Here is a 53979-nt window from a genome sequence, read left to right on the forward strand (position 1 = left end):
CGCCGAACCCTATATGATCGACCAGATCGAGATCCGCATCGGCGTCTCGATCGGCTGCGCCTTCGGCCCCATTGACGGCGCTACCGTCGACGACCTCATCCTCAAGGCCGACCTTGCGCTCTACGAGGCCAAGAACGCGGGCCGCGGGGTCGCCAAATATTTCTCCTCCGAACTGATGAGCGAGCAGGAAGACCGCGTCCGGCTCGAGAGCGACCTGCGCGCCGCGATCGCCTCGAAACAGTTCCACCTCCTCTACCAGCCGCTCGTCTCGGCCAAGGACCAGAAGCTGATCGGCTTCGAGGCGCTGATCCGCTGGAACCACCCGCAGCGCGGGCTCGTGCCGCCCCCGGTCTTCATCCCGATCGCCGAGGAATGCGGGCTGATGATGGAAATCGGCCAGTGGGTCATCGAGGAAGCGTGCAAGACGCTGGCGCAATGGCCCGAACCGATCACCGTCGCGGTCAACGTCAGCCCCAAGCAGATCCAGATGCCCTCCCTGCCCCAGCTCGTCAGCCAGGCGCTGGCGCGGCACAAGGTCCCCGGCAACCGCCTCGAGCTCGAGGTCACCGAGGGCATCTTCCTCGGCAACAATTCGGCCACCCTCGAGATCCTCCAGCGCCTGCGCCAATTGGGCGTCGGCATCGCGCTCGACGACTTCGGCACCGGCTACTCCTCGATCGGCTATTTGAACAAGGCGGTGTTCCACAAGCTGAAGATCGACGGCAGCTTCGTGCGCGAGGCGGGCACCCGCGAGGAAAATGTCGCGATCATCAAGTCGATCGTCCAGCTCGCCAAGTCGTTCCGCATGAACGTCACCGCCGAGGGGGTCGAGACCGCCGAGGACTTCGAGCGCATGCGCAACCTCGGGGTCGATACCATCCAGGGCTATCTGTTCGGCCGCCCGCTCACCTACGAACGCGCCAACCAGATGGTCGTCGGCCTCTCGCGCAAGGTCGGTTGAGCGTTCACGGTCGGCCGGGCGCGCGCTAGCGCACCAGCTGGCAGAGCGCGTCCTCGAGCGCATCGGGCGAGAAGGGCTTGACCAGGATCGGCGCCGCGGGCGCGACCGCGCGGATCGTCTCGGTCTCGCTGTAGCCCGAGATGAACAGGATCGGCTGGTCGGGGGCCCGCGCGAGGATTCGCGCCGCCACCTCCGCGCCCGACAGTCCGGGCATCGCGAAATCGATCAGCGCGACGTCGAACCGCCCGGGCTCGAACGCGTCGCACCCCGACGGGCCGTCGCCCGCCACCACGACGCGCGCGCCGCAATCCTCGAGCGTCTGCTCGATGAACCCGCGCACGTCGCGGTCATCGTCGATCACCAGGATCGAGCGCCCTGCGATCGAGTGCGCGCTGGGCCCACTCACGGCGGGATCGCGGGCGGTATCGGCGGGCGCGTCGGCGAAGCGGAAGTAGAGCTTGACGGTCGTGCCCTCGCCGAGGGCGCTGTCGATCCGCGCGGCGCCGCCCGACTGGCGCACCATCCCGTAGACCATCGACAGCCCGAGCCCGGTGCCCTTGCCGACCTCCTTGGTGGTGAAGAAGGGCTCGAACGCCTTCTGCACGGTGCGCGGCGCCATCCCGGTGCCGGTATCGCTCACCCCCAGCTCGAGATAGTCGCCGGGCACCGCCTCGCCGTCGTCGTCGATGCGGGCAGTGCGCGTCGCCAGCGTGAGCCGCCCGCCGGTCGCCATCGCGTCGCGCGCGTTGATCGCCAGGTTGAGCAGCGCCACCTCGAGCTGGGTCGGGTCGGCGAGGATCTGCGCATCGCTGTCCTCGATCTCCCAATGCACCTCGTACCGCCCCCCCATCGCGTTGGCGATCAGCGGCCCGACCTCGCGCAGCACGTCGCCGATCCGCACCGGGCGGACCTCGAGCTTCTGGACCCGGCTGAAGGTCAGCAGCTGGCCGGTCAGCCGCGCGCCGCGCTGCGCGGCCGCGAGCGCATTGTCGGCATAGCGCTTGAGCTTCTCGTCCTCGACCCGCTTGGCGATGAGGTCGAGCCCGCCGAGCACCACCGTCAGGAGGTTGTTGAAGTCGTGCGCGATGCCGCCGGTCAGCTGCCCGAGCGCCTCCATCTTCTGCGACTGGCGCAGCTGGCTCTCGGCCGCCTTGAGCGCGGTCACGTCGCGCGCCTCGCCGACCAGATACTGGGGGCGCCCCTCGGCGTCGCGGACCGGGCGGACGGTCAGCAGGTGGGTCGCGTGCGCGGTCGTCAGGTCGAGGTCGATCTCGGCGCGCGCCTCCTCGCCGCGCGCGGCCGCCTCGATCAGCCGGCGCATGACCCCTGCATTGCCCGGATGATCGGCGACCGGGGGCAGCTCCCACGCCGGCCGGTCGCTCTGCAACGCGGCCTCGCCCAGCGCCTTGCGCGCGGCGCGGTTCATGTCGATGTAGCGCCCGTCGAGCCCGATCAGCGCGACCATGTCGAGCGTGTCGAACACCGCCTGGAAGCGCAATTCCTTCGACGCCAGCTCGCCCCGCTGGTCGGCCACCTCGCGGCGCAGCCGGCTCTCCGCCTCCTTGCTCGCGCTGATATCGGTCGCGGTCCCGATATAGCCGTCGTTGTTACCGGCGGCATCGACCCGAGGCTGGATCTGCGCGGCGAGCCAGCGATACGCGCCGTCGTGGCGCCGGATGCGCGCGCAGAAGGAGAAGGCGCCCCCCGCCTTGAGCCCCTCGACCAGCGCCGCGCGCAGCGTCTCCTCGTCGTCGGGATGCACGAGGTCGGTCCAGTCGAGCGCCGCGGCGGCCTCGCGGTCGCAGCCGACGAAATCGGCATAGGCCTGGTTGATGAAGTCGCGGCGCCCTTCGCGATCGGTGACCCAGATCGGCACCGGCGCGCTGTCGGCGATGCGCCGGAACCGGTGTTCGCTCTCGCGCAGCGCCCGCTCGGCGCCGCGCTGTCCGGTCACGTCGTTGATGATGAGGATGATGCCGCGCACCTCCCCGTCGCTGCCGACATGGGGGATATATTCGGCCTGCGTCGTCAGCCGGCCGCGGCGCGGATGCTCATATTCGGCGGCGAAATATTGCGCCTCGCCCGCCAGCGCGCGCTCGAGCATCGGGCGCCGCGCGGCATAGCTTCGCGGTCCCATCATCGCCGCGACCTGCTGCCCGATGATGGCCTCGCGCGGGCGCCCGAGCCAGCGCGCCAGCGGCGCGTTGAGGAAGCGGTAGCGCAGCTTGGTGTCGCAATAGGCGATCATCACCGGCAGCGCATCGGCGATCGCGACGATGCCGTCGAAGTCGATCGTGTCGGGCAAGTTGGCGACGAGCGACCTGAGTTCGTGCCCGACGTCTTGCGCGCGGCTCGGCCCGTCCCGCTTGGCGCGGCGAGCGGCATCCGACTCCCCCGTGGGCGAGGCGGGCGACTCGTGTTCCCCCATTCGCTCCATCGTCCGAGCCTAGCCGAATCCCCGCGCGAATCGATAGCGGTTTTTGGAACGCAACCGTTACGATTTTGCAAAGGTGGCCCGCGGGGCTGCAACAATAGGGTCAAACGCCGATGCTAAGGCGGTGCCGGATCATCAGACTTCACCCTTGGATCGAGCATCACCGGCGACGCAGGAGGGAAGGATGAACATCGCGACGCGTTGGATCGGCGGCGGCCTGTTGCTGGCGGCCGCGAGCACGGCGGGCGGGCAGCAGCCCGCGCGGCTGGCGGGGCAGGCCGCCGAACTCGAGGCGCCGGCGGTCAACCGCGCCGCCATCCCGCCGCAGGCGGTGGTCCTGCGCGCCGACAACCCGGCGGCGCTGCTGCGACGCCTGCCCGTGCAACGGCGGCTCGACCTCGACGCGGTGCGCGCGCAGCCGGTGATCGCGCTCGAACAGGGCGAGGCCGACCTGTCCCCGGTGCTCGCCAACCCGGCCTCGCCGGTCAATATCGCCGCGCGCCTGCGGCAGCAGCCGCAACTCGCCACGGTGAAGGCCGACGTGCTCGAGGTCGCGGAAATCCCGCAGGGGCTCGTCGTCCGCCAGTTCCTCGCCTACGAGGTCGGGCTCGGTAGCTGCACCGACCCGGCGCGGCGCCGCGCGCTCGAGGCGCTCGAGATCGCCTGTTTCGATGCCACCACCCCGGCGGCGCGCGCCGACGCGCTGGCCGACCCCGACAGCCCCCGCTACCTCGCCGATCCGCGGCGGCGCGCCCGTGCGCAGGCACAGGCCGACGCGACACGCGCGCGCCAGCAGGCGGCGATCGACCGCGACCTTGCGCAGCTGCGCGCGATGCTCGCCGACCCCGGCCAGCGCGCCGCGATCGAGGCGGAGATCGGCAGCGCGCAGGCGGCGCGGCTCGCCGCGCTCGACGACGCGGCGCTCGAAGCCGAGCTGGTCAACGCCGCCGAGGTGGCGATCGAGGAGGTGATGTTCGTGCCGCAGGTCGAGCCGCGGCGGCTCGATTTTCGCCATCGCGCCGACTTCGGGCGCACCGGCTCGCCGCAGGCGGCCGAGGCCGAGCTGCGCGCGCGCGACCTCGCGCCGCCACCGGGAGCGCGCGGGCCGGACGCGCTGCGCGCGCCGCCGTCGCGGCCCGGATCGGTCGGCGATATCGCCGCCGGGCCGCAACTCGATATCAGCGAGGATATCGCGCTGCCGCCCAAGGCCTATCTCACGGGCTTCACGCTGGGCCGGCAACATGAATGGAGCCGGCGCGTGTCGATCACCATCAAATGGTGCCTGATCGGCTGCAAGCGCACCTACTATCTCGAGCCCTATGCGGGATTCGGCTATGGCATCGGGCTGCGCCTGCCGCTGCGGGTCGAGGGCACCTACCGCTATCGGCACCAGGACGGGCAGGAACGCGCCTGGCTGGTGCCCGCCTTCGCGCCGTTCGACGGCTCGGCCGCGCAATATGGCGAGGTCGGCCTGCCGCAGGCCAAGCGCTACGGCGGGCAGGAACTGGTGGCCGAGGCGGACGGCTATGCCGGGTTCCTCTACAAATTGCCCGCGGGCATCGACGGCAACGTCGGCGCCGAGGTCGCCCTCGACCTCACCGACCGCCTGCCCCAGCCCTTTCGCGACGGCCAGTTCACCCCGCCCGCGCCCGGCAGTTCGACGCCCGAGGTGGGGCGCACCATGAGCGATGTCGACCTGATCGCGGGCCGCGCCAATTTTCACGTGGTCGGGGCGCGGATCCATCCCGCGGTCAAGTTCGCGCTGGCCAGCAACGGCATCGCCTTCAAGCTGCGCGATCACCTGACCGGGACCGACCAGTGGATGACGACCCCGGGGCAGCCCTATCCGCTCAGCCTCGACAGCGGCCATCGCAGCCGCTTCTCGATCGGCGATCCGGTCTATGACCTCGCCTTCGTCATGACCCCGGGGATCGAGGGGCGGGTGTTCGTCGATGTCGCGCGCTGGTCGCACGTCTGGAAATGGCCCGTCTGGTTCCCGCAACTGTCGGTCAAGCTCCCGCCCACCGGGGTGCAGTTCGGGTGCCACGCGCAGACCGTGTGCAGCAACGCGCACGAGGTCCGAGCCGCTTATTGGGAGCCGCCCGCGCGCATGCCGACGGCGCAGGACGATCCGCCCGCGGCCCCGACCCGCGCCACCGTGCCCACGCGCGCCGAGCCGCGGCCCGAACGCGCCGAGCCGCGGCGGACGATCATGCAGGCGCCCCCGCCGCCGCCCGAGGGCCGCGACGAGGACGACTAGCGCACGATCGCTCTAGCGCGCGGTCGGTCTAGCGCGCGGGCTGGCGCGGGCGACCGGCGCCGCCGCGCGCGCGCTTGGGGGCGCCGCCGGGCGCGCGCTGGCCGCGATGCCCGCCGGGCTTGCCGCCATGGCGCTGCTGCCCCTCGCCGCGCGCGCCGCCGTCGCCGCCGCCATGCGCCTTCTTGCGGAAGGGCTTGCGTTCGCCCTCGCCCTCGGCGCGCTGGCGCTGCGGGTGGCGCGGCTTGACCGCATGCTTGGGGCCGCGCTGGCGACGCTGCGGGGGACGGCTGTTGACCCCGTCGCCCTGCTCCTCGCCCATCGGCGTCCAGCGCCCCTGCGTCGCGCCGCGCGCGGCGGGCTTGGGCAGGTCGGCGGCCTGCTGGTTGAAATTGTCGGGCAGCCGTGCGGGCGCGAGCTTGACCCCGGTCAGCCGCTCGATGTCGCGCAGATAGGCCTTCTCGTCGGGGGCGCAGAAGCTGATCGCCTCGCCCTCGCGTCCCGCCCGCGCGGTGCGCCCGATGCGGTGGACATATTGCTCGGGCACGTTGGGCAGCTCGAAGTTGAAGACGTGGCTCACCCCCGGCACGTCGATCCCGCGCGCGGCGATGTCGGTCGCCACGAGGATGCGCAGCTTGCCCTCACGGAAGCCGTTGAGCGCGGCGGTGCGCTGCCCCTGGCTCTTGTTGCCGTGGATCGCGGCCGCCTCGACCCCCGCACCGACGAGATGCCGGACGACGCGGTCGGCGCCATGCTTGGTGCGGGTGAAGACGAGCGCGCGGTCGATGCTGTTGTCACGCAGCCCGTCGCGCAGCCGCAGCGTGAGCAGCGCCTGCTTCTCGCGCTGGTCGATGAAGGTCACCGACTGGTCGATCCGCTCGGCGGTGGTCGACGGCGGGGTCACCTCGACCTTGACCGGGTTGCTGATGAACTGCCGACCCAGATCGGCGATCGCCTTGGGCATGGTCGCCGAGAAGAACAGCGACTGGCGCTCCTTGGGCAGCATGCGCGCGATCTGCTGCAGCGGCTTGATGAACCCGAGATCCATCATCTGGTCGGCCTCGTCGAGCACGAAGATCTCGACGTTGCGCAGCGTCAGCGCGCGCCGGTCGATGAGGTCGAGCAGGCGCCCCGGGGTGGCGACGAGGACGTCGGTGCCGCCGACCAGCCCGCGCGCCTGCGCGGTGATCGGCTTGCCCCCGAAGACGACATGGGTCTTCAGGCCCGTCCCCTTGGAATAGCCCTTGATCGAGGTGGCGATCTGCGCCGCCAGCTCGCGCGTCGGCGACAGCACCAGCATGCGACACGAGGCCGGCTGGCGCATCACGAACCCGCGCTCGAGCAGGCGATGGATCGAGGGCAGCGAGAAGGCTGCCGTCTTGCCCGTGCCGGTCTGCGCGATCCCCATCAGGTCGCGCCCCTCGAGGAGCGGCGGGATGGCCTGCTGCTGGATCGGGGTCGGGGTGGTGTAATTCTGGTCCTGCAAGGCGCGCAGGATCGGCTTGGCGAGGCCAAGCTTGGCAAAAAAGGACATGGTTGGTCTTTCAATATGGGTGCGGCGCGTGCGGCCCATCGGTCTGGGGCGCGCCGCGCGGCAGGGTTATCGTCGAATGCGACCCTGCGTGAAAAAGGAAGCTGTCAGAGTGTCTGGACGGTGCGGATCCCCGCAAGGGGCCTCACGCTGCACCGAATGTCTGGTGGCGCCCCTATAGGGTTCCGTTCCTGAACGCAACCGAAACCGCTTGGCAACGCCCTGCGCACCAGTCCGCCAACTGCGATCGATAATCTCAGGCGCCAAGGCGAAGATCGGCCAGCGAAAAACCTGCAATCACGCCGATCCCGGCCTGATCTCCCGCCAAGAGGAGGATGAGAAGCGGGGTCAGGGCGGCCTGACCCCGTCGGTCCTGTCGCGCTCTTGCGCGCAGGCCGTCCGGCTGTCGCGCTCTCTACGACGTAAGCCTGCGGCTTACGCTCGGGCGCTCTAGCTCTCATCCCCCATCTTGAGCGCGGCGATAAAGGCCTCCTGCGGGATGCTCACGTTCCCATATTCGCGCATCTTCGCCTTGCCCTTCTTCTGCTTCTCGAGGAGCTTGCGTTTGCGCGTGGCGTCGCCGCCATAGCATTTGGCGGTCACGTCCTTGCGCATCGCGCTGATCGTCTCGCGGGCGATGATCTTGCCGCCGATCGCGGCCTGCACCGGGATCTTGAACAGGTGCCTCGGGATGAGGTCCTTTAAGCGCTCGCACATGCCGCGCCCGCGCGCCTCGGCGGTCGAGCGGTGGACGATCATGCTGAGCGCGTCGACCGGCTCCTCGTTGACGAGGATGCTCATCTTCACGAGGTCGCCCTCGCGATTGCCGATCTGCTCGTAATCGAAGCTCGCATAGCCCTGGCTGATCGACTTCAGCCGGTCGTAGAAATCGAACACCACTTCGTTCAAGGGCAGTTCGTAGACCACCTGCGCGCGCCCGCCCACGTAAGTCAGGTCCTTCTGGATCCCGCGCCGGTCCTGGCACAGCTTGAGGATGCCGCCGAGATATTCGTCGGGGGTATAGATGGTCGCCTTGATCCACGGCTCCTCGATGCTCTCGATCCGGTTCACGTCGGGATAGTCCGCCGGATTGTGCAGCTCGATCGTCTGCGCATCCTCGGTCTTCGAGTGCGACAGGTGCATCGTGTAGACGACGCTCGGCGCGGTGGTGATGAGGTCGAGGTCATACTCGCGCGTCAGCCGCTCCTGGATGATCTCGAGGTGGAGGAGCCCGAGGAACCCGCAGCGGAAGCCGAACCCCAGCGCCGCCGAGGTTTCCATCTCGAAGCTGAAGCTCGCATCGTTGAGCCGCAGCTTGTGCAGGCTCTCGCGCAATTTCTCGAAGTCCGCCGCATCGACGGGGAAGAGCCCGCAGAACACCACCGGCTGCACTTCCTTGAACCCCGGCAGCGGCTTGTCGGTCGGGTTCTTGACCGTGGTGATCGTGTCGCCGACCGCGGTCTGGCTGACTTCCTTGATCTGCGCGGTGATGAAGCCGATCTCGCCCGCGCTCAATTCCTCGAGCTCGACCCGCTTGGGGGTGAAGCAGCCGACGCGGTCGATCAGGTGCTCGGTCCCCGCCTGCATGAACTTGATCTTCTGCCCGCGCTTCAAGCTGCCTTCCATCACGCGCACGAGGATGACGACCCCGAGATAGGGGTCGTACCAGCTGTCGACGAGCATCGCCTTCAAGGGCGCGTCGCGGTCGCCCTTGGGGTGCGGGATCTTGTCGACGATCGCCTGCAGGATGGCCTCGATGCCGATCCCCGACTTGGCGCTCGCCTCGACCGCGTCCGCGCTGTCGAGCCCGATCACTTCCTCGATCTCGAGCTTGACCTTCTCGGGGTCGGCGGCGGGCAGGTCGATCTTGTTGATCACCGGCACGATCTCATGGTCATGCTCGATCGACTGGTAAACGTTGGCGAGCGTCTGCGCCTCGACGCCCTGCGCGGCGTCGACCACCAGCAGCGCGCCTTCGCAGGCGGCGAGACTGCGCGAGACTTCATAGGCGAAGTCGACGTGCCCGGGCGTGTCCATGAGGTTGAGCTCATAGGTCTCGCCGTCGGCGGCCTGCCAGTTGAGGCGCACCGTCTGGCTCTTGATGGTGATCCCGCGCTCCTGCTCGATCTCCATATTGTCGAGCACCTGCTGCTTCATCTCGCGCTCGGAGAGGCCCCCCGTCACCTGGATGAGCCGGTCGGCAAGCGTCGACTTGCCATGGTCGATATGCGCGATGATGCTGAAATTGCGGATTTTTTCGAGGTCGGTCATGGGTTTCTTCAAGAAGGTTCGGGGCCGGGGGATGATCCACCGCCATCGTTGCAGGCCAGCTAGCAGCGATTGACGCGGCTGTCAGCACTTTCGGAACCGTCACGGCCCGCCGCTCGTCTGCCTTGGGACAACAGGGAGTTTGATGCGCATGGTTACGACGTCCGGATTGGAATCCACCGCCTCCAGCCTCGAGAACTGGACCCGCGCAGGCTATGTCGCGCGCGGGCTCATCTACATCCTGCTCGGCTATGTCGCGCTGAGCGCCGAGGCGCCGCGCAGCACCACCGACCTGTTCCAGACGGTCGAGGACCTGCCCGCCGGGCAGGTGCTGCTCGCGATCATCATGGTGGGCGCCTTCGGTTACGGGCTGTGGAAACTCTTCGATGCGGCCAAGAACCTCGAGGGGTTCGACGATGATGCCACCGGCAAGACCAAGCGCGTCTTCTACGTCATCGGCGGGCTCGGCTACTGGATCCTCGCGCTGCTCGCCGCGCGCACGCTGTTCAGCAGCACCCCGAGCGCCGGCGGCGGCACCGAAAAGGCCGCCGCGATGGCCCCCGACTGGCTGCTCTATGTCGCCGGGGCGGGGATCATCGTCGCCGGCCTCTACCAGTTCAAGAAGGGGCTGACGCGCGAGTTCCTCGAGGGGCTGTCCGCCAACGCCCCATCGTTCGTCGGCTGGTTCGGGCTGCTCGGCCATGTCGCGCGCGCCATCGTCTTCGTCACCTCGGGCTGGTTCGTCCTGCAGGCGGTCGGCGACAGCGACGAGGCCAAGGGGCTCGCCGCGGCGCTGACCAGCCTCAAGGACACGGGCACGCTGTTCACGCTGCTGTGCATCGGGCTCATCCTGTTCGGCATCTTCAGCCTCGTCGAGGCCCGCTACCGGATCATCCCCAACGAGGACCTGCGCCCCAACCGCTGAGGCGGAGCGGCTTACCGCCCCCCGTCCAAGCACCTCGCCCCCCTGCCGAAAGACAGGTTGCCGTGCCCACGCGTGCCGGGCATGACCATCGCGCATGCGTACAAATTTATTTTCCCGGAGACATTGATGGCCCGCCTTCCCAAGACCGCGCTGCTGCTCGCGAGCAGCTCGCTCCTCGCCGCCTGCACCGCGACCGCCCAGCCGCTGGCGAGCGCCGCCCCCGCCCCGGCGGCGAGTGCCGAGGCCGACCCGATCGCCGAGCTCGTCGAACAGGTCGCGATCCCGCACCAGAGCTTCCAGCTCGACAACGGCCTCACCGTCCTCGTCCACGAGGATCGCAAGGCCCCGATCGTGGCGGTGAGCGTGTGGTACAACGTCGGCTCGAAGGACGAGCCCGAAGGCAAGACCGGCTTTGCCCACCTGTTCGAGCACCTCATGTTCAACGGCTCGGAAAACCTGCCCGGTGACTATTTCGAATGGACCGAGCAGATCGGCGCCACTGCCTTGAACGGCACCACCTGGTTCGACCGCACCAACTATTTCCAGAACGTGCCGACGGGCGCGCTCGAACGCGCGCTGTTCATGGAAAGCGACCGCATGGGCTACCTGCTCGGCGCGGTGACGCAGGAAAAGCTCACCAACCAGATCGGGGTCGTCCAGAACGAGAAGCGGCAGGGCGACAACCAGCCCGGCGGGCTGGTCTATTACGAGGTCCTGAAAGCGCTCTTCCCCGAGGGCCATCCCTATCGCCACTCGACGATCGGCTCGATGGCCGACCTGTCCTCGGCGACGATGGGCGACGTGCAACAGTGGTTCATCGACAAATATGGCCCCAACAATGCCGTGCTCGTGCTGGCCGGCGACATCGACGCCGAGACCGCGCGCCCGCTGGTCGAGAAATATTTCGGGCAGATCGAACGCGGCCCGGTCAACACCCCCGCCGAGGCCGAGGTGCCCACGCTCGAGACGCCCAAGCGCATCGTCATGCGCGACCGCGTCCCCAACACGCGCATCACCAAATATTGGGCGGTGCCGGGGATCGCCAGCGAGGACCGCGAGGCGCTGACCATCGCCGCGCAGATCCTCGGCGGGCTCGCCTCGAGCCGGGTCGACGAGCAGATCGTCCGCGGCGAGGAAATCGCCAATTTCGCCTTCGCGGGCTATTCGCCCTTCCACCGTGTCGGCACCTTCCAACTGGGCGGCGAGGTGAAGAGCGGGATCGAGGCCAATGTCCTCGAAAGCCGGCTCCAGACCATCCTCACCGAGTTCGTGCTCGAGGGGCCGAGCGAGGAAGAGGTCGACCGCGCGGTCACCAACCTGCTCGCCGGGCAGGTTAAGGGGCTCGAACAGGTCGGCGGCTTCGGCGGCAAGGCCAATGCGCTGGCCGAGGGGCTGCTCTACAACGGCGACAGCAACGAATATGCCGAGGAACTCGCCAATTATGCCGCGCTGACCCCCGAGGACGTGCGCGCCGCCGCGGCGCGCTGGCTCGCGCGCCCCTCGGTCACCATCACGCTCGCACCGGGCGAGCGCGCCCCCTATGAGGAAGCCACCGCGCCCGCCGAAAGCGGCGGTCTCGAGGCGCGCGATTACACCCCGACGAAGCGCGAACTGCCCCCGATCGGGCAGACCGCGGCGCTCGACTTCCCCGACGTCAGCACCACCACGCTGTCGAACGGCGCGACCGTCTATTATGCGCAGCGCGACACCGTGCCGGTGACCAGCATCGTCGTCGAATTCGACGCCGGTCGCGCCGCCGATGCGAGCGACCAGCGGGGCCTGTCGTCGATGGTCGTGAGCCTGCTCGAGGAAGGCGCCGGCGGCATGGACGCGCAGTCGCTGGCCGAAGCGCAGGAATCGCTCGGCGCGTCGATCGCCTTCGGCAACGGGCTCGACGAGACCACCGCCAACATGAGCACCCTGTCGGCCAACCTAGCGCCCAGCCTCGACCTGTTCGGGACCATGCTGCGCGCTCCCGACTTCGAGGCCGGCGCGATCGAGCGCGTGCGCAGCCAGACGCTCGCCGCGCGCGCGCGCTCGCTGTCGAGCCCCAACGGGCTGATCGCCGACACGCTGCCGCTCATCATCTACGGGGAGGACGACCCCTATGGTGGCAGCCCGTTCGGGAGCGTCGCCGCGATCGAGGCGATCGACCGCGACGACCTCGTGGCCTTCCACGCCGCCTATCTGCGCCCCGACAACATGGAGATCTATGTCGTTTCGGACCTCGCGCTCGACGAGGTGACCGCGGCGCTCGAGGCCGAACTGGGCGATTGGCAGCCCCCCGCCACCCCGCGCGGCGAGAAGGCGTTCCCCGATCGGCCGACGCGTCCCGACCAGCCGAGCTACATCCTCGTCGATCGCCCGGACTCGCCGCAGTCGATCATCGCCGCGGCGCAGCTCCTGCCGGTCGACCCGACCGCCGACCTCGTCGACGTCAACGCCGCCAACGAGGCGCTCGGCGGCAGCTTCCTGAGCCGCATCAACATGGACCTGCGCGAGACCAAGGGCTGGTCCTACGGCGTGCGCGGCCGGGTGCAGCGCAACGATGCCGACGTGAGCTACCTGTTCACCGCGCCGGTCCAGGCCGATCGCACCGCCGATAGCATCCTCGCGCTGCAGCAACAGACGCGGGCCTTCCTCGGCGAGGACGGCGTGCGCGAGGAGGAACTGGTGCGCATCGTCAACTCGAACATCGCCTCGCTGCCAGGGCAGTTCGAAACCTCGGCGGCGGTCCTCCAGGGGATCCGCGCCAACGTCGACCTCGGCCGTCCGATGGACTATTACGAGACGCTCTCCGAGCGCTATCGCGGGCAGACCCGGACCAGCCTCGACAGTGCCATCCGCGGCATCCTCGACCCCGAGGACTTCCTGTGGGTGATCGTCGGCGACGCCGCGGTCGTCGGGCCGCAGCTCGATGCCGCCGGGATCGACTATGAGGTGCGCAAGGTCGACGCGGGGCAATAGCCCCGCGCGGTTCGCGCGCGACCGACGCCAGCGTGGGGCACGTCACCCGAGGCGGGTGACGTGCCCCATCTTGCGTCCGGGTCGGGCTTCCTTCTTGCCATAGACGTGGAGGTGCGCGCCGGGCTCGGCGAGCAGTTCCTCCCAGCGCTCGACGTCGCTGCCGATGAGATTGTCCATCGTCACGCGCGGGGCGACCAGCGCGGGATCGCCCAGCGGCAGCCCGGCGATGCAGCGCAGGTGCTGTTCGAACTGGCTGGTCTGCGAGCCCTCGATCGTCCAATGCCCCGAATTGTGGACGCGCGGCGCGATCTCATTGACGATCGGCCCCTCGGCGGTGGCGAAGAACTCGACCGCCATGACCCCGACATGGCCGAGCGCGCCGGCCAGCGCGCAGGCGATCTCGACGGCGCGCTCGACATGCTCGTCGACGCCCTCACCCGCGGGCACTTCGGAGCGGCGCAGGATGCCGCCGTCGTGGATATTGCGCGGCGCGTTCCAGACCGCGAGGGCATCATCGGCGCGGCGCGCCACGAGGATCGAGAATTCGGCCGTGAAATCGACCGCCGCCTCGGCGACCGCGGGCTCGCGCCCGATCGCTTCCCACGCGTCCGGCAGCTGGCTTTCCTCGCGCACCCACGCCTGCCCCTTGCCGTCATAGCCCAGCCGCCGCGACTTGAGGACCAGCGGGAAGCCGATTTCCTCGCCGAGCCCTTCGAGGTCGCCCGGCTCGCTGACCGGGCGCCAGTTGGCGACGGTGCCGCCATGTTCCTCGATGAAGCGTTTCTCGGCGGCCCGGTCCTGCGCGATGGCGAGGCTGCGGGTGCCCGGGTGCAGCTTGTCCCCCATCGCCTCGAGCGCGGCGACGGGAAGGTTCTCGAACTCGTAGGTGATGACGTCGCACTCGGCGGCGAAGGCAGCGAGCGCGTCGCGATTGGCATAGTCGGCGCAGACGTAGAGCGAGGCGGGCCCGCTCGCCGGGGGCGCCGGGTCGGGGGCATAGACGTGGGTCCGATAGCCCATCCGATGCGCGGCGAGGCAGAGCATGCGACCGAGCTGGCCGCCGCCGACGATGCCGATGGTTGACCCGGGCGGCAGGCTCATTGCGGCGCCTCCGCGACCTGGTCGGTCTGCGCCTGTCGCCAGTCGTCGAGGCGGCGGGCGAGCGCGGCATCGCTAGTCGCCAGCTGCGCGGCGGCGAACAAGGCGGCGTTTGCCGCCCCCGCCTCGCCGATGGCGAAGGTGGCGACGGGAACGCCCGCGGGCATCTGCACGATCGAATAGAGGCTGTCCTGCCCCGACAGCGCCTTCGAGCGCACCGGCACCCCGAGCACCGGGACCGGTGTCAGCGCCGCGACCATCCCGGGTAGGTGCGCCGCCCCGCCGGCGCCCGCGATGATCGCCTTGAGCCCGCGCGAGCGCGCCGCCTTCGCATAGTCGTAGAGCCGGTCGGGCGTGCGATGCGCCGAGACGATCCTGACTTCGTGGGCGATGTCGAGCGCCTCGAGGATCGCGGCGGCGCGCGCCATCGTCTCCCAGTCGGACTGGCTGCCCATGATGATACCGACGTCCACGCTCGTCCCCCCCGTGTTCGCGCCCCGATGGGGCCGGTTCGCCTCACTTAGGGCAGGTCGGCGGCCCGTGGCAACGGCTCACGCCTCGTCGAGGTACCGCCGGTCGCCCGCGACCATCGCACCGTCGAATTCGTAGAGGATCGGGCGCCCGGTCGGGATCTCGAGCCCGGTGATGTCCGCGTCCGAAATGCCCGACAGATGCTTGACCAGCGCGCGCAGGCTGTTGCCGTGCGCCGAGACGATCACCGTCTCGCCCTGTTCGAGGTGCGGGCGGATGGTGCTCTCGTAATAGGGCAGGACCCGCGCGATCGTGTCCTTGAGGCTCTCGGTCTCGGGCACATCGATCCCGGCATAGCGCGGATCGCCTTCCAGCCGATAGTCGTCGTCGGCGTCCTGCGGCGGCGGCGGCACGTCGAAGCTGCGGCGCCAGATATGCACCTGCTCGTCGCCCACCTTCTCGCGCATCTCCTGCTTGTTGCGCCCGGTCAGCGCGCCATAGTGGCGCTCGTTGAGGTGCCAGTCCTTGGTCACCGGGACCCACAGCCGCCCGAGCGCGTGGAGCGCGAGGTGGAGCGTGCGGATCGCGCGCGTCTGGACCGAGGTGAAGGCGTGGGTCGGCGCGATCCCCTTCTCGCGCATGACCCGCCCCGCGGCGCGCGCTTCCTCGATCCCCTTGTCGGTGAGGTCGACGTCCCACCAGCCGGTGAAGCGGTTCTCGAGGTTCCACTGCGACTGGCCGTGGCGGACGAGGATCAGCTTGGCGCCCATCTACTTGCCCTTCCGATAGGCGATCAGCTCGGGGAGCAGCTGGTTGAGGGTCGAAAGGCAGGCGTCGGCGAGATACTTGCACCGCTCGGTCGACCAGCCGTGGACCGGGTCGGGCAGGTCGTCATTGTCCTTGAACGGCATCTCGAGCGTCATCGACACCGCGCCGTAGCGCTCGGCCAGCTGGGTGGTCGACATCGACAGGTTCGCCTCGCCCGGCTTGGACACCTCATAGCCCTTCTCTTCCTGGAAGTCGGGCGAATTGGCGACCAGCGTCGCGCCGAACTTCTTGAACAGCCCGTATTGCGTCTCGTCGATGCTCGGGATGCCCTCGAACCCGGCGAGGAAGTTGGCGGGGATCGCCTCGTCGCCGTGGACGTCCATCGCGAAATCGACCCCGGTCTCGTCCATCCGGTTGCGCACGTAGAGCACTTCGGGGCTCTTCTCGGCGGTCGGGTTGTCCCATTCGCGGTTGAGGTTGGTGCCGACCGCATTGGTCCGGAGGTGCCCGCGCCGCGACCCGTCGGGGTTCATGTTGGGCACGATGTGGAAGGTGCAGTGCCGGCGCAGGTTGCGGCTGACCGGGTCGTCGGGGTCGGTGAGCTTCTCGAGCGCGCCTTCCATCCACCATTCGGCCTGGCTCTCGCCCGGGTGCTGGCGCGCGTACAGCCACACGGTCAGCTCGCCCTCGCCCAGCACCAGATAGTCGAGGTCCTGCCCGTCGATGGTCTTGCCGAGGCTGCGATATTCGACGTCGGGCAGCGAGGCGACGGTGGCGACGAGGTCGAGGTGCCGTTCCATCGAATAGGGCACGAAATAGGCGAGATAGACGCAGTCGGTGTCGGGCACGAGCCGGATCGTCAGCGTGCCGTCCTCGTAGCTGGTCGACTTGACCCGCGTCCATTCCTCGCGGTCGATGCTCATCAGCGCCTCGTAACCGGGCCAGCCGTCGACATAGGCGGCGCCCCCCGCGTTGGTGATCGCCAGTTCGACCTCGCGCCCGGCACCGCCGACCAGCTTGAAGTGGAACCACTGGTAGAAGTCCGACTGGTGGTCCTTGACGATCTCGAGTTCGAGGCGATCGCCGTGCTGGGCGACGAGGCGGATGTTGCCGCTGTCGAACGCGCTGGTGACGGATAGGGTCATGAGGATCTTTCGCTGAGGATTCGCTTGGGTTGGCGCCATCTCTAGAAGGGAGCGGGGCGAAGGAAAACCCCGTCTGTTGGGCCGCGCCGCCCGGCCGCTTATCGAAAAGCGTTCCGCTTTGACGGGCGAGCCCCTAGGCTGCCACGCCACAGTCTTCTCGGATGGAACGGACCTGCTCGTGACCGCTTACCGCTATCTTCTCGCCGCCGGCATGCTCGGCCTTGCCGCCCCGCTCGCCGCCCAGGCCCCCGCCGACCCGCCGCGCGCGCAGAGCGACGAGGTCCGCGCGCATGTCGAATTCCTCGCCGACGACCTGCTCGAGGGCCGGCGCTCGGGCACCCGCGGCTACGACCTCGCCGCCCTCTATGTCGCCAGCCGCTACCGCGCGATGGGGCTCGAGCCCGGCGCCCCCGACGGTCGCTGGTTCCAGGATGTCCCGTTCGTGCGCGCCGCCCCCGGCGAGACCGTGCTGACGGGCTATCGCGGCGATGAACCCGTCGCGCTCGGCCCCGACCGCGCCGCGCTGCGCCCGAGCCCGGCGGGCGAGGCGATCGCGCTCGATGCGCCGCTGGTGCTGGCCGGGCGCGGCATCTCCGAGCCGCTGCTCGGAGTCGACGACTATGCCGGGCTCGACGTGGCGGGCAAGATCGTGGTCGTCCTGCCCGGCACGGTGCCCGGCCAGGCCGGCGACATCAACGCGCATGTCGGCAGCATCAAGGCCGAGGTCGCCGCCGCCAAGGGCGCGCGCGGGATCCTCTACGTGCTCGCCGCCCCCGCGCCCCGCGCCAGCCGTTTCCTCGACTATATGCGGGGCAACGAGGTGGTCGACTTCATCGGCCCCGACGGACGCCCCAGCGGGTTGCCCGGCGCGCTCGAGTTCGAGGGCTATGTCACGCTCGAGGCCGCGAGCGCCTTGTTCGGGCTCGACCTCGCGCCGGTCGCCCGCGCCGCGGCGGCGGGCGGCGAGATTGCAATCCCGCACGCCCCCGAGGCACGGCTCACGGTCGACCATCGCTCGGTGCACGAGCATTTCACCAGCCCCAATGTCATCGCCCGGCTGCCGGGCAGCGACCCTCAGCTGGCGGGCGAAACGGTCATGATGACCGCGCACCTCGACCATGTCGGGATCAACCCCGAGGCGCGCGGCGAGGACAAGATCTTCAACGGCGCGCTCGACAATGCGGCGGGGATCGCCACCATGCTCGAGGCCGCGCGGCTGTTCACGCTGGGCGAGGCGGCGCCGCGGCGCAGCGTCACCTTCATCGCGCTCGCGGCCGAGGAAATGGGGCTGCTCGGCGCGGGCTATTATGCGGCGCAGCCGACGGTGCCGCTCGACGACATCGCCGCGGTGGTCAACCTCGACATGCCGGTGCCGCTCTACGACTTCACCGACGTCGTCGCCTTTGGCGCCGCCTATAACAGCGTCGCCGAGAAGGTGGCCGACGCCGGGGCCAGCCTCGGCATCAGCGTCTCGCCCGACCCGATGCCCGAGCAGAACATTTTCGTGCGCTCGGACCATTATGAATTCGCCAAGAAGGGGGTGCCCGCGATCCTCCTGTTCACCGGCTACGCCAACGGCGGCGAGGACGAGTGGAACGCCTTCTTCGCCGAGCGCTACCACAAGCCGGGGGACGACCTCAGCCAGCCGCTCGATTGGCGCGCGCTGGCGCGCTATGCCGACCTCAACTATCGTATCGCGCGGACGATCGCCGACGAGCCCGACGCGCCGCGCTGGTACGAGGGCACCTATTTCGGCGACCGATTCGACCCGGGCGGCGAGCGCGCGGCGCGTCCGGCCGCGCTTGACTCTGCCCCGGCGAGTCACTAGGTGGCCTCCAGACTTTTCGGCTCCCGAAAAACCCGTAACTTTCATTCAGGCAAGGTTTTGCGCCATGAAGATCCGTAACTCGTTGAAATCGCTCAAGTCGCGCCACCGCGATTGCCGGGTCATCCGCCGTCGCGGCCGGACCTATGTGATCAACAAGACCAACCGTCGCTTCAAGGCGCGCCAGGGCTAAGCCCGCCGGCGCCTGCCTCGGCAGGGTTGACCAGCATCAGACGCCTCCGAGCTTTCGGGGGCGTTTTTTGCTGTCCGTATGGGTCTTGGCTAGAGCGGACGCGCGAGGTGCGCCGCGAGCGCGCGCGCGTGGGTCAGCGCTTCGCCCAGCGCGCGCGGCCGAGAAAAGCGGAAGGTCGCACAGTCGCGCGCCAGCCGCATCGCCTGGCCGAAGCGGCGGTCGTCGTCGGCCAGTTCCTCGCCGATGGCGGGGCGGAACAGGTTGTCGAGCATGGTCATCGCCGCTTCCTGGCCGCGGATCGGCGCGACCGCGAAGTCGCCGACATCGATGCGGTAGAGCCGGGTCAGCCGGAACCGCTCCTCCCACGGCGCGCTGCGGTCGAGCGGCAGCTGGTACTTATCGATCGCCGGCGCGACGCGGGGCAGCCCGTCGAGCGAAATGCCGAGCGCGGCGGCGCCGTCGGGCCCCAGCTTGATGCGCGGGATCCCCGGCCTCACCCAGGCGCCCTGGTCGTAGAATTCGATCGCCAGCAGGTCATCGCACAGCGGCCGCAGCCCGACCTCGCGCAGGCTCGCCGCGAGCGTCGACTTGCCGACCCCGCTGTCGCCGAGGAGCGCCGCGGCTTCGCCGTTGCCGATCGCCACCGCATTGGCATGGAGCGTGAGAAACCACCGAGCCAAGCAGCCAGACCCGGATCATCGCCTCGGGGGTCTCGCGCGGGGCGACGATCTCGACCGCGCGCCCCTCACGCACGCGATAGCGGATCCCGTGCAGCTCGAAGGCGACCGTGCCGTCGGGCTCGAGCCGCCAGTCGGTCAGCGTGTCAGGGGCAAGCGCGGCATCGCGCCGCAGCGTGATGGTGACGTCGGGCGCGCCGTCGGCGGCGAACAGCTCGGGCAGCGCGAGCGTGCTGGCAAGGCGCAGCCCTAACGCGCCATCCGCGGCTGGGCGCGGCGATTGCCGTGGAAGACCGAATGTTTCGTGCAGGCGATCGCCGCATGCGCATGCTCGAGCGGCGCGAGCGCGACGTCGTGCTGCACTACGGGACCCGTCGCGGCGCCGACGGGCTCGAGGCGCATGTCTGGGTGAGTTCGGGCGAGCTGCCGGTGGTCGGGCATCGCAACGCCGACGAGTTCGTCGAGATCGCGCGCTTTCCGCCCGCCGCGCGCGCCTAGGGCTCGTTCGACCCCGGCTCGACCTCGCCCAGTTGGGGGGTGTTCTGGCCCTCGCTGTCGGCCCGGCTGATCTCGCACGCGGGCAACCCTTGCTCGGCGACATCGACGCAATTGCGCACCTGCGCCGAATCGTCGGCGCCGATGAAGATCGCCCAGTCGCGCCCGTCGTCGCAGCTCGCGGTCCACATCATCAAATTCTCATAGTCGGCGACATAGCCCGAGCGCGTGACCCGCTCGCACCGCAGCCCCGAGGCCCGGATCGCGCGCTTGAGCGCGATGTCGCGATTGACCGGCGACAGCTCGAACATCCGGGTCTGCGCCTCGCTGCGCACCGTGATCTCGCTGTCCTCGACCGTGCTGGTCTCGCCGCAACCGACGAGGAGCGCGGCGGCGCCGAGCAGCGGCGCCAGCTGGCGGGCGATCAAGACCATTCCTCCGCCTCCGGCGGATGCTCGCTTTCCTGCTCATAGTCCTCGGCCAGCGTGTTGAGCGCGCGGCGGATGACCGGGTCGGCGCTGGTCTGGGCCATGGTCCGAAGCTCGGACGGGGAAAGGCGGGGCTTTTCGTCCATCTCCATGCTCGGGGCAATGCGCCACCGCGGGAAAAGTTTCGCGGCCCGCGCCCGGCGGTGCGATCACGCCCTTGCGCTTTTGCGCGCCGCTGCCAAGGTGACGGTCCTCGCAGCCGACCCGGAGTAGCCCCATGTTCGTAGCCGCCTTCAGCCTCCTCGCCCTGCTGGGCGCGCAGCAAGCCGACCCGAGCGTCGCCGGGCTCACCCCCGGCGAGGTGGTCGACGCCGCCCCCGCCGCGGCCTGGCGCCCGGTCGACCCCGATCACCTGCTGCTGGTCGACCTCGCCGACGCGCGGCGGGTGGCGATCGAACTCAACCGCGGCTTCGCGCCCGTGCATGTTGCCAATATCCAGGCGATGGCGCGCGCGGGCTACTGGACCGGGGGAGCGAGCGTCTATCGCGTACAGGACAATTACGTCGTGCAGTGGGGCCACCGCGACGACCAGCCCGCCTTGCCCGCGGGGGTCACCGCCACCCCGCCGGCCGAATATGTCCGCCCGGTCGAGGGGCTGGCGGTGCGCGGCTTCGGGCTGCGCGACAGCTATGCCACCGCGGTCGGCTTCGTCGACAGCTGGCCGGTCGCGCTCTATGCCGATGGCAGCGCCAGCCTCACCCATTGCTACGGCACCGTGGGGGTCGGGCGGAACATGAGCCCCGATACCGGCACCGGCGAGGAGCTCTACGCGGTGATCGGCCACGCCCCGCGCCACCTCGACCGCAACATCGCGATCGTCGGGCGGGTGATCGACGGCATGGCGCATTTCAGCGCGCTGCCGCGCGGCAGCGAAGTGCTCGGCATGTATCCCAAAGGCGAGGTGGCGGCGCCGATCGCGAGCGTTCGCCTCGCGAGCATGTTGCCGCCCGACGCGCGCCCGGCCTACGAGGTGCTGCGCTCGGACAGCGAGACCTTCGCGCGCTATGTCGCGGTGCGCGCCAACCGCGACGACGCCTTCTACGACGTCTCCGCGGGCGGGGTCGATGTGTGCAACGTGCAGGTCCCCGTCCGCCCCGCGGTGGCGCGGCCCGACCTCAAGGCGGGGGATGGCTCGCCGGGCGGGCGCGGCGCCTAGGCCGGCGGCGCGCGGGTCAGGGTCGCGCGGCGCGCGCGGTCGCGGTCGCGGCGCTCAGGCGGCCCAGACGTCGCTGTGGGTCGAGGGCTTCGGGCGATGGGTCTGGACGATCGCCGCCGGGCCATGATCGAGGATCGAACCCTCGAGCGGCAGCGCGGTCGCGCAAAAGGCACATTCGGCCGAGGTCCGACCGACCAGCCAATGGGTGCGGCCGCAGCCCGGGCAATGGTTGATCTCGGCCTCGCGATAGACGGCATAATAGCCGCGTCCCTGCGATCGCGACGGACTACCGTAAACCAATTCCTGGCGCATCTGGGGTTGGCTCATCAGGTCTTCCTTTCAACCCGCTTCAACGCCCGCCTCCCCCAAGTGGTTGCCCCCGTCTTGAATTAGGACGGATGCGCGGTCGGCTCAGTGCGCGCGCAGCGCGGCGCTGGGGCTGCGCGTCAGCGCGGGCCGCACCGCCGCCATCGCGCTGCCGATTGCCACCGCCACCGTGGCCAGCGCCAGCCCCGCGATCGCGGTCGCATCGGGCCGGAAGGCGATTTCGAAGCGGTCGGTAGCGACGAACCACGCGACCCCCAGCCCGGCGCCGATCGCGAGCAGGACGGCGGCGGCCACGAGGATCGCGAATTCGACCAGCTGGGTCCCGAGGAGCTGGCGGCGACGCGCCCCGACGAGGCGGAGCAGCACGAGATCGCGCGCCCGCGCCGCGCGCGTGGCGAGCACCGAGCCGGTCAGCACCACCACCCCGATCAGGATCGCGAGCAGGGTGGCGATGCGCACCGCCGCGTCGAGCGCGGTCAGCACCGAGCGGACGTCCTCGAGCACGCCCGAGACCGAGATCGTGCTCGCGGTCGGGAAGACCGCCGCGAGCCGCGCCTCGAAGCCGGGGGGGATCGCCGCCCCCTGCGGCTCGATCGTCGCCATCAGCACGTGCGGCGCGCGTTCGAGCGTGCCGGGCGCGAAGACGATGCCGAAGTTGAACCCGAAGCTGCGCCAGTCGACCTCGCGCAGCGAGGCGATGGCCGCGGTGACCTCGCGCCCCGCGATCGACAGGGTCAGCGTGTCGCCGACCTCGAGCTGGAGATCGCGCGCCGCCTCTTCCTCGAGGCTGACCAGCGGCGGGCCCGCATAATCCTCGGCCCACCACGCGCCCGCGCTGACCCGGTTGCCCTCGGGCACCTGCGCCGCATAGGTCAGCCCGCGATCGCCGCTGGTGAGCCAGCTGCGCCGCTCCTCGGGCAATTCGTCGACCGCGATGCCGTCGACCGCGCTGATCGACCCGCGCAGCGAGGGCACGACGCGCAGCCGCGCGCTCGGGATCTCGCGCGCCACCAGCGCTTCGAGTTGGGGCCCGGCATCGCGCGGCAGGTCGGTGATGAAGTGCGAGGGCGCGCGGTCGGGGATCGCCCCGTCGAGTTCGCCGAGCAGGCTCTGGCTGGTCGCCGCCAGCGCGACGAGGATCGACAGGCCGAGCCCGAGCGCGACGGTGAGCGCGCGGGTCGCGTTGCCCGGCCGGTGGAGCGCGGCCACCCCCAGCCGCGCGATCGGCCCGCCGCGCCCCTTGGCGCCGCGCGCGGCGCGCTGGACCAGCCAGCCCAGCAGCCAGAACAGGAGCGAGAGGCCGACCAGCGCGGCGATCGCCAGCGCCGCGAGCTGGAGGTTGTCCGAGCCCAGCAGCAGCAGCGCCACCGCGACCAGCGCGGCCAGCGTGGGCACGATCCAGTCGCTGCGCTTGCCGCGCAGCCCGCCGCTACCCGCATCGGCGCGCAGCAGCGCCTTGGGCGCGGTGCGCAGCGCGCCGACGAGCGGTCGCCAGGCGACCATCAGCGTGACCGCCACCGCGATCCCCCCCGCGAGCAGCAGCGCGCCCCAGTGCGGACCGGTGTCGGGCGCGACCGGGAAGCGGTCGGCGAGCAGGTCCTCGAGCAGCGGCGGGACCGCCGCGCCGATGGCGAGCGCGGGGAGCAGCGCGAGCAGCACCGCCGCCGCGATCTCGAGCCCCAGCATCGCGGCGAGGTCGCGCCGCTGCGCGCCGACCAGCTTGAGCCGCGCCACCGCCGCCTGCCGCGAGGTCGCGAAGGCGCGCATCGCCGCGCCGATGCCGAGCGCGCCGATCCCGAGCGCGGCGATCGCCACCACCAGCAGCATGTCGCCGGCGAGCCCGACGAAGCGCTGGGTGCCGCGGCTCGCCCCCTCGCGGGTGGTCGCCTCCCAGCCGATCGGCTCGAGCGCGTCGAGGAGTCGCTCCTCGGCGCCGTCGAGCGCCGCCGGGTCGTCGAGCGCGATCCGATATTGATAGTCGACGAGGCTCCCCGGCACGACCAGCCCGCTGCGCGCCAGCCCCTCGGGGGTGAGCAGCGCGGGCGGGGCGAACAGGAAGGTGCCGCCCGGCATGCGGTCGATCAGCCCGACCACCGCATAGTCGGCGTTGCCGAGCCCGGTGCGGTCGCCGAGCTCGAGCCCGAGCTGGCGCGCCACCGCGCGCCCCAGCGCGATCTCGTCCCCGCGCTCGGGGCGCCTGCCCGCCAGCGCGATCTCGCCTGCGAGCGGGAACGCCGCGTCGACCCCGCGAAGGTCGACCAGCGCGATGTCGCTGCCCTGGCGCAGCATGGCGCGCGTCGCCACCCCTTCGCTGACGGTCCCGAGCGCGGCCATCGCCTCGCGCTCGGCATCGCTCGCGGGGCGCTGCGCCTGGCTGACCAGCAGGTCGCCCCCCAGCAGCGCGCGCCCGTTGGCGTCGATCGCGCTGTTCATCGCCGCGACGAGGCTGAGCACGGCGGCCAGCCCCGCGATCGACAGCAGGAGGCAGGCAAACAGCAGCCCGAGCCCCGCGCGCCCCCCCTTGAGATCGCGCCGCGCCAGCTGCCAGCCGATCATTCGACGAGCGTCCCGTCGCGCATCTGCGCGACCCGCCCGCAGCGGTCGGCGAGCGTCGGGTCGTGGGTGATGATCACCAGCCCCGCGCCGCGGGTGGCCGCGCGCTCGAACAACAGATCGGCGATCCCCGCCCCGGTCTTGCTGTCGAGATTGCCCGTCGGCTCGTCGGCGAGGAGGAGGTCGGGGCCGGGGGCGGTGGCGCGCGCGATCGCGACGCGCTGCTGCTCGCCCCCCGACAATTCGCTCGGATAATGCGCGAGCCGGTCGGCCAGCCCGACCCGGTCGAGCTCGGCCTCGGCGCGCGCGAAGGCGTCGGCGGCGCCGGCCAGCTCGAGCGGGACCGCGACATTCTCGCGCGCGGACATCGTCGGCAGCAGCTGGAAGTCCTGCAGCACGATCCCGATGCGCTCGCCGCGTAGCCGCGCGAGCCCATCCTCGTCGAGCCCGCCGAGCGCCTCCCCGGCCACCGCGACCTCGCCCCGGTCGGGGCGCTCGAGCCCCGCCATCACGCTGAGCAGCGAGCTCTTGCCCGAGCCGGAGGGGCCGAGGATCGCAAGCGTCTCGCCGGGGGCCAGCCGCAGATCGACCCCCTTGAGGATGTCGACCCGCGCGGCGCCGTGGCCGAGCGAGAGATGGATGTCGCGAAGATCGATCAGGGACTGGGTCATGGCATCCTTGGCTAGGGGGGGGCCGGTGGCTTGGCAATCGGTGGCTTGCTAATCGATGGGTTGGCAATTGCGGTTTGCCGCGCGCCGCGCTAGCCGACCCAAAGACCATGGCCCGGATGCTGCTCTTCCTCGCGCTTCTCTTCGCCCCGCTTTCTGCGAGCGGGGCGCAGCCGCCGACGAGCGAATCGCGCGCGATCCACCTCCTCGCCTTCGGCGACAGCCTGACCGCCGGCTACGGCCTCGACGCGGGGCTCGGCTTCGCGCCCCAGCTCGAGGACGCGCTGCGGCGCGAGGGGATCGCCGCCAGCGTCACCGACGCGGGGGTCTCGGGCGACACCAGCGCTGCCGGGCGCGAACGGCTCGAATGGACGCTCGACAGCCTCGAGTCGCGGCCCGATGTCGCGATCCTCGAACTGGGGGGCAACGACATGCTGCGCGCGCTCGACCCCGCGGTGACCGAGGCCAACCTCGCGGCGATGATCGAGGCTTTCGCGGCGCGCGACATCGCGGTCGTCCTTGCCGCGGTGCCCGCCGCGCGCAACTACGATCCCGCCTATGTTGCCGCCTTCGAGGCCATCTATCCGCGGCTCGGCGAGCGCTACGGGGTGCCCGTCATTCCCTTCGTCCCCGCCGACGCCGATCGCGCGGGGTTGCTGCTCCCCGACGGGGTGCATCCCAATTTCGAGGGGGTGAAGGCGATCGTCTCGGCGATGGTGCCGCGGCTGCTCGGGCTGCCCGCGCTCGCGGCGCTCGCCGACTAGCGCTCGAGACCGACGAGGTCGGCGAGGTCGACGGGCTCGAAGAATTCGGCGCCGAGCCGGTCGCCCGCGACCCACTTGATCATCGCGCTGGCGCGGTCGCGGCCCGGGATGATCAGCCAGATGCGCGTGCCGGTGTCGAACTCGTGCCCGGGCACCTCGGCGGAAAAGCCGTGCGCCGAGACGTTGACGAGTCGGGCTTCGGTGCCCTCCGCCCCCATTTCGCGCACCTGCGCGTCGACCTCGACCGGCTGGCGCCGCGAACGACGCCGCTCGACCGCCGGATCAACTTCCGCGATTCGCGCTTCGACCATGAGGAAAAGTCCGTCCTTTCTGCCCGCCCGAGGCGGCCGACTGCGCCCCATATAGGCACGAAATGGCACGATAGGAAAATTTTCTCGCGGCCCGCGCCGCAAGCGCGCTCACGCGGGGCGGCCGCGCGCCCGCGCGAATCGCTTTGCACCGCCGTTCAGCTTCTATAAGGTCGAGCCTTGGTAAGCGGGGGAAAGAAGGCGGCATGTGGGGTGCCGCCAACCCCTTGCGAACAGCAGGATTTCCGATGCGTCACATCCTTTCCAAGCTCGCCGCGGCGAGCCTTCTCGTGCCCGCCTCGGCGCTGGCCACGCAGGCCGCGCCCCCGAGCGCGCAGGCGGTCGAACCGGTCGAATTGCCCGCCGCCGAGGTGCCGGGCGAGACCGCGCCCGCGCAGGTTGCGCCCGAGCAGCACCTCCTCCCCCCCTCGCCCGTGCGCGAGCTGGGCAGCCCGGTGATCACCCCGGTCGAGCCGGTTGCCCAGATCCCCTTGTGGCAGGTGGCCGACGCCGAGGAACTGCTCGCCTATGTCGAACAGGTCGGGGTCCTCGGGCTCGATCCGGCCGACTATGACCATAGCGCGCTCGCCGCCGCGCTGGGCGCCGACGACTATGCCGCGCTGTCGATCGCCGCGACGCAGCTGTTCGAGGCGCTCGCGCGCGACCTCGCGCTCGGCCACGTCCCCGCGGCGGGGCGCGTCGACTGGCACATCGTCGATACCGACTTTGCCGAGAAGGGCAGCCTGCGCGCCTATCTCGCGCAGGCCATCGCCTCGGGGTCGATCACCCAGTCGCTCGACCAGCTCGCGCCGACTCATCCGCAATATGCCGCGCTCGTCAACGCGCTCGCGGCCGAGCGGGCCAAGGGCGCGCAGGCCGACGCCGACAAGATCGCCGACATCCGCCTCAACCTCGATCGTTGGCGCTGGCTGCCGCGCGACCTTGGGAACCGCTACATCATCGTCAACGTGCCCGCCTATACCGCCGCGCTGGTCGAGGACGGGGTGACCAAGTCGCGCCACCGCGCGGTCGCGGGCGCCAAGGCGACCCCGACCCCGCAGCTGATGGCCGAGGCGACCGGGGTGATCTTCAACCCCTATTGGAACGTGCCCAAGTCGATCGAACCCGAGATTCGCGGCAAGGCGGGCTATGAAGCGGTCAAGGCCGACGACGGCTCGATCATCCGCTGGCGCCAGCCGCCGGGGCCGACCAACGCGCTCGGGCGGGTCAAGTTCGTGATGTACAACCCGCACCTCATCTACCTGCACGACACCAATGCGCGCGGGTTGTTCGACACCGAGGCGCGCGCCTATTCGCACGGCTGCATCCGCACCGAGAACATCCTCGGCCTCGCGACCATGCTGCTCGAGGAAGACGGCGGCGACTGGTCGGCGCAAAAGACCGTCGACGTCGTCAATTCGGGCGAGAATACGGGCGCCAAGTTCGTGCGTCCCATCCCGGTCTACATCGTCTACATGTCGGTCGCGGCCAGGGGCGACGGCTCGATCCTCGCCTACGAGGACATCTACGACCGCGACGCCCCGGTGCTGCAGGCGTTGAACGACGCGCCCGCGGTGCCCGGCGCCGAAGAGATCGAGCAGGCCGCCGACCCGCTCGCCCCGCTCGAGGGCGAGGAAGTCGCCAGCGCTGAATAGGCCCGCAGGCTCGAACACGAATAAGGCCCCGTCGGCAACGGCGGGGCCTTATCTAATCTGATCAGGTCCAACGTCAGGAGCGGGGTGGACAGCTGCCACCAGCTTCAGTTTTGAATCAGGCGGATAAGTGATCCATCGGGGTCAACCATATAGGCTATTGTGAGTCCGCTGTCCTCACGCTGTGGTGGATGAAGGCGAGGCCATCCCCAGCACTGCTCGGGCAATCCGGCCCCTTTACACGCCTTATACATTGCGTCCATATCGTCCAAACGGAGGCAGCAACTGAAATTGCTCTCGGCAGCTTTCAGATCTGGATATGGGAAGAACTCTAAGGCGATTCCGCCTCGATTGAGAATCATCCAGCCCTCGTCTCTCCAGCTTTCTTCAAACCCTAGGCTTAAGTAAAAGCGTGAAGTGGCTTCAAAACTGGTTGATGGCAGGTTTGGCGTTGCGTGGTCCATATGGCACTCCCTGACGGATTTTATGCAGCGCGCTGCGCAGGACCGCAATCGGGTCGATGACCGTCTGGTCGCTTTCGGGGTGGGAAGCGAACGTAAGCTCAACGCCCCTCAATCAACTTCCGCAGCAACCGCCGGGATTTCCCGCGGCGCGAGCTTCCTGGATAGGGGGACAAGGCACATCTGCGTAAGAGCAGAACACGCAACAATCGCCTTTTTTAGGGCGTAGGACCTCACCGCAATGCCGACAGTCATAGAAAAACTGGCAGGCATCTGTGAGCATCGTCTCAGTCGATACGCCGCCACACTTGGGGCAAGTGATTGTCGAAAGCAGATCGGTCATTGTTGGAGCAACCAAGACTGGATTGGTGCCTCGAAAAGGCTTTTCCAGGTGACGGATAGCAATACGAAAACGGTTGCCGCGCTAAGGAGTACGAAGGTGCGTCGACTTGGCTTCGTCGTGGAGCAATCGCCGTCGATGCTGCATCGCCGCTGCCTAGCGAAATAACTCGCCCAACCCACTACGACCGCCAGACCAGCGACGATAGTCAACGGCCAATGGTAGGGCACGACCAAGGCCAATCCGCCCGCACTCATTCCGGCAACCGCGAGCGCGACAGGAAGGACGCAGCAGGCGGCAGCGGAGAAAACAGCTCCCACGCTTGCTGTAAAGCCGACCGCCATGACAGACTGCTCGCGCTTGGTTGACGAGTTTGGCGGATTTGAAGTCTCGCTAATCATAATCGCCACATGCGTTAGGAAATGAATGGGGTCAACGAAACGTCCGTAATGGGGTCGTAAGCAGACCTTCCGGGATAGCCCTGATTTTGGGAAGCCTACGCCAGCTTGTCCGCGTAAAGCAGCCGCCCGTCACCCAGCAGGTTCATCGCCTGCCAGTGATCGCGCCGCGCGCAGGCGAAGCAGCCCTGGCTGCGCCCCAGCTTGCCGTGGCGGCGCACCATGTGCGGCTCGGCATAATCGGCCGCGTGCATGACGATATAGCGCGACATCGCGTTCGAATTGGTGAAGTCGAGCCCCGCGAGCTTCATCGAGAGCCCGTACTTGCCGTGATACTGGCTCGCGGTGGCATAGGCGCCCTGCGAGCTGGCATGGCTGCCGTGGCGGTTCGAGAATTGGTCGAGATAGCCGTTGTGGCTGCGGTCCGACCCGCTGCCGTGGGTGACGCGGAAATGCTGCGCCTGCCCCGAGGCGAGGTCGACGATGTGGAAGCGCTTGTCGGCGCTATGCCTGGAATAATCGACGATGCCGATGCGGTCGTGATGACGCAGGCTGCCGCGATGCTGCTCGAGCGCCGCCAGCGCCTTGGCGAAGAGGGCGGGCTCGACCCCCGCGGGGGCGCCCGAGAAATTCCAGAAGCTCACCGGGCGGCGCGGGGTGACGATCCTGAGCGCCGGCTGGGCCGCCGCCGCACCGGGCAGGCAAACGCCCGCTGCCCCTGCTGCAAGGCCCTTGAGAAGATGCCGCCGCCCCAATTCCATCACGTCGCCTGTCCCGCTCCTTGTCGTTCCCTCGCCTGACTGTCTTTGCTTATAGCTGCCAAAAGGTTAAGATGCGACGCGGCGAGACGCGCCCTGCCCCTCGGCAACCACGCTTCGTCGTCGCCGGCGAGAGGGTCGAGGCGCGGGGCAGCGCGCGTTGGCCCGCCGATCCCCGCAAGCGGGGGTGACGGCGGGCGAGACGTCCCGGGCCGATGGCGAAACCCGCGCTCGGTGGTTGAACATCGCGGGCGGGGTTGCTAAGGGCGCGACCTCGCTGCGGCCCGTGCCGGGTTTTGCGGCCCGATTCTCTATGGACATGATCCCGCCTGTCCACATCTTCGGCGGGGCAAAGGAGCTGGTGTTTTTTATGCAGATCATCGTTCGCGACAACAATGTCGACCAGGCGCTGCGGGCGCTCAAGAAGAAGCTGCAGCGTGAAGGCGTCTATCGCGAGATGAAGCTGCGCCGCCACTACGAGAAGCCGTCGGAAAAGCGCGCCCGCGAAAAGGCCGCTGCGGTCCGTCGTGCGCGCAAGCTCGAGCGCAAGCGCATTGAACGCGAAGGCGGTCGCTAGGACCCACTGACAGGGGACGGTCATGTCGGCCAGCCAGGTTCCGCTGCGCCCGATCGCCAAGGGATCGGTCGCCAAGTTCTGGATCGCGATCGTCGCGCTGGTGGTGCTCGGCGTCGCCGTCGCCTGGGCCGCGACCCGTCCGCTCCAGGCCGAGATGACCGAGAGCGGTGTCTCGATCCGTACCCTCGTCGAGGGTGAGGGCGAGACGATCGACATCGTCGACGGCGCCTTCGTCAACTACACCGGCAGCCTTGCCGACGGCCGCGTGTTCGATTCGAGCGACGGTCGCCCGGTGCCGATGCTGCCCGCCCAGACGGTCGCGGGTTTCTCCGAAGCGTTGCAGGCGATGCGCTCCGGTGGCTCCTACAAGGTGCGCATCCCCGCCGAACTGGCCTATGGCGACACCCCGCCGCCGGGCAGCATCATTCCCGCCGGCGCCGACCTCTATTTCGATATCGAGATCGTCGATGTCGTGCGCGGCGCGGCGCTGATGCTGCAGCAGCAGCAGCCTCCGCAGGCGCTGCCGCCCGAGGCGGTTGAGCCCGAAGCCCCCGCCGCCGAATAGGCAACAGCTCTTCGATCGCAAGATCAGGTGACGCCCGGTCAGCCTAGCTGGCCGGGCGTTCTTCTCGTTTGGGAGGCACGTCGGTCTTGCCGGGCGTGACCTTCGAATATTGCTCGAGCGCGGCCTTGATCGCGGCGAGCAGCGGGTCGGCGAGCAAGAGCCCGAGGATCCCGAACAGCGTGCCCATCACGATCTGCATCGCGAGCACCAGCGCCGGGGCGAGGTCGACCGTCTTCTTGGCGATCATCGGGATCACGACATAGCCGTCGAAATTCTGGACGAAGAGATAGACGAAGATGGCGTAGAAGCCGGCCTCGTTCGACTGGCTGAAGCCGACCGCGACCAGCAACACCCCCGAGACGAAGGCGCCGACATTGGGGATGAAGGCGAGCAGCCCGGTGAGCAGCGCGAGCAGCGGCGCGAGCGCGAAGGGTTCGAGCCCGATCAGCCGCGCCCCGAGCGTCAGCATCACATAGGTGAACACCCCCTCGATCAGCATGCCGAGCAGCCGCCCCGCGAGCAGCCGCCGCAGCGCATAGGCGACATGGTCCGAGATCTCGTAGAACTTGGGGCGCGTCGCGCGCGGCAGCATCCACGCCAGCCCGCGGTCGTAGAGCCGCGGTTCGGCGGCGATGAAGATGCCGATGACGATCATCAGCACGACCCCCGTCAGCGCCCCGAGCGCGGTCCCGAGGATGCTCGTGACGCGCCCCACCGAGGACAGGATCTGCCCGCCGACGCTGTCGAGCGTGAGGTCGTCGATCATGCCCGTCCGGCTGGCCCAGCCGAGCAGCCGTTCGAATTGCGCCACCACCGTGTCGCGCAGCGCCGCGAACTGTTCGACGAAGCTGGTGCCCGCGTACCAGCCGGTCCAGCCGATGAAGCCGAAGAAGAGGAGCACGACGATCAGCAGCCGCCACGCGCGCGCGATCGGCAGGACCCGCCCGAGTAGCCGCGTGCCGCCGTCGAGCAGCACCGCGAACACCAGCCCGCCGGCGATCAGCAGCAGCGGGGCGGCGAGCAGGATGACCCCGGCGGCGAGCAGCGTGAGCCCGATCCAGACGAGCGCCTTGCGAACCTCGAAGCGCAGCCGCGGGTCCTCGATTTCGGTCGGACCGACGCTCTGCTCTTCGGGGCCGGGGTTCATTCTTCGCGCACGCCTCTTGCCGTGGAGCCGCGCAGGCTGGACCATGACCGCCCCTCGCGCAAGCTCCCCCACCAGCTGGCGGGATTGAGGCTGGTCGTCCCGTCGAGCGAGAAGGTGATGAATTCGGCGCGCCCGCCGATCCGCTCGACCCGGACCGGCCCGCCCAGCCCGCCCTGCCCGAGCGGTACCCGGCTGTCGGCCGAACTGTCGCGATTGTCGCCGAGGAGGAAGACGTGGCCGGGGGGCACGGTGATCGGCCCATATTCGTCGCCCGACCGGCGATAGCCGAGGTCGACCGTGTCGTAGCTCACCCCATTGGGCAGCGTCTCGCGCACGATCGGCAGGCGGCAGTAGAGCCCGCCGTCGGCGCCCTTCACCCTGGTCCCGTCCATGACGTGGCAGGGAGCGTTGGGGTCGACCGGGATCAGCGCCGCGGGCTGGCGCTCGGCGGGGACCGCCTTGCCGTTGAGCACCAGCCGCCCGCCGGTCAGCGCCACGCTGTCGCCGGGCAGCCCGATCACGCGCTTGATATAATCGTCCGAGCGCCCGGGCGGAGTGACGATGACGATGTCGCCGCGCTCGGGATAGCTGCCGAACAGGCGCCCCTCGAGCGCGGGCAGCGTGATGCTCCACGGCTCGGCGGGGCCGCGCAGGATCAGCATCCGCGCCAGCGCGGCGGGGTTGGGGATGGTCGGGCTGACGTGGCTGTAGCCATAGGGGAACTTGGAGACGACCAGCCGGTCCCCCTCGAGCAGCACGGGCATCATCGATTCGGACGGGATGTAGAAGGGCTTGGCGATGAAGCTGTGGAAGCCGAGGACCGCGAGCATCACCCAGAACAGCCCCTTCAACTCGCGCCACAGGAAGGCGCCGACTTCGCGCAGGTTCTTCGGTTTGCGCGCGGGGGCCGGGGACGGCTCGGGCGGATCGGTCGGGGTCGCGGCGGGGTCGGTCACTCAGGCGTCTCTGATCGGGTGCGCCTCGAGGATCACGAAGGCCTGCGCCCAGGGGTGATCGTCGGTCAGCGTCAGGTGGATGTGGATGCGGTGGCCCGCGGGGGTCAGCTCGTTTAGCCGGGCCCGCGCGCCCCCGGTCAGCGCCAGCGTCGGTGCCCCCGAGGGGGCGTTCACCACCCCGATGTCCTTCATGTAGACGCCGCGCTTGAACCCGGTGCCGACCGCCTTGGAGAAGGCCTCCTTGGCGGCGAAGCGCTTGGCGTAGGTCCCCGGCCGCGTGAAGGGGCGGCGCCGCGCCTTGGCCTGCTCGATCTCGGTGAACACGCGGCGCTCGAAGCGCTTCCCGAAGCGCTCGAGCGATCGCTCGATCCGCTCGATATTGCACAGGTCACTGCCGAGCCCGATGATCATCGCGCCGCGTCCATCAGCTCGCGCATCCGCCGCACCGCCGCCTCGAGCCCGACGAAGATCGCCTCGCCGACGAGATAATGGCCGATGTTGAGTTCGGCGATCTGGGGGATGGCCGCGATCGGCTGGACATTCTCGTAGGTCAGGCCATGGCCGGCGTGCGGCTCGATGCCGTTCTTGGCGGCGAGCGCGGCCATGTCGGCGATGCGCTTCAACTCGCGCGCCAGCTTGTCGGCATCGCCGTCGAGGAAGGCATGGGCATATTCGCCCGTATGGAATTCGACCACCGGCGCCCCGAGCCGCAGCGCCGCCTCGAGCTGGCGCTCCTCGGCCTCGATGAAGAGCGAGACGCGGATGCCCGCATCGGCGAGCCGGGTGACAATCGGCTGGAGCTGGTTGTGCAGCCCGTCGGCATCCAAGCCCCCCTCGGTGGTCCGCTCCTCGCGCTTCTCGGGCACGATGCAGGCGGCATGCGGCCGGTGCCGCAGCGCGATCTCGAGCATCTCCTCGGTCGCCGCCAGCTCGAGATTGAGCGGCAGGTCGGTCGCCGCCTGGATGCGCTGGAGGTCGGCATCGCGGATGTGCCGCCGGTCCTCGCGCAGGTGCGCGGTGATACCGTCGCCGCCGACGCTCGCGACAATCTCGGCGGCCCGCACCGGATCGGGGTGATCGCCGCCGCGCGCATTCCGAACGGTCGCGACATGGTCGATGTTGACCCCGAGGCGCAGCGGACCGCTCAAGCGCGGCTACCCGGCTTCACCGCTGGGATCGCCGCCAGTTCGGGGGGCAGCGCGTCGGGGTCGTAGGCGGGGATGTCGAGCTTCACGAGCGCCCAATAGGGCACCCCGAGGCTGTCCCCGCCGCCGCGGTCGACGAGGCTGACCTCGCCGATCACCTCGCCGCCCTCGCGGCCGACCGCTTGGATCGCCTCGCGGCTCGACAGGCCGGTGGTCACGACATCCTCGACCATCAGCACCTTGGCGCCCTTCTCGAGCGCGAAACCGCGGCGCAGGTGGAAGGTGCCCTCGGGGCGTTCGAGGAACATCGCGGGCTTGCCCAGCGCGCGGCCCATCTCGTGACCGATGATCACTCCGCCCATCGCGGGCGAGACTACCGCGTCGATGGACTCGCGCAGCTCGGCGGGGATCTTGGCGGCCAGCGCCTGCGCGAGCCGCGCCGCGCGCGCCGGCTCCATCAGCACCCGCGCGCATTGCAGGTAGGCGGCGCTGCGCTTGCCCGAGGAGAGGATGAAATGTCCTTCCAGCAGCGCATCGGCGCTACGGAATTCGGCCAAAACCTCGTCTTCGGTCATCGTCGCTCCCTCGTCGGATCGCCCCCGCACATAGGTTGCGCGCGCGCGATCGTAAAGCCGCGCGCGCCGGGCCTTTTTGCGGCCTTGAGCAATTGGGAGGTGCCGACTATAGAGGCCGCAATTCGCGAAGGGGTTCGCGCATTCTCGCGCGCCCACGACAACCAAGCCTAGGATGACGATGACCGGGAAACGCTGGCTAGCCGCCCTCACCGCCTTCACCCTTCTGCCGAGTGCTGCATGGGCGACGATCGAAACGCCGATCGGCGAACAGGTCGCCGCGCAGGCGGACCTCGATTCCAACGCGCCCGAGGCCGCTGCCCCCGAATGGGTCGGCATCGATGCCAGCGAGGGCTATGTCGGCCCCGACGGTCGCATGGGGATCCAGGACCAGTTCTCCGAGGTCGGCCAGCAGGCCGCCTCGTTCCACAACGACATGCTGCTGCCGATCATCACCGCGATCAGCATTTTCGTGCTCGTCCTGCTGCTGTGGGCGATGGTGCGCTATCGCCGCAGCGCCAACCCCGAGCCCAGCCGCACCACCCACAATACCGCGATCGAGGTGATCTGGACGGTCGTGCCGGTGCTGATCCTGCTGGTCATCGCGGTGCCCTCGATCAACCTCATCAAGGCGCAGTATGACGCCCCGCCCGCCGACCTCACGGTCAAGGTGATCGGCAACCAGTGGTACTGGGAATATGAATATCCCGACCTCGGGGTGAACGTCGTGTCGAACATGCTGCTCGAGGAAGACGATCCCGACCGCGAGGAAGGCGCCCGCTTCCGCACCGACGCCGACGGCCCCGCGCTGCTCGCGGTCGACGAGCGGCTGGTCATCCCGGCGGGCAAGAACGTGAAGTTCCTGATGACCGCCAACGACGTCATCCACTCGTTCGCCGTCCCGGCGTTCTGGATGAAGATGGACACCGTGCCGGGCCGCATCAACGAGACCTGGGTCCGCGTCGACGAGCCCGGCCTGTACTTCGGCCAGTGCTCCGAACTGTGCGGCGCGCGGCACGCTTATATGCCGATCGCCGTCGAAGTGCTGCCCGAGGCCGAGTTCAACGCCTGGGTCGCCGCCAAGGGTGGCACCCTGCCCGGCGCGAGCGCCACTGACGAAACCGACGCAGCCGATGCGGCCGATGCCGCCGACGCCGCTGCCGAGCCGACTGCCTAAGGAAGACTGGACCCATGGCCACCACCCACGCCGACACGCTGCCGTTCGAGGCCCCCAAGGGCGAGACGCACGATCACGCGCATGATGCGGACCACAAGCCGGGCTTCTTCGCCCGCTGGTTCATGTCGACCAACCACAAGGACATCGGCACGCTCTACCTGATCTTCGCGATCATCGCGGGGGTGATCGGCGGTGCGATCTCGGGGATCATGCGGCTCGAACTCGCCGAGCCGGGCATCCAGTACCTGACCGGCGCCTGGCCGCTCGGGGCGGGCACCGAGGCCACCTTCAACGAGGCGCTCCACCACTGGAACGTGCTGATCACCGCGCACGGCCTGATCATGGTCTTCTTCATGGTCATGCCCGCGCTGATCGGCGGCTTTGGCAACTGGTTCGTCCCGATCATGATCGGCGCGCCCGACATGGCCTTCCCGCGGATGAACAACATCAGCTTCTGGCTGACGGTCACCGCCTTCATCCTGCTGCTCGCCTCGGCGTTCGTGCCGGGCGGCACGGGGATGGGCGCGGGGACCGGCTGGACGGTCTATGCGCCGCTCTCGACCTCGGGCTCGGCCGGGCCGGCGGTCGACTTCGCGATCTTCAGCTTGCACCTCGCGGGCGCGGCCTCGATCCTCGGCGCGATCAACTTCATCACCACCATCTTCAACATGCGCGCGCCGGGCATGACCCTGCACAAGATGCCGCTGTTCGTCTGGTCGGTGCTGGTCACCGCCTTCCTGCTGCTGCTGGCGCTGCCGGTGCTCGCGGGCGCGATCACGATGCTGCTCACCGACCGCAACTTCGGCACCGCCTTCTTCGATGCCGCGGGCGGGGGCGACCCCATCCTCTACCAGCACCTGTTCTGGTTCTTCGGCCATCCCGAAGTGTACATCATGATCCTGCCGGCCTTCGGCATCGTCAGCCAGATCGTCGCCACCTTCAGCCGCAAGCCCGTGTTCGGCTATCTCGGCATGGCCTATGCCATGGTCGCGATCGGCGTCGTCGGCTTCGTCGTTTGGGCGCACCACATGTTCACCGTCGGGCTCGACGTGAACACCAAGATGTACTTCACGGCGGCGACCATGATCATCGCGGTCCCGACGGGCGTGAAGATCTTCTCGTGGATCGCCACCATGTGGGGCGGCTCGATCAGCTTCCAGACGCCGATGCTCTGGGCGATCGGCTTCATCTTCCTGTTCACCGTCGGCGGCGTGACCGGCGTGGTGCTCGCCAACGGCGGCGTGGATAACTACATGCACGACACCTATTATGTCGTCGCGCACTTCCACTACGTGCTCAGCCTCGGCGCGGTGTTCGGGCTGTTCGCGGGCTTCTACTACTGGTTCGGGAAGATGTTCGGGAAGCGCTACAACGAGTTTCTCGGCAAGCTGCACTTCTTCATCATGTTCATCGGCGTGAACGTGATCTTCTTCCCGCAGCACTTCCTCGGGCTCGACGGCATGCCGCGTCGTTACCCCGACTATCCGGAGGCGTTCGCCTATTGGAACGAGATCAGCTCGATCGGCTACATGATCATGGCCGCCTCGATGGTGATCTTCTTCGTCAACGTCTTCTGGAGCCTCGCCAAGGGCCCCAAGGCGCCCGACAACGAATGGGGCGAAGGCGCGACCACGCTCGAATGGTCGCTGTCGAGCCCGCCGCCCTACCACCAGTTCGAAACGCTCCCGCGCGTCGACTGATCGGGGTGACCGCCTTGGCAAAGCGAAGGGCTGCCCGGAAACCGGGCAGCCCTTTGCTTTTGGCACGGGCCACGGCCGCCGCGACGGGCGTCATCAAACCGCAACCACCGCGCCATCAAGCTTTCGCTTCGATTGGCGATGGGCACCGGCATCGACCTGGCTCCCGCGGGAGGGGGCGTTTTTCTCGGAGGGAACCATGATGGCCAAGCTGATCACCACCGCGCCGCTCGCACTCGTCCTCGCGCTCGCCGCCAGCCCCGCGCAGGCGCAGGAGCTCACCCCCGAAGAGGCGCGCGCGATCCTCGAGCGGCTCGAGGCGCTCGAGGCCGAGACCGCCGCGCTGCGCGCGCGGCTCGAAGCGACCGAGACGCAGGCCGAGGCGGCGGGCACCAGCGCGACCGCCGCCGGCGCCGCCGCGATGGCCGCGCAGGACGTCGCGATGCAGGCCAAGGAGGCGGCCAGCAAGACCCCCGCCATCTCGCGCTTCGAGAAGTCGGACGGCTTCACGCTCAAGCCGCGCGGGCGGCTCCAGTTCGACATGGGCGGAGTCGACACCCCGGGCCCCGCCATCCGCGACGACCTCGGCAATGCGGTCGAGGTGCGGCGCGCGCGGTTGGGGGTCTCGGGCGACCTGCCCGGCGATTTCGACTACAAGTTCGAGCTCGATTTCACCGGCAACCATGTCGCCTTCACCGACGCCTATGTCGATTATGATGCCGGCCCCGCCACGCTCACGCTGGGCCAGCACAACGGCTTCCAGGGGCTCGAGGAGATCACCTCCTCCAACGACATCAGCTTCATGGAACGCGCCGCCTTCACCGATGCCTTCGGGTTCGAGCGGCGGGTCGGGCTGTCGGCGCAGGGCAGCCATGGCGACCTGCACCTGTGGGGCGGGGCGTTCAGCTCGAACACCGACGATCTCGGCGCCGGGGTGCAGGCCTGGGCGCTCGACGCCCGTGCGGTCTACGCCCCGGTCGTCGGCGCGGCGCAGCTGCACTTCGGCGGCTCGGTCCACTATCGCAACCTCGACGAGGACGACCCGCTGGTGCGCTATCGCCAGCGGCCGCTCATCCATGTCACCGATGTGCGCTTCATCGACACCGGCAGGATCCTCGCCGAGGAGGAGATGAGCTACGGCCTCGAGGCTGCCGCGATCCTCGGGCGCTGGCACGCCGCTGCCGAGGCGCACTGGATGCGCCCCGACGCCACCGTGCTCGACGACCCGCTCTTCTTCGGGGGCTATGCCGAGGTCGGCTACATGCTCACCCCGGGGTATCGCCGCGGCTATTCGCCGGGCGCCTTCAAGGCGGTCAAGCCGGTCGATGGTGGCCGCTGGAGCGGGCTGGGCGCGCTGCAGCTCAACCTGCGCTACGACCGCCTCGACCTGACCGACGAGGCGATCGTCGGCGGCACGCAGGACGCGATCGCCGCGGCGCTGTCGTGGCACCCCAACAGCTACCTGCGCTTCCTCGTCAACTATGCGCGGATCGATTATGACGACGTCACGCCCAGCAGCCGCATCCCCACGCTGGTGGAGAACGAGGGCGCGGTCGAGGTGGTCGGCGCCCGCGCGCAGTTCGCCTTCTAGGGACGCGGCGTAGCGATCGATTGAGCGGGCCGGGGCGGCGCGCGGCGTCAGTCCGCCGCCGTCTCGTCCTGCTTGGGGCGGTCGGGCAGGAGTTCGCCCGTTTCCATGTAATAGACGATTTCGGCGATGTTGGTGGCCTGGTCGCCCATCCGTTCGAGATGCTTGGCGATGAACAGCCCGTGCGCGGCCCAGTCGACCTCGTCGGCGTGGCCGCGCATGTACCCGACCGTGTCCTTGAAGATGCTCGCGTAGAGCGTATCGACCGCGTCATCGCCCTCGCACACCGCGGTGGCGAGATCGGGATCGCGGGTCGCATAGGCCTTCACCGCCTTGTCGATCAGGTCGCCCGACAGTGCGGCCAGCTCGGCCAGCCGCTGCTTGAGCGGATCGGCGTCGGCATCGGTCACCTTGCGCGAACGGCGCGCGATGTTCTTGGCATAGTCGGCCACGCGTTCAAGGACATTGGCGATCTTCAGCGCCGAGATAATGTCGCGCAGGTCGTCGGCCATCGGCGCGCGCAGCGCGATCGTGCGGATCGCGAACTGGTCGATTCGGGTCTCGATCGCGTCGATCTCGGCATCGCCCGCGATGACCTTCTCCGCGAGCGCGCGGTCGTTCTTGCCGAGCGCGTGGATCGCGCCGTCGAGCGCGGTCCGCGCCATGCTGCCCATCTGCGCGACGAGGTCGCGCAGCGTCTTGAGATCATCGTCGAAAGCGGCGACCGAATGTTTCATTTGCGTTGCCATAACATGACACTTGTATCACAGTTTGTTTGCAGTTGCGAGATGTTCGTGCGCCTTCAACCCCGGGCCCGCGCTCTTGTTCCGTTGCCGTTACGGAATTGCGCCGCGGGGCTGGTGCCGTACCCGCGGAATGCTACATGAGGGCGTCATGACCAGCTCGGATCCCTATCGGTTCGACCGCTTCCTGTTCGATCCCGTAGAAGCCCGGCTCGAGCGCGAGGGCGAACCGGTGGCGCTACAGCCGCGCGGGCTCGACCTCCTGCACGCATTCCTCGACCGCCCCGGGCGGCTGTGGAGCAAGGAGGAACTGTTTGAACGGGTGTGGCCCGGCGTGACCGTCGGCGACGAGGCGCTCACGCAGGCGGTCAAGGAAGTGCGCCGCGCGCTGGGCGATGCGGCCAGCGCGCCGTGCTTCATCGAAACCGTCCCCAAGCGCGGCTATCGCTTCATCGCGCCGGTCGAGCGGCTTGCGCGCCCCGGCACGCCGACGGCGGCGGCGAGCGCATCGCACGCGGCGGCCCCGGCGCCGGCGCGCCCGGTCGCGGCGGCGACGGCGGGGGGCGCGGTGGCGGGGCTGCTCGGCGGGCTCGCCTACGGGCTCGTCGCCGCGAGCGGCAACGAGGCCAAGCTGCCGATCATCATTGTCATGACCACGCTCACCGCGGGGATCGCGGCGCTTGGCGCGCTCGGGCTGGGGCTCGGGATGACGCTGGTCGGCCGCGCCAGCGGGCGGGGCTTCTTTTACTCCGCGCTGGGCGCAGCGCTCGGCGGCTTCGTCGTCGGCGACCTCTTCCACCTCTTCGCGAGCGGGAGCTTCTCGCTCTTCCTCGGGACCCGTCACGACCAGTTCACCGGCGGGCTCGAGGGCGCGGTGCTCGGCGCCGCGATCGCCATCGGCGCGCAGGCGGGGGGCGGCGTCGGCGGGCGCTGGCCCCGCCCCGCGATCGGCGCCGCGCTCGGCGGCGCTGTCGCGGGCGCCGCGCTCAGCCTCGCCGGGGGTAAGCTGATGGCCGCCAGCCTCGCCGCCCTCGCGCGCCGCTTCCATGGCTCGCTGCTCGACCTCGGGCTGTTCGGTCGCCTCGCCGGCGACGACGGGCTCGGCGCGCCGGTCCAGGCCGCCATCGCCGCAGGCGAGGGGCTGTTGCTCGGGGCGGCGATGGTCGCCTGCATCGAATGGCGGCGCGCCCGTCGCCGCCCGCGCTGAAATCACGCATTGCTCAGCGGGCGCTCATGCCTTTTTCGTGGCCGGGGGCGATCCTGCGCGCCTCGTCTCGCCACTAAAGGAGGATTTCCATGGCCCGACCCGTGACCCGCCCGATCCCGTTCCGCGCGCTCCTGTGGGGCCTGCTCGCGCTACCGCTGCTCCTCGCCGCGGTCGCGGGGCTGCGCGGCGCCGAGGGGTTCGACTGGCGCCCCGGCGACTATTTGGCCGCCCTCGTCCTGCTCGGCGGCGCGGGGCTGTTGGGCGACACGCTGCTGCGCGCCAGCGGCAGCACCGCTTATCGCCTCGGCGCGCTGGTCGGCTGCCTTTCGCTGCTCTTCCTGTGCTGGGCCAACCTCGCGGTCGGACTCGTGGGATCCGAGGACAACCCGTTCAACCAGGTCTATTTCGCGCTGGTCCCGCTGCCCGGCCTCGGCGCGCTGCTGGCGCGCGGGTCGGCGCGGGCGATGGCGCGGCTGATGGCCGCCACGGCCGCCGGCTTCGTCGCGCTGGCGATCGCCGCGCTCGCCACCGGGCAGGCCGACGCGCCGTATTCGAGCGTGGCCGAAATCCTCGGCTTGCACGCGCTGTTCACGGGGCTGTTCGCGCTCGCCGCGCTGGCGTTCGGCATCGCCGCGCGGCGCGGCTGACGGGAACCGCGCCCCGGGCCGGCGGGTTCGCCAAGGCAATTGGGGTCGCCTCCGGGCGGCCCGTCCCGCTCCAGCAGGAAGAACCCATGGCCAACCTACTCATCCTCATCGCCACCATCTTCGTGCCCCCGCTCGGGGTGGCGCTCAAGCACGGGCTCGATCGCGATTTCTGGATCAACCTCGTGCTGACCCTGATCCTGTTCGTGCCCGGGTTGATCCACGGGCTCTACGTCAACTTCCTGCGCTGAGGCGCGCGCTCAGTCGTCGCCGAGCCGTTCGGCCCCGGTGATCGCCACCGGCTCGACCAGCATCTGCCCCTTCATCGGCCCCTCGCCCGCCTCGGGATCGACCGGCGCGGCGAAGATCGCCTCGACCACCTCCATCCCCTCGACCACCCGGCCGAAGGGGGTGAAGCCGTGGAAGTCGGCGCTCGCGTCGAAAGCGGGGATGGCGTTGAGCGTGATGAACCAGTCGTTGCGTCCCTGCCCCGGCTGCGGCGCGATCAGCGAGATCACCCCGCGCTCGTGGAGGATGCCCGTGTCGGCAGTCGATTCATGCGCGATCGGGTCGAACAGCTTGTCGGTGCGCCGCACCCCGAATTGCGCGATCCCGCCATCGGCATAGGGCATGGCGCGATAGAAGGTCGCATGCTCGAGGAAACCGGCGTCGACATAGCCGAGGAAGGCCGCGGTGGTGATCGGCGTCCGAGCGCGGTCGAGGTCGAGCACGATGCGCCCCTTGTCGGTGTCGATCGCGACCCGCACCAGGTCCTCGGCGGGCTCGACCGCCTCGGCCGGATCGGGCGCATCGACCGCCTCGGGCGCAGCGACCGCCATCGGCTCGGCGGGCGGCGGCGCGGCCTCCTGCGCGGGGCGGGCGAGCAGGGCGGCGAGGAGGAGGAGGGGCAGGTTCGTCATGACCGCCATCCTAGCCGCACCGCCCCCTTCCCCCAAGTCCCTCTTTGATTCATGCAATCAACGCCTTATAGGCACGCCCGACCATGCAGAATGCCGCCACCGATATGCCGCGCTATCCCGCCAGCGCCGCCGACCTGTTCGCGCTGACCAAGCCGCGGGTGATGAGCCTCGTCGTCTTCACCGCCCTGTGCGGGCTGCTCGCGGCGCCCGAGACCATTCCCACGGTGCTCGGCTTCACCGCCATCTTGTGCATCGCGGTCGCGGCGGGCGCCTCGGGCGCGCTCAACCAGTGGTACGAGGCCGATGTCGATGCCAAGATGAAGCGCACCAGGGGGCGCCCGTTGCCCGCGGGCCGGATGGAAAAGCGCACGGCGCTCCATTTCGGGGTAGGGCTGGGGGCTTTCTCGGTGCTGCTGATGGGGTTGGCGACCAATTACCTGGCCGCCGCCATCCTCGCATTCTCGATCTTCTTCTACGCGGTCGTCTACACCGTCTGGCTCAAGCCGCGCACCCCGCAGAACATCGTCATCGGCGGTGCCGCGGGCGCCTTCCCGCCACTGATCGGCTGGGCCGCGGTAACGGGTGACGTCACCCTCCTGCCAGTGCTGATGTTCCTCATCATCTTCCTGTGGACGCCGCCGCATTTCTGGGCGCTCTCGCTGTTCGTGAAGACCGATTACGACGCGGCGGGCATCCCGATGCTCCCGGTGGTCGCGGGCAATGCGGCGACCCGCCGCCAGGTCGTCATCTACACGCTGCCGATGGTCGCGGCCGCGATCGCCCCCTGGCCGCTCGGCCTCACCGGCCCGGTCTATGGGGCGGCCTCGCTGGTCCTTAATGCCGTCTTCCTATGGCTCGCGATCCGCGTTGGAATGAACAAGGCGGAGGATCCCGCCGCCATGGGCCCCGAGAAGAAGCTCTTCGGCTATTCGATCCTCTACCTGTTCGCGCTGTTCGCGATCCTCACCCTCGACCGGATGTTCTTCGCATGACCGACCCCCAGCCGCCCTTCGACCAGGACGAATATCGCCGCCGCCAGCGCGAGCGCGCACGGATCATGGCGATCCTGCTGCTCGCCTTCGTCGCGCTCGTCTTCGGCATCACCATCGCCAAGATGGGGCTTTACGAATGAGCGACGCCGTCATCGCCAGCCGCAACAACCGGATCGCGATTCGCGCCGCGCTGTTCGCGCTGGCGATGCTCGCGCTCGCCTTCGCCAGCGTGCCGCTCTACCGGATCTTCTGCCAGGTGACCGGCTTTGGCGGCACGACCCAGCAGGCCGCTGCCGCCCCGGGCGCGGTGGCGGGCGAGATCGGGGTGCGCTTCGATGCCAATATCAACGGCGCGCTGCCCTGGGCGTTCGAGGCCGCCGAGACGGTGCGGATCCAGCCCGGGGCGCGGACCATCGTCCATTATACCGCGCGCAACCTGACCGCGCGCACGACTACCGGCACCGCGACCTTCAACGTCTCGCCCGTGCAGGCGGGGCAATATTTCTCCAAGATCGAATGTTTCTGCTTCACCGAGCAGACGCTGGCCCCGGGCGAGGAGGTCGAGATGCCGATCATCTTCTTCGTCGACCCGGCGATCCTCGAGGACCCCAACACCGACCATATCGACGAGATCACGCTCTCCTACACGTTTTTCCCGGTGGAAAAATGAGCAGAGGCGGGCTAGGACCCGCGCAAAGCTGAACTAGAGGACCTGTTTCATGGCTGGCACCGTCAACCACGACTATCATATTCTTCCCCCCAGCATCTGGCCGCTGGTCGGCGCCGTCTCGGCGATGACCATGCTCGGCGGCGCGGTGCTGTGGATGCACGACTATGCCTATGGCGGCCTCGTGTTCGGCGCCGGGCTGATCGGCGTCCTGTTCACCATGTTCAGCTGGTGGTCGGACGTCATCAAGGAAGCCAATGGCGGCGACCATACCCCCGTCGTGCAGCTGCACCACCGCTACGGGATGATCCTCTTCATCGCCTCCGAGGTGATGTTCTTCGTGGCCTGGTTCTGGGCTTATTTCGATGCCTCGCTCTTCCCCAGCGCGGTCGATGCGGTGGGCGGCGAATGGCCCCCCGCCGGGCAGGAAGTGCTCAACCCCTTCGGCTACCCGCTGCTCAACACGCTGATCCTGCTGTGTTCGGGCACCACCGTGACCTGGGCGCACCACGCGCTGATCCACGGCGATCGCGAGGGGCTCAAGCGCGGGCTGCTCGCCACCATCGCGCTCGGCCTCATCTTCTCGGCGATCCAGGCGTTCGAATATGCGGTCGCGCCCTTCGCCTTCTCGACCGAGGATGGCGGCAACATCTATGGCTCGACCTTCTACATGGCGACCGGTTTCCACGGCTTCCACGTCATCGTCGGCACGATCTTCCTGATCATCTGCTACCTGCGCGCGGTGAAGGGCGACTTCACCCCCAAGCAGCATTTCGGGTTCGAGGCCGCCGCCTGGTACTGGCACTTCGTCGACGTCGTCTGGCTGTTCCTCTTCGCCACCATCTATGTCTGGGGCGGCTGGGGCGCGACCTATCACTAGGCACGAGGCGCCGGGGCTGGCCCGTGCCAGCCTCGGCGGCCGCTGCCCGCGCTGCGGCGCCAAGACCCTGTTCGAGGGGCTCCTGACCTTCGCGAAACGCTGCCCCGCCTGCGGGCTCGGCATCGGCGAATACAATGTCGGCGACGGTCCCGCCGCCTTCCTCATCCTCATCCTCGGCACCGTGATCGGGGCGGCCGCGATCGGGCTCGAGCTCGCGCTCGCGCCCGCCTGGTACGTCCACCTCGTCTGGGTCCCGCTCGTCATCGGGCTAGCCATCCTCGGGCTGCGCCTCGGCAAGGCGGCGATGCTGTTCCAGGAAGTCCGCAACGAGGCGCGCGAAGGACGGCTGTCGCGATGACCCGCACCCGGATCGTCCTCGGCGCCATCGTCACCGCGATCGCGGTCGCGATCATGATCGGGCTCGGCTTCTGGCAGCTCGACCGGCTCGAGGAGAAGCGCGCGCTGATCGCGGGCTATGCGCAGGCGGTCGACCAGCCGCCGATCGCCTATCCCCCGGTGCCGACCGCCGACCCCCCGCTCTATCGCCGCAGCGCGCTGACCTGTCTCGAGGTCACCGGCTGGCGCCACCAGGCGGGGGCCAATGCGGCGGGGCAGCCGGGCTATGTCCATGTCGCCGACTGCCGCCTCGGGGCCGAGGGGCCCGGTGCCGCCGTCGAGATCGGCTGGAGCCGCGAGCCGACCGCGGGCACCGACTGGCAAGGCGGCCCGGTCGAGGGCGTGATCGGTCCCGACGAACGCTATCGCTATCGCCTCGTCGCCGACGAGGGGCTCGCGGGGCTCGAGCGCTCGGCACCGCCCTCGCTCGCGGCGATCCGCAACAATCATCTCGCTTATGCGGTGCAATGGTTCGCCTTTGCCGCGATCGCGCTAGTGATCTTCGCGCTCGCGACCCGCAAGCGGCGGCGGGAGGGCGCGTGACCGACCTCCTCACCCTCGTGACCGAGCCGTGGGACGACTATGCGCTGATCGACAGCGGCAACGGGCGCAAGCTCGAACGGTTCGGCCCGATCCGCACCATCCGTCCCGAACCGCAGGCGATGTGGGCGCCGGCGGACAGCGACTGGGACGCGCACGCCGAGTTCGTCCCCGCCAGCGACGCCGAGGGCAAGGGCCGCTGGCAGCACTATCGCGACGTCCCCGACCAGTGGCCGCTCAAGCGCGGCAACGTCGCCTTCAACGCGCAGCTCACCCCCTTCCGCCACCTCGCCTTCTTCCCCGACATGGCGCCGCAATGGGACTTCGCGCGGGAGCGACTGGGCGCGGGCACGAGCGCGCTCAACCTGTTCGGCTACACCGGGGTCGGCACGCTGCAGATGAGCGACACCGGCGCCGAGCTGGTCCATGTCGACGCGAGCAAGAAATCGGTCGAGGGCGCGCGCGACAATGCGGCGCTCAGCGACATGGCCGACCGCCCGATCCGCTGGCTGGTCGAGGATGCCGGCAAGTTCGCCGCGCGCGAGGTGCGGCGCGGACGCCGCTACGACGGCATCATGCTCGACCCGCCCAAGTTCGGGCGCGGCCCCAAGGGCGAGCGCTGGGAGATCGAGACCGGGCTCGCGCCGCTGCTCGAGGACTGCGTCAGCCTGCTCGACGATCGCAGCCGCTTTTGCATCCTCACCGTCTACGCCGTGCGCCTGAGCGCGCTGGCGATCGGCGAGCTGCTGCGCCAACAGGCCGCGCACCTGCCCGGCCGCGTCGAGGTGGGCGAGATGGGGGTGCGCGAGGAACGGCGCGGGCTCGTCCTGCCGACCGCCATCTTCGCGCGTTACGTGCGCGACTAGCCCGCGCGGCGCCTAGGCCTCGCGCAGCGCCACACCCGCGACGAACGGGCTCGCCGCCGACAGCAGCAGCGACACCGCGCCTAGCAGCGCCATCGCCCCCGCCTCGCCCTGCGCCGCGCCGGTGCCGAAGATGAGGACCGGCACGCCGAGCGGCAGGACGAGCAGCCCGGCCAGCGCCCCGGCGCGCGCCAGCCCCGCGGTCAGCGCCGCCGCCATCAGCCCCAGCCCGGCCAGCGCCGGGGTCCCGACCAGCAGGCTGGCCGCGAGCCGTGGCATCACCGCCTCGCCGAGCCCGAGCAGCGCGGCGGCGGGGAGCAGCGCGACGAGCAGCGGCGGGGCGAAGGCGAGCCAGTGCCCGGCCAGCTTGGTGAGCGCGATCCATTCGCACGAGACCCCGCGCAGCCGCAGTTGGTCGATCGTCCCGTCGGCCAGGTCGGGGGCGACCAGCCGGTCAACCGGCAGCAGCGCCGCGAGCAGCGCCGCGATCCACAGCATGCCCGGACCCACCGCGCCGAGCAGCCCGGCATCGGGGCCGGTGGCGAAAGGCACGAGCGTGGCCACGAGGAGGAAGAAGACGATCGGCAGCCCGATCCCGCGCCCCAGCGCGCGGCGCCATTCGCGGGCGACCAGCGGCCCCGTCACGGCTGCATCTCGTGGCCGCGCCAGTCGGGCCCGAGCGACTGGTGCGAGGCCGCCAGCACCGCGCCGCCGCGCGCGCGATGGTCGGCGATCAGGCTGGCCAGCCGGTCGCGCGAGGCGCGGTCGAGCCCGTCGGCGGGCTCGTCGAGCAGCCACAGGCTCGCCCCGCTCGCCGCCACCCGGGCCAACCCCGCGCGGCGTTTCTGCCCGGTCGACAGATAGCCCACCGGCACCTCGGCCAGCCCCTCCAGCCCGAGCGCCTCGAGCGCGGCGTCGAGCCGCGTTTCGGCCGCGTCGAGCGCCGCCCAGAACGCCAGCGCGGCGCGCAGCGGGCGCTCGGGTTCGAGCGCGAGCCGGTCGTCGGCGAGCGCGAGCGGACGGCTCACGACCCGCCCTTGCGCGGGCGCGAGCAGCCCCGCGGCCACGCGCAGGAGCGAGGACTTGCCGACCCCGTTGGGGCCGCTCAGCAGCATCGCCTCGCCGGGCGCGAGTTCGAACGACAGGTCGGCGAACAGCTCGCGGCCGGCGCGGCGGCAGGTCACCCGTTCGAACCGCAGGTGCGGGATCATGCCAGCTCCTCGAGCGCGTGCATGTCCTCGTCGGAAAAGCCGAAATGGTGCCCGATCTCGTGGATCAGCACATGCGCGATGAGATGCTCGAGCGTCTCGTCGCCGCGCTCGATCCATTCGAGCAGGATCGGCAGGCGGAACAGTCGCACCTTGTCGGGCAGCGTGCCCGAATGCTCGATGCTCCGCTCGGTCAGCGGCAGCCCCTCGTAGAGCCCGGTCAGCTCATAGGCGTCCTCGATCCCCATCTCGGCGAGCGTCTGCGCGTCGGCGAAATCCTCGACCAACATGACCACGTCGCCCAGGTGGCGGGTGAAGTCGGCGGGCAGCCGCGCATAGGCCGCGCGCGCGATCGCTTCCATCTCGGCCGCCGAGGGCGCTGGTCCAAAGGCTCGCTCCATCGCCTCGAGCATTGGCGAAGCGCGCGCGCCCCCGCAACCCTTGCTTGAACGCGCCTCGCGCTTGGGCTAGGCGCTCCCCACAGGTGCGGAGCGGTGGCCGAGTGGTCGAAGGCGCACGCCTGGAAAGTGTGTATACGGCAACCCCGTATCGTGGGTTCGAATCCCACCCGCTCCGCCATTTCCCTTTCACCTGCCCGCGCGCGGGCGATCCCGCTGGCACCCGCCGGCATGCGGGTGGTTCCCCCCGATCCCGCCGCTTTCCCCCCGTCGGCGGCTGCGCTAGAAGCGTCGCATCGAGATGAACCGTCCTATCACCCATCCCCTGACCGGCTGGCGTCCCGACCGCTGGCGCGACTTTCCCGCCGAGCAGTTGCCGACCTATGGCGATGCCGACGCGCTCGCGGCGGTCGAACGACGGCTCGCGGCGGCAGCGCCGGTCGTCCCCATCGCCGAGATCGGCGCGCTCGAGCAGCGCCTCGCCGCGGTCGCGGCGGGGCGCGCCTTCCTCCTCCAGGGAGGCGACTGCGCCGAAAATTTCGACGACGCCATCGCCCAGCGGGTGGCCCGGCTGGCGCGCCTGTTCGATGCGATGGCCGCGCCGATCGAGGCCCGCACCGGGCGCGCGGTGGTCCGGGTCGCGCGCCTCGCCGGGCAGTTCGCCAAGCCCCGCTCGGCCTCGAGCGAACAGCGCGGGCGGATCGAACTGCCCGCCTATCGCGGCGACATCATCAACGGGCAGGGCTTTTCGGGGCCCGAACGCGCGCCCGACCCCGAACGGATGATCCAGGCGCATATCCAGTCGGTCGGCACCGCGGCCACGCTGGCCGCCGCGCGCCACGGCTGCGCGCCCATCTACACCAGCCACGAAGCGCTGCTGCTGCCCTACGAGGAGGCGCTGGCGCGGCGCGACGCCGACGGGCGCTGGTGGGCCACCTCGGGCCATTTCCTGTGGCTCGGAGATCGCACGCGCCAGCTCGAGGGCGCGCATGTCGCTTTCCTTGAGGGGGTGGCCAACCCGATCGGGGTCAAGTGCGGCCCGGGGCTCGCGCCCGACGCGCTGGCCGCGCTGGTCGACCGGCTCGACCCCGCCGAGCGCCCGGGGCGGCTCACCCTCATCGTCCGGCTCGGCGCCGACCGGGTCGAGGCACAGCTGCCCGCGCTATTCGCCGCCGCGCGCGGGCGGGCGGTGAGCTGGATCGTCGATCCGATGCACGGCAACACCGAGAAGGTCGAGGGGCGCAAGCTGCGCCGCTACGACCGGATCCTGCACGAGGTCCGCAGCTTCTTCCGGCTCGCGCGCGCGGGGGGGGTCGTGCCCGGCGGGATCCACCTCGAGATGAGCCCCGATGCGGTCACCGAATGCCTCGGCGGCGGCGGCCCGGCCGCGGTCGCCGACCTCGACCGCGCCTACCGCACCGCCTGCGATCCTCGCCTCAACGGCGATCAGGCGCTTCGATTGATAACCGATCTGGAACAGACGCTTTGACCCCGCTGACCGCTCACCCCTCGCCCCGCTTCGGGGGCGACACCGCGCTGCCCGGCGACAAGTCGATCAGCCATCGCGCGCTGATCCTCGCCGCGCTCGCCTCGGGCACCAGCCGGATCAGCGGGCTGCTCGCCAGCGACGACGTCGCGGCGACCGAGGCCGCGGTCGCGGCGCTGGGCGCGCGCGTCGAGCGCGATACCGACGGGGTGGTCCACGTCACCGGGGCCGAATGGCGATCGCCCTCGGGCCCGATCGACTGCGGCAACAGCGGCACCTCGGCGCGGCTGCTGATCGGCGCCGCGGCGGGGTTCGAGGGGCTCGCCGCCACCTTCATCGGCGATGCCAGCCTGTCGCGCCGCCCGATGAACCGCATTGTCGACCCGTTGCGGCGGATGGGGGCGAGGATCGAGGGCGGCGAGACGCTGCCGCTCGAGCTCGTCGGCGCGCGGCTCGGGGGGATCGAGCACGAGAGCCCGGTCGCTTCGGCGCAGGTCAAGTCGGCGATCCTGCTCGCCGGGCTGCGCACCGAGGCCCCGGTGCGCGTCATCGAGCCCCGCCCGAGCCGCGATCACAGCGAGATCATGCTGGCGCAGTTCGGAGTCGAGGGCGCGGTCGAGGAGGTCGAGGGGGGAATCGCCATCGCGCTCGGCGCGCGGCGCGACCTCGTCGCCACCGACATCGCGGTGCCCGGCGACCCGTCGTCGGCGGCCTTCGTGTGGGCCGCCGCGGCGATGATCCCGGATGCCAGCGTCACCACCCGCGGGGTGCTGGTCAACGGCACGCGCACCGGGTTCCTCGAAAAGCTCGAGGCGATGGGCGCGCGGGTCCGGCTGGACCATCACTATCTGTGCTCGGGCGAACCCGTCGCCGACGTCACCGTCGCGCACGAGCGGCTCGAGCCCGTGCAGGTCGGCCCCGACGAGGTGCCCGCGGTGATCGACGAGCTGCCGATGCTCGCCTGCGTCGCGGCGATGGCCGAGGGCGAATCCTGCCTCGAGGGGATCGGCGAGTTGCGGGTCAAGGAAAGCGACCGGGTCGGCGCGGTCGCGGCCGGGCTGACCGCCAACGGCGTGACCACCTTCGCGACCGAGGACAGCCTCAGGATCCTCGGGCGCGGCGAGGTGCCGGGGGGGCGGATGGTCTCGACCCGCCACGACCATCGCATCGCCATGGCCTTCCTCACTCTCGGGCTGGCGGCGCGGCGCGCGATCACCGTCGACGATGCCGACCCGATCGCGACCAGCTTTCCCGAGTTCGCCGAGGTCATGCGCGGGCTCGGCGGGGGGATCGCGGCGCCATGAGCCTCAACCATTTCGGCCATCTGCTGCGGCTGTCCACTTGGGGCGAAAGCCACGGCCCCGCGATCGGCGGGATGCTCGACGGCTGCCCCCCGGGGGTCGCGCTCGACGAGGCGCATGTCCAGACCTTCCTCGACCGGCGCCGCCCCGGGACCGGGCGCAACGTCACCCCGCGTCAGGAGCCCGACCGCGTGCGGCTGCTGTCGGGCCTCTACGAAGGCCGTACCACCGGTACCCCGATCGCCTTCATGATCGACAATGTCGACGCGCGTTCGAAGGACTATCCCGCCGACGCGCCCTATCGCCCCGGCCATGCCGACTACAGCTACGACGCCAAATATGGCTTCCGCGACCCGCGCGGCGGCGGGCGGGCCTCGGCGCGCGAGACCGCGATCCGCGTCGCCGCCGGCGCGATCGCCCGCCTCGTCATCCCCGATGTCCGCATCGCGGCGCGCGTCACCGCCATCGGCGGCGAGGACGATAGTGCCAAATGGGAATCAATGCTTGATCAGGCGCGAACCGATGGGGATAGCCTCGGCGCCTTGGTCGAGGTCGTCGCCGCGGGTGTCCCGATGGGCTGGGGCGCGCCCGTCTATGCCAAGCTCGATGCCGCGCTCGCCGGGGCGATGATGTCGATCCCGGCGGTCAAGGGCGTCGAAATCGGCGCAGGCATGGCCGCCGCCGCCGCGCGGGGTTCGCAGAACGCCGACCCGATGCGCGCGGGGGCCGAGGGGCCCGCCTTCACCGCCAACCATTCGGGCGGGGTCGCGGGCGGCATCTCGACCGGGCAGGACGTGATCGTGCGCATGGCCTACAAGCCGACCAGCTCGATCCGCACCCCGGTGCCGAGCGTCAATGCGGCAGGCGAGGAGGTCGAGGCCTCGACCCGCGGCCGCCACGACCCCTGCGTCGGCATTCGCGGCGCCCCCGTCGCCGAGGCGATGATGGCGCTCGTCCTCGCCGACCATTTCCTGCTGCACCGCGCGCAATGCGGCGGCGGCTGAGCGCGCTGTCCTACAGCGCGCGAACGGGCTAGGCTGGCCCCGCTCCTTCTCCCGCGCCGGCCCCCGAGAGTTCCCGAAGTGGACGAAGTGGACACATTGGACATGCCGTCCCGCTGCGGTCAGCCGGCGCGCGCCCGCAACGCCCGCTGCGCCATCGGCATCGCCAGCATCGTCGACAAGACCGCCATCAGCAGCAGCGCGGTGAAGGCGGTCGAGCTGATTACCCCGCGGTCGAGCAGGATGTTGGCGAAAATGATCATGATCAGAGCCTTGGTCTGCAACAGCCAGCCGACCAGCCGCGCCTCGCCGCTCGCCCAGCCGAGCAGCCGCCCCGCGAGCCACACCCCGAGCCGCTTGCCCGCCACCGCGGCGACGAGCAGCGCCAGCGCCACCGCGATGACGTCCAAGCCGCCCATCTCCCAGCGGGTGCGCAGCCCGGTGGAGAGGAAGAAGACCGGCATCAGCAGCGTGAGGATGCGGTCGCGCCATTCATCGATCACCGGCACCCCGAACCATTCGGCCTCGAGCACCGCCCCGGCGAGGAAGGCGCCGACCATGTAATGCAGCCCCGCCCAGTCGGCGCCGAGCGCGACGAGCAGCAGCCAGGCCAGCGCCAGCGGGATGCGGTCGCGCTCTGCGGCCCTTGCGAACAGCCGCCGCGCCGCCACCGTGGCGAGCGCGAACAGCAGCGCGAACACCGCCTGCCGTCCCAGCATCTCGGTGTCGACGAGGATCAGCGCGAGCAGCGCCCAGACGACGAGGTCGTCGAGGCTGGCATAGCGCAGGATGCGCTGGCCGAGCGGGCTGCGCAGGATCTGCAATCTCTCGAGGAACAGGAGCAGGATCGGCAGCGCGGTGACGCTGCAGGCGAGCCCGATGCCAAGCAGGAACTGCCAGCGCGCCGCCTCTCCCATCCACAAGGCATCGCGCATCACCAGCGCCGCCACCCCTGCGCCCATCAGGAAGGGCACGAGCAGCGCGAGCCCCGCCGTCGTGCCCGTATCGCGCCGCTTGGCCCAGGCGTCGGGCAGGTCGAGTTCGAGCCCGGCGACGAACACGAACAGCATCACCGCCCATGACGCGATCCCGCCCAGCGCGCCGAGCACCGCGGGGGTGAAGACCGCCTCGTGCACCACCGGCAGCGCCGCGCCGAGCAGCGCCGGCCCGGCCAGCACCCCGCCGACGATCTGCACGACGACCAGCGGCGCCCAGCTGCGCTGCCCCAAGGCCCGCCACGCGAGCCACGGCAGCGTGTAGATCGCCAGCATGGCGACGAGGAAGGCGGTCGCCTCGCTCACCTCAGCGCGCCCGGCTCAATGGCACTTGAACCGGTCGAAGGGTTCGAGACAGTCCTTGCACTGCCATTGCGCCTTGCACGGCGTCGAACCGAAACGGCTAATTTCCTTGGTGTTATGCGA

At 69.8% G+C, this 53979-nt stretch carries 57 protein-coding genes and 1 tRNA gene (2 of these 58 running past the window's edge); 30 read left to right on the forward strand and 28 right to left on the reverse strand.

Going from position 1 to position 53979, the window contains the following annotated elements:
* Positions 1-961 carry the 3' end of a putative bifunctional diguanylate cyclase/phosphodiesterase gene (locus L8951_RS04030; RefSeq protein ID WP_244381733.1) on the forward strand. The gene continues 1373 nt to the left of window position 1, outside the view, so only the last 961 of its 2334 coding nucleotides appear in the window; its start codon lies off the left edge, out of view; its stop codon occupies positions 959-961.
* 25 nt (positions 962-986) lie between these two features.
* Here the strand turns inward: L8951_RS04030 and L8951_RS04035 are convergent, their stop codons facing one another.
* Positions 987-3389, reverse strand: a complete 2403-nt coding sequence (locus L8951_RS04035) for a PAS domain-containing protein (protein ID WP_244381734.1) — start codon at positions 3387-3389, stop codon at positions 987-989.
* Positions 3390-3579: 190 nt separating this feature from the next.
* On the opposite strand from L8951_RS04035, the gene L8951_RS04040 reads away from it, so the two are divergent.
* Positions 3580-5655, forward strand: a complete 2076-nt coding sequence (locus L8951_RS04040) for a hypothetical protein (protein WP_244381735.1) — start codon at positions 3580-3582, stop codon at positions 5653-5655.
* Between the two features lie 28 nt (positions 5656-5683).
* On the opposite strand, the gene L8951_RS04045 is transcribed toward L8951_RS04040, so the two are convergent.
* Together L8951_RS04045 and lepA are read right to left on the reverse strand one after the other, a co-directional pair.
* A complete protein-coding gene (locus tag L8951_RS04045) occupies positions 5684-7186 on the reverse strand; it encodes a DEAD/DEAH box helicase (RefSeq protein ID WP_244381736.1) in 1503 nt (500 codons plus the stop codon).
* Positions 7187-7633: 447 nt separating this feature from the next.
* Complete coding sequence (gene lepA, locus L8951_RS04050; RefSeq protein ID WP_244381737.1) at positions 7634-9454, reverse strand: translation elongation factor 4; 1821 nt, start codon at positions 9452-9454, stop codon at positions 7634-7636.
* Between the two features lie 148 nt (positions 9455-9602).
* On the opposite strand from lepA, the gene L8951_RS04055 reads away from it, so the two are divergent.
* Entirely contained in the window at positions 9603-10376 is a 774-nt protein-coding gene (locus L8951_RS04055) for a DUF1206 domain-containing protein (RefSeq protein ID WP_244381738.1), read from the forward strand.
* Between the two features lie 126 nt (positions 10377-10502).
* On the forward strand, positions 10503-13343 hold the full coding sequence (locus L8951_RS04060; RefSeq protein ID WP_244381739.1) for a M16 family metallopeptidase: 2841 nt from the start codon (positions 10503-10505) through the stop codon (positions 13341-13343).
* A 42-nt stretch (positions 13344-13385) separates the two neighbouring features.
* Here L8951_RS04060 and L8951_RS04065 read toward each other — a convergent pair whose 3' ends face one another.
* The 4 genes from L8951_RS04065 to L8951_RS04080 all read right to left on the reverse strand — a co-directional run bounded on the left by L8951_RS04065 (position 13386) and on the right by L8951_RS04080 (position 16825).
* A complete protein-coding gene (locus tag L8951_RS04065; RefSeq protein WP_244381740.1) occupies positions 13386-14444 on the reverse strand; it encodes a 5-(carboxyamino)imidazole ribonucleotide synthase in 1059 nt (352 codons plus the stop codon).
* Complete coding sequence (gene purE, locus L8951_RS04070) at positions 14441-14896, reverse strand: 5-(carboxyamino)imidazole ribonucleotide mutase (RefSeq protein ID WP_244383181.1); 456 nt, start codon at positions 14894-14896, stop codon at positions 14441-14443. Before purE ends, L8951_RS04065 begins: the two co-directional genes overlap by 4 nt.
* A gap of 96 nt (positions 14897-14992) precedes the next feature.
* On the reverse strand, positions 14993-15682 hold the full coding sequence (gene gpmA / locus L8951_RS04075) for a 2,3-diphosphoglycerate-dependent phosphoglycerate mutase (RefSeq protein ID WP_244381741.1): 690 nt from the start codon (positions 15680-15682) through the stop codon (positions 14993-14995).
* Positions 15683-16825: a M14 family metallopeptidase gene (locus L8951_RS04080; protein ID WP_244381742.1), complete on the reverse strand. Its 1143-nt coding sequence runs from the start codon at positions 16823-16825 to the stop codon at positions 15683-15685.
* Positions 16826-17003: 178 nt separating this feature from the next.
* On the opposite strand from L8951_RS04080, the gene L8951_RS11610 reads away from it, so the two are divergent.
* On the forward strand, positions 17004-18653 hold the full coding sequence (locus L8951_RS11610; RefSeq protein ID WP_244381743.1) for a M28 family peptidase: 1650 nt from the start codon (positions 17004-17006) through the stop codon (positions 18651-18653).
* A 64-nt stretch (positions 18654-18717) separates the two neighbouring features.
* Entirely contained in the window at positions 18718-18843 is a 126-nt protein-coding gene (gene ykgO / locus L8951_RS04090) for a type B 50S ribosomal protein L36 (RefSeq protein WP_006833921.1), read from the forward strand.
* An 89-nt stretch (positions 18844-18932) separates the two neighbouring features.
* Here ykgO and L8951_RS04095 read toward each other — a convergent pair whose 3' ends face one another.
* Entirely contained in the window at positions 18933-19523 is a 591-nt protein-coding gene (locus tag L8951_RS04095) for a hypothetical protein (RefSeq protein WP_244381744.1), read from the reverse strand.
* An 88-nt stretch (positions 19524-19611) separates the two neighbouring features.
* Between L8951_RS04095 and L8951_RS04100 the strand changes: the two genes are divergently transcribed.
* Both L8951_RS04100 and L8951_RS04105 read left to right on the forward strand, forming a co-directional pair.
* The gene (locus L8951_RS04100) at positions 19612-19773 is read left to right on the forward strand and encodes a hypothetical protein (protein ID WP_244381745.1); all 162 of its coding nucleotides are present in this window, start codon (positions 19612-19614) and stop codon (positions 19771-19773) included.
* A 44-nt stretch (positions 19774-19817) separates the two neighbouring features.
* Complete coding sequence (locus tag L8951_RS04105) at positions 19818-20018, forward strand: lasso peptide biosynthesis protein (RefSeq protein WP_244381746.1); 201 nt, start codon at positions 19818-19820, stop codon at positions 20016-20018.
* Here the strand turns inward: L8951_RS04105 and L8951_RS04110 are convergent.
* Positions 20015-20449: a hypothetical protein gene (locus tag L8951_RS04110; protein WP_244381747.1), complete on the reverse strand. Its 435-nt coding sequence runs from the start codon at positions 20447-20449 to the stop codon at positions 20015-20017. The genes L8951_RS04105 and L8951_RS04110 overlap by 4 nt on opposite strands.
* A gap of 271 nt (positions 20450-20720) precedes the next feature.
* Here L8951_RS04110 and L8951_RS04115 point away from each other — a divergent pair, with 271 nt between their 5' ends.
* Entirely contained in the window at positions 20721-21659 is a 939-nt protein-coding gene (locus L8951_RS04115; protein ID WP_244381748.1) for a peptidylprolyl isomerase, read from the forward strand.
* 54 nt (positions 21660-21713) lie between these two features.
* Here L8951_RS04115 and L8951_RS04120 read toward each other — a convergent pair whose 3' ends face one another.
* From L8951_RS04120 to L8951_RS04130, 3 genes are all read right to left on the reverse strand, one after another.
* Entirely contained in the window at positions 21714-21986 is a 273-nt protein-coding gene (locus L8951_RS04120; protein ID WP_244381749.1) for a hypothetical protein, read from the reverse strand.
* 84 nt (positions 21987-22070) lie between these two features.
* On the reverse strand, positions 22071-24542 hold the full coding sequence (locus tag L8951_RS04125; RefSeq protein WP_244381750.1) for an ABC transporter permease: 2472 nt from the start codon (positions 24540-24542) through the stop codon (positions 22071-22073).
* Positions 24539-25210, reverse strand: coding sequence for an ABC transporter ATP-binding protein (locus L8951_RS04130; RefSeq protein ID WP_244381751.1), 672 nt, complete (start codon positions 25208-25210; stop codon positions 24539-24541). Before L8951_RS04130 ends, L8951_RS04125 begins: the two co-directional genes overlap by 4 nt.
* Before the next feature lie 107 nt (positions 25211-25317).
* Here L8951_RS04130 and L8951_RS04135 point away from each other — a divergent pair, with 107 nt between their 5' ends.
* The gene (locus L8951_RS04135) at positions 25318-25971 is read left to right on the forward strand and encodes an arylesterase (RefSeq protein WP_244381752.1); all 654 of its coding nucleotides are present in this window, start codon (positions 25318-25320) and stop codon (positions 25969-25971) included.
* Here L8951_RS04135 and L8951_RS04140 read toward each other — a convergent pair.
* On the reverse strand, positions 25968-26282 hold the full coding sequence (locus tag L8951_RS04140; RefSeq protein ID WP_244381753.1) for a PilZ domain-containing protein: 315 nt from the start codon (positions 26280-26282) through the stop codon (positions 25968-25970). The two genes, L8951_RS04135 and L8951_RS04140, sit on opposite strands and share 4 nt — an antisense overlap.
* Before the next feature lie 245 nt (positions 26283-26527).
* Between L8951_RS04140 and L8951_RS04145 the strand changes: the two genes are divergently transcribed.
* A complete protein-coding gene (locus L8951_RS04145; protein ID WP_244381754.1) occupies positions 26528-27934 on the forward strand; it encodes a L,D-transpeptidase family protein in 1407 nt (468 codons plus the stop codon).
* Positions 27935-28038: 104 nt separating this feature from the next.
* Here L8951_RS04145 and L8951_RS04150 read toward each other — a convergent pair whose 3' ends face one another.
* From L8951_RS04150 to L8951_RS04155, 3 genes are all read right to left on the reverse strand, one after another.
* On the reverse strand, positions 28039-28395 hold the full coding sequence (locus tag L8951_RS04150) for a bleomycin resistance protein (RefSeq protein ID WP_244381755.1): 357 nt from the start codon (positions 28393-28395) through the stop codon (positions 28039-28041).
* 112 nt (positions 28396-28507) lie between these two features.
* Positions 28508-28735 carry a GDCCVxC domain-containing (seleno)protein gene (locus L8951_RS11495; RefSeq protein ID WP_279614720.1) on the reverse strand — a complete coding sequence of 76 codons (228 nt, stop codon included), beginning with the start codon at positions 28733-28735 and terminating at the stop codon, positions 28508-28510.
* Between the two features lie 493 nt (positions 28736-29228).
* Positions 29229-29891 (reverse strand): murein L,D-transpeptidase catalytic domain-containing protein, encoded by a 663-nt coding sequence (locus tag L8951_RS04155; protein ID WP_244383182.1) that lies wholly within the window; start codon positions 29889-29891, stop codon positions 29229-29231.
* A gap of 367 nt (positions 29892-30258) precedes the next feature.
* Between L8951_RS04155 and rpsU the strand changes: the two genes are divergently transcribed.
* Positions 30259-30465, forward strand: coding sequence for a 30S ribosomal protein S21 (rpsU, locus tag L8951_RS04160; protein ID WP_244383183.1), 207 nt, complete (start codon positions 30259-30261; stop codon positions 30463-30465).
* A 22-nt stretch (positions 30466-30487) separates the two neighbouring features.
* Positions 30488-31030, forward strand: a complete 543-nt coding sequence (locus L8951_RS04165; protein WP_244381756.1) for an FKBP-type peptidyl-prolyl cis-trans isomerase — start codon at positions 30488-30490, stop codon at positions 31028-31030.
* Between the two features lie 43 nt (positions 31031-31073).
* Here the strand turns inward: L8951_RS04165 and L8951_RS04170 are convergent, their stop codons facing one another.
* From L8951_RS04170 to pyrE, 5 genes are read right to left on the reverse strand one after another with little or no spacing between them, the layout of a single operon-like run.
* Positions 31074-32177, reverse strand: a complete 1104-nt coding sequence (locus tag L8951_RS04170) for an AI-2E family transporter (protein ID WP_244381757.1) — start codon at positions 32175-32177, stop codon at positions 31074-31076.
* On the reverse strand, positions 32174-33133 hold the full coding sequence (lepB, locus tag L8951_RS04175) for a signal peptidase I (protein WP_407696372.1): 960 nt from the start codon (positions 33131-33133) through the stop codon (positions 32174-32176). The genes L8951_RS04170 and lepB overlap by 4 nt, the downstream gene beginning before the upstream one ends.
* On the reverse strand, positions 33134-33544 hold the full coding sequence (gene acpS / locus L8951_RS04180) for a holo-ACP synthase (protein ID WP_244381758.1): 411 nt from the start codon (positions 33542-33544) through the stop codon (positions 33134-33136).
* Positions 33541-34281 carry a pyridoxine 5'-phosphate synthase gene (locus L8951_RS04185; protein ID WP_244381759.1) on the reverse strand — a complete coding sequence of 247 codons (741 nt, stop codon included), beginning with the start codon at positions 34279-34281 and terminating at the stop codon, positions 33541-33543. Before L8951_RS04185 ends, acpS begins: the two co-directional genes overlap by 4 nt.
* Entirely contained in the window at positions 34278-34853 is a 576-nt protein-coding gene (gene pyrE / locus L8951_RS04190; RefSeq protein ID WP_244381760.1) for an orotate phosphoribosyltransferase, read from the reverse strand. Before pyrE ends, L8951_RS04185 begins: the two co-directional genes overlap by 4 nt.
* A 178-nt stretch (positions 34854-35031) precedes the next feature.
* On the opposite strand from pyrE, the gene coxB reads away from it, so the two are divergent.
* The 3 genes from coxB (at position 35032) to L8951_RS04205 (ending at position 39315) form a co-directional block, all read left to right on the forward strand.
* The gene (gene coxB / locus L8951_RS04195; protein WP_244381761.1) at positions 35032-36027 is read left to right on the forward strand and encodes a cytochrome c oxidase subunit II; all 996 of its coding nucleotides are present in this window, start codon (positions 35032-35034) and stop codon (positions 36025-36027) included.
* Between the two features lie 14 nt (positions 36028-36041).
* The gene (ctaD, locus tag L8951_RS04200) at positions 36042-37727 is read left to right on the forward strand and encodes a cytochrome c oxidase subunit I (RefSeq protein ID WP_244381762.1); all 1686 of its coding nucleotides are present in this window, start codon (positions 36042-36044) and stop codon (positions 37725-37727) included.
* A gap of 196 nt (positions 37728-37923) precedes the next feature.
* The gene (locus L8951_RS04205) at positions 37924-39315 is read left to right on the forward strand and encodes an OprO/OprP family phosphate-selective porin (RefSeq protein WP_244381763.1); all 1392 of its coding nucleotides are present in this window, start codon (positions 37924-37926) and stop codon (positions 39313-39315) included.
* 47 nt (positions 39316-39362) lie between these two features.
* Here L8951_RS04205 and phoU read toward each other — a convergent pair whose 3' ends face one another.
* A complete protein-coding gene (gene phoU / locus L8951_RS04210) occupies positions 39363-40049 on the reverse strand; it encodes a phosphate signaling complex protein PhoU (RefSeq protein ID WP_244381764.1) in 687 nt (228 codons plus the stop codon).
* A gap of 157 nt (positions 40050-40206) precedes the next feature.
* On the opposite strand from phoU, the gene L8951_RS04215 reads away from it, so the two are divergent.
* The 3 genes from L8951_RS04215 (at position 40207) to L8951_RS04225 (ending at position 42157) form a co-directional block, all read left to right on the forward strand.
* Complete coding sequence (locus tag L8951_RS04215) at positions 40207-41262, forward strand: winged helix-turn-helix domain-containing protein (protein WP_244381765.1); 1056 nt, start codon at positions 40207-40209, stop codon at positions 41260-41262.
* Between the two features lie 89 nt (positions 41263-41351).
* Positions 41352-41909 carry a hypothetical protein gene (locus L8951_RS04220; RefSeq protein ID WP_244381766.1) on the forward strand — a complete coding sequence of 186 codons (558 nt, stop codon included), beginning with the start codon at positions 41352-41354 and terminating at the stop codon, positions 41907-41909.
* A gap of 86 nt (positions 41910-41995) precedes the next feature.
* On the forward strand, positions 41996-42157 hold the full coding sequence (locus L8951_RS04225) for a YqaE/Pmp3 family membrane protein (RefSeq protein ID WP_244381767.1): 162 nt from the start codon (positions 41996-41998) through the stop codon (positions 42155-42157).
* 9 nt (positions 42158-42166) lie between these two features.
* On the opposite strand, the gene L8951_RS04230 is transcribed toward L8951_RS04225, so the two are convergent.
* The gene (locus L8951_RS04230) at positions 42167-42826 is read right to left on the reverse strand and encodes a peptidylprolyl isomerase (RefSeq protein WP_244381768.1); all 660 of its coding nucleotides are present in this window, start codon (positions 42824-42826) and stop codon (positions 42167-42169) included.
* Between the two features lie 83 nt (positions 42827-42909).
* On the opposite strand from L8951_RS04230, the gene L8951_RS04235 reads away from it, so the two are divergent.
* The 7 genes from L8951_RS04235 to L8951_RS04265 are packed head-to-tail and all read left to right on the forward strand — an operon-like array spanning position 42910 to position 47167.
* Complete coding sequence (locus L8951_RS04235; RefSeq protein ID WP_244381769.1) at positions 42910-43818, forward strand: heme o synthase; 909 nt, start codon at positions 42910-42912, stop codon at positions 43816-43818.
* Positions 43815-43958, forward strand: a complete 144-nt coding sequence (locus L8951_RS04240; protein WP_244381770.1) for a hypothetical protein — start codon at positions 43815-43817, stop codon at positions 43956-43958. The genes L8951_RS04235 and L8951_RS04240 overlap by 4 nt, the downstream gene beginning before the upstream one ends.
* The gene (locus L8951_RS04245; protein ID WP_244381771.1) at positions 43955-44488 is read left to right on the forward strand and encodes a cytochrome c oxidase assembly protein; all 534 of its coding nucleotides are present in this window, start codon (positions 43955-43957) and stop codon (positions 44486-44488) included. The genes L8951_RS04240 and L8951_RS04245 overlap by 4 nt, the downstream gene beginning before the upstream one ends.
* Positions 44489-44537: 49 nt before the next feature.
* Positions 44538-45365: a cytochrome c oxidase subunit 3 gene (locus L8951_RS04250; protein ID WP_244381772.1), complete on the forward strand. Its 828-nt coding sequence runs from the start codon at positions 44538-44540 to the stop codon at positions 45363-45365.
* Positions 45331-45723 carry a DUF983 domain-containing protein gene (locus tag L8951_RS04255; RefSeq protein WP_244381773.1) on the forward strand — a complete coding sequence of 131 codons (393 nt, stop codon included), beginning with the start codon at positions 45331-45333 and terminating at the stop codon, positions 45721-45723. The genes L8951_RS04250 and L8951_RS04255 overlap by 35 nt, the downstream gene beginning before the upstream one ends.
* Positions 45720-46304 (forward strand): SURF1 family protein, encoded by a 585-nt coding sequence (locus L8951_RS04260; RefSeq protein WP_244381774.1) that lies wholly within the window; start codon positions 45720-45722, stop codon positions 46302-46304. Before L8951_RS04255 ends, L8951_RS04260 begins: the two co-directional genes overlap by 4 nt.
* Complete coding sequence (locus tag L8951_RS04265) at positions 46301-47167, forward strand: class I SAM-dependent rRNA methyltransferase (protein ID WP_244381775.1); 867 nt, start codon at positions 46301-46303, stop codon at positions 47165-47167. The genes L8951_RS04260 and L8951_RS04265 overlap by 4 nt, the downstream gene beginning before the upstream one ends.
* A gap of 12 nt (positions 47168-47179) precedes the next feature.
* Here L8951_RS04265 and L8951_RS04270 read toward each other — a convergent pair whose 3' ends face one another.
* Genes L8951_RS04270 through L8951_RS04280 form a run of 3 tightly spaced genes read right to left on the reverse strand, consistent with a single transcriptional unit; the run spans position 47180 to position 48773 of the window.
* Positions 47180-47809, reverse strand: coding sequence for a heme exporter protein CcmB (locus L8951_RS04270; RefSeq protein WP_244381776.1), 630 nt, complete (start codon positions 47807-47809; stop codon positions 47180-47182).
* Positions 47806-48375, reverse strand: a complete 570-nt coding sequence (gene ccmA / locus L8951_RS04275; protein ID WP_244381777.1) for a heme ABC exporter ATP-binding protein CcmA — start codon at positions 48373-48375, stop codon at positions 47806-47808. The genes L8951_RS04270 and ccmA overlap by 4 nt, the downstream gene beginning before the upstream one ends.
* Positions 48372-48773 (reverse strand): metallopeptidase family protein, encoded by a 402-nt coding sequence (locus tag L8951_RS04280; RefSeq protein WP_244381778.1) that lies wholly within the window; start codon positions 48771-48773, stop codon positions 48372-48374. Before L8951_RS04280 ends, ccmA begins: the two co-directional genes overlap by 4 nt.
* 87 nt (positions 48774-48860) lie before the next feature.
* Between L8951_RS04280 and L8951_RS04285 the strand changes: the two genes are divergently transcribed.
* The 4 genes from L8951_RS04285 (at position 48861) to L8951_RS04300 (ending at position 52561) form a co-directional block, all read left to right on the forward strand.
* A tRNA-Ser gene (locus tag L8951_RS04285) sits at positions 48861-48951 on the forward strand.
* Between the two features lie 120 nt (positions 48952-49071).
* Positions 49072-50259 (forward strand): 3-deoxy-7-phosphoheptulonate synthase, encoded by a 1188-nt coding sequence (locus L8951_RS04290; protein WP_244381779.1) that lies wholly within the window; start codon positions 49072-49074, stop codon positions 50257-50259.
* Complete coding sequence (gene aroA, locus L8951_RS04295) at positions 50256-51560, forward strand: 3-phosphoshikimate 1-carboxyvinyltransferase (protein WP_244381780.1); 1305 nt, start codon at positions 50256-50258, stop codon at positions 51558-51560. Before L8951_RS04290 ends, aroA begins: the two co-directional genes overlap by 4 nt.
* Positions 51557-52561 (forward strand): chorismate synthase, encoded by a 1005-nt coding sequence (locus L8951_RS04300; protein WP_244381781.1) that lies wholly within the window; start codon positions 51557-51559, stop codon positions 52559-52561. The genes aroA and L8951_RS04300 overlap by 4 nt, the downstream gene beginning before the upstream one ends.
* Before the next feature lie 119 nt (positions 52562-52680).
* On the opposite strand, the gene L8951_RS04305 is transcribed toward L8951_RS04300, so the two are convergent.
* Both L8951_RS04305 and paaD read right to left on the reverse strand, forming a co-directional pair.
* The gene (locus L8951_RS04305; RefSeq protein ID WP_322597124.1) at positions 52681-53859 is read right to left on the reverse strand and encodes a cation:proton antiporter; all 1179 of its coding nucleotides are present in this window, start codon (positions 53857-53859) and stop codon (positions 52681-52683) included.
* A gap of 15 nt (positions 53860-53874) precedes the next feature.
* A protein-coding gene (paaD, locus tag L8951_RS04310) for a 1,2-phenylacetyl-CoA epoxidase subunit PaaD (protein ID WP_244381782.1) crosses the window boundary here: on the reverse strand, positions 53875-53979 show its 3' end. 345 nt of this gene lie beyond the right edge of the window; only the last 105 of its 450 coding nucleotides appear in the window; the start codon falls outside the window, past its right edge; its stop codon occupies positions 53875-53877.

This window comes from Sphingomicrobium astaxanthinifaciens, assembly GCF_022865105.1.
GTDB lineage: Bacteria > Pseudomonadota > Alphaproteobacteria > Sphingomonadales > Sphingomonadaceae > Sphingomicrobium > Sphingomicrobium astaxanthinifaciens.

Bases quoted from the DNA above. Each gene is read 5' to 3' on its own strand.
- L8951_RS04035 (WP_244381734.1), bottom strand. From the start codon at position 3,389: ATGGGGGAACACGAGTCGCCCGCCTCGCCCACGGGGGAGTCGGATGCC.
- L8951_RS04040 (WP_244381735.1), top strand. From the start codon at position 3,580: ATGAACATCGCGACGCGTTGGATCGGCGGCGGCCTGTTGCTGGCGGCC.
- L8951_RS04045 (WP_244381736.1), bottom strand. From the start codon at position 7,186: ATGTCCTTTTTTGCCAAGCTTGGCCTCGCCAAGCCGATCCTGCGCGCC.
- lepA (WP_244381737.1), bottom strand. From the start codon at position 9,454: ATGACCGACCTCGAAAAAATCCGCAATTTCAGCATCATCGCGCATATC.
- L8951_RS04055 (WP_244381738.1), top strand. From the start codon at position 9,603: ATGGTTACGACGTCCGGATTGGAATCCACCGCCTCCAGCCTCGAGAAC.
- L8951_RS04060 (WP_244381739.1), top strand. From the start codon at position 10,503: ATGGCCCGCCTTCCCAAGACCGCGCTGCTGCTCGCGAGCAGCTCGCTC.
- L8951_RS04065 (WP_244381740.1), bottom strand. From the start codon at position 14,444: ATGAGCCTGCCGCCCGGGTCAACCATCGGCATCGTCGGCGGCGGCCAG.
- purE (WP_244383181.1), bottom strand. From the start codon at position 14,896: ATGGGCAGCCAGTCCGACTGGGAGACGATGGCGCGCGCCGCCGCGATC.
- gpmA (WP_244381741.1), bottom strand. From the start codon at position 15,682: ATGGGCGCCAAGCTGATCCTCGTCCGCCACGGCCAGTCGCAGTGGAAC.
- L8951_RS04080 (WP_244381742.1), bottom strand. From the start codon at position 16,825: ATGACCCTATCCGTCACCAGCGCGTTCGACAGCGGCAACATCCGCCTC.
- ykgO (WP_006833921.1), top strand. From the start codon at position 18,718: ATGAAGATCCGTAACTCGTTGAAATCGCTCAAGTCGCGCCACCGCGAT.
- L8951_RS04105 (WP_244381746.1), top strand. From the start codon at position 19,818: ATGTTTCGTGCAGGCGATCGCCGCATGCGCATGCTCGAGCGGCGCGAG.
- L8951_RS04110 (WP_244381747.1), bottom strand. From the start codon at position 20,449: ATGGTCTTGATCGCCCGCCAGCTGGCGCCGCTGCTCGGCGCCGCCGCG.
- L8951_RS04115 (WP_244381748.1), top strand. From the start codon at position 20,721: ATGTTCGTAGCCGCCTTCAGCCTCCTCGCCCTGCTGGGCGCGCAGCAA.
- L8951_RS04120 (WP_244381749.1), bottom strand. From the start codon at position 21,986: ATGAGCCAACCCCAGATGCGCCAGGAATTGGTTTACGGTAGTCCGTCG.
- L8951_RS04125 (WP_244381750.1), bottom strand. From the start codon at position 24,542: ATGATCGGCTGGCAGCTGGCGCGGCGCGATCTCAAGGGGGGGCGCGCG.
- L8951_RS04130 (WP_244381751.1), bottom strand. From the start codon at position 25,210: ATGACCCAGTCCCTGATCGATCTTCGCGACATCCATCTCTCGCTCGGC.
- L8951_RS04135 (WP_244381752.1), top strand. From the start codon at position 25,318: ATGGCCCGGATGCTGCTCTTCCTCGCGCTTCTCTTCGCCCCGCTTTCT.
- L8951_RS04140 (WP_244381753.1), bottom strand. From the start codon at position 26,282: ATGGTCGAAGCGCGAATCGCGGAAGTTGATCCGGCGGTCGAGCGGCGT.
- L8951_RS04145 (WP_244381754.1), top strand. From the start codon at position 26,528: ATGCGTCACATCCTTTCCAAGCTCGCCGCGGCGAGCCTTCTCGTGCCC.
- L8951_RS04150 (WP_244381755.1), bottom strand. From the start codon at position 28,395: ATGGACCACGCAACGCCAAACCTGCCATCAACCAGTTTTGAAGCCACT.
- L8951_RS11495 (WP_279614720.1), bottom strand. From the start codon at position 28,735: ATGACCGATCTGCTTTCGACAATCACTTGCCCCAAGTGTGGCGGCGTA.
- L8951_RS04155 (WP_244383182.1), bottom strand. From the start codon at position 29,891: ATGGAATTGGGGCGGCGGCATCTTCTCAAGGGCCTTGCAGCAGGGGCA.
- rpsU (WP_244383183.1), top strand. From the start codon at position 30,259: ATGCAGATCATCGTTCGCGACAACAATGTCGACCAGGCGCTGCGGGCG.
- L8951_RS04165 (WP_244381756.1), top strand. From the start codon at position 30,488: ATGTCGGCCAGCCAGGTTCCGCTGCGCCCGATCGCCAAGGGATCGGTC.
- L8951_RS04170 (WP_244381757.1), bottom strand. From the start codon at position 32,177: ATGAACCCCGGCCCCGAAGAGCAGAGCGTCGGTCCGACCGAAATCGAG.
- acpS (WP_244381758.1), bottom strand. From the start codon at position 33,544: ATGATCATCGGGCTCGGCAGTGACCTGTGCAATATCGAGCGGATCGAG.
- pyrE (WP_244381760.1), bottom strand. From the start codon at position 34,853: ATGACCGAAGACGAGGTTTTGGCCGAATTCCGTAGCGCCGATGCGCTG.
- coxB (WP_244381761.1), top strand. From the start codon at position 35,032: ATGACCGGGAAACGCTGGCTAGCCGCCCTCACCGCCTTCACCCTTCTG.
- ctaD (WP_244381762.1), top strand. From the start codon at position 36,042: ATGGCCACCACCCACGCCGACACGCTGCCGTTCGAGGCCCCCAAGGGC.
- L8951_RS04205 (WP_244381763.1), top strand. From the start codon at position 37,924: ATGATGGCCAAGCTGATCACCACCGCGCCGCTCGCACTCGTCCTCGCG.
- phoU (WP_244381764.1), bottom strand. From the start codon at position 40,049: ATGAAACATTCGGTCGCCGCTTTCGACGATGATCTCAAGACGCTGCGC.
- L8951_RS04215 (WP_244381765.1), top strand. From the start codon at position 40,207: ATGACCAGCTCGGATCCCTATCGGTTCGACCGCTTCCTGTTCGATCCC.
- L8951_RS04220 (WP_244381766.1), top strand. From the start codon at position 41,352: ATGGCCCGACCCGTGACCCGCCCGATCCCGTTCCGCGCGCTCCTGTGG.
- L8951_RS04225 (WP_244381767.1), top strand. From the start codon at position 41,996: ATGGCCAACCTACTCATCCTCATCGCCACCATCTTCGTGCCCCCGCTC.
- L8951_RS04230 (WP_244381768.1), bottom strand. From the start codon at position 42,826: ATGACGAACCTGCCCCTCCTCCTCCTCGCCGCCCTGCTCGCCCGCCCC.
- L8951_RS04235 (WP_244381769.1), top strand. From the start codon at position 42,910: ATGCAGAATGCCGCCACCGATATGCCGCGCTATCCCGCCAGCGCCGCC.
- L8951_RS04240 (WP_244381770.1), top strand. From the start codon at position 43,815: ATGACCGACCCCCAGCCGCCCTTCGACCAGGACGAATATCGCCGCCGC.
- L8951_RS04245 (WP_244381771.1), top strand. From the start codon at position 43,955: ATGAGCGACGCCGTCATCGCCAGCCGCAACAACCGGATCGCGATTCGC.
- L8951_RS04250 (WP_244381772.1), top strand. From the start codon at position 44,538: ATGGCTGGCACCGTCAACCACGACTATCATATTCTTCCCCCCAGCATC.
- L8951_RS04255 (WP_244381773.1), top strand. From the start codon at position 45,331: ATGTCTGGGGCGGCTGGGGCGCGACCTATCACTAGGCACGAGGCGCCG.
- L8951_RS04260 (WP_244381774.1), top strand. From the start codon at position 45,720: ATGACCCGCACCCGGATCGTCCTCGGCGCCATCGTCACCGCGATCGCG.
- ccmA (WP_244381777.1), bottom strand. From the start codon at position 48,375: ATGATCCCGCACCTGCGGTTCGAACGGGTGACCTGCCGCCGCGCCGGC.
- L8951_RS04280 (WP_244381778.1), bottom strand. From the start codon at position 48,773: ATGGAGCGAGCCTTTGGACCAGCGCCCTCGGCGGCCGAGATGGAAGCG.
- L8951_RS04290 (WP_244381779.1), top strand. From the start codon at position 49,072: ATGAACCGTCCTATCACCCATCCCCTGACCGGCTGGCGTCCCGACCGC.
- L8951_RS04300 (WP_244381781.1), top strand. From the start codon at position 51,557: ATGAGCCTCAACCATTTCGGCCATCTGCTGCGGCTGTCCACTTGGGGC.